Annotated in this window: 58 protein-coding genes and 1 pseudogene (1 of these 59 running past the window's edge); 22 read left to right on the forward strand and 37 right to left on the reverse strand. The window is 40.4% G+C overall.

Going from position 1 to position 54036, the window contains the following annotated elements; translation table 11 throughout:
* Nucleotides 1–113 carry the 3' portion of a polysaccharide deacetylase family protein gene (locus J8L71_RS15590; protein WP_211001333.1) on the forward strand. It extends 925 nt beyond the left edge of the window, so only the last 113 of its 1038 coding nucleotides appear in the window; its start codon lies off the left edge, out of view; its stop codon occupies nt 111–113.
* Here the strand turns inward: J8L71_RS15590 and J8L71_RS15595 are convergent.
* The 13 genes from J8L71_RS15595 to J8L71_RS15655 all read right to left on the reverse strand — a co-directional run bounded on the left by J8L71_RS15595 (nt 103) and on the right by J8L71_RS15655 (nt 12254).
* Nucleotides 103–1131: a chemotaxis response regulator protein-glutamate methylesterase gene (locus tag J8L71_RS15595; RefSeq protein WP_211001334.1), complete on the reverse strand. Its 1029-nt coding sequence runs from the start codon at nt 1129–1131 to the stop codon at nt 103–105. The two genes, J8L71_RS15590 and J8L71_RS15595, sit on opposite strands and share 11 nt — an antisense overlap.
* A gap of 8 nt (nt 1132–1139) precedes the next feature.
* Nucleotides 1140–1757, reverse strand: coding sequence for a chemoreceptor glutamine deamidase CheD (gene cheD, locus J8L71_RS15600; protein WP_211001335.1), 618 nt, complete (start codon nt 1755–1757; stop codon nt 1140–1142).
* The gene (locus J8L71_RS15605) at nt 1741–2571 is read right to left on the reverse strand and encodes a protein-glutamate O-methyltransferase CheR (RefSeq protein ID WP_211001336.1); all 831 of its coding nucleotides are present in this window, start codon (nt 2569–2571) and stop codon (nt 1741–1743) included. Before J8L71_RS15605 ends, cheD begins: the two co-directional genes overlap by 17 nt.
* 114 nt (nt 2572–2685) lie before the next feature.
* Nucleotides 2686–5019 carry a methyl-accepting chemotaxis protein gene (locus J8L71_RS15610; RefSeq protein WP_211001337.1) on the reverse strand — a complete coding sequence of 778 codons (2334 nt, stop codon included), beginning with the start codon at nt 5017–5019 and terminating at the stop codon, nt 2686–2688.
* 52 nt (nt 5020–5071) lie between these two features.
* Nucleotides 5072–5557 carry a chemotaxis protein CheW gene (locus tag J8L71_RS15615; protein WP_211001338.1) on the reverse strand — a complete coding sequence of 162 codons (486 nt, stop codon included), beginning with the start codon at nt 5555–5557 and terminating at the stop codon, nt 5072–5074.
* On the reverse strand, nt 5557–7647 hold the full coding sequence (locus tag J8L71_RS15620; RefSeq protein WP_211001339.1) for a chemotaxis protein CheA: 2091 nt from the start codon (nt 7645–7647) through the stop codon (nt 5557–5559). Before J8L71_RS15620 ends, J8L71_RS15615 begins: the two co-directional genes overlap by 1 nt.
* 14 nt (nt 7648–7661) lie before the next feature.
* The gene (locus tag J8L71_RS15625) at nt 7662–8024 is read right to left on the reverse strand and encodes a response regulator (protein WP_211001340.1); all 363 of its coding nucleotides are present in this window, start codon (nt 8022–8024) and stop codon (nt 7662–7664) included.
* 8 nt (nt 8025–8032) lie between these two features.
* Nucleotides 8033–8305 (reverse strand): STAS domain-containing protein, encoded by a 273-nt coding sequence (locus J8L71_RS15630; protein WP_211001341.1) that lies wholly within the window; start codon nt 8303–8305, stop codon nt 8033–8035.
* Between the two features lie 154 nt (nt 8306–8459).
* The gene (locus tag J8L71_RS15635) at nt 8460–9077 is read right to left on the reverse strand and encodes an SCO family protein (protein ID WP_211001342.1); all 618 of its coding nucleotides are present in this window, start codon (nt 9075–9077) and stop codon (nt 8460–8462) included.
* The gene (cyoE, locus tag J8L71_RS15640) at nt 9074–10003 is read right to left on the reverse strand and encodes a heme o synthase (protein ID WP_211001343.1); all 930 of its coding nucleotides are present in this window, start codon (nt 10001–10003) and stop codon (nt 9074–9076) included. The genes J8L71_RS15635 and cyoE overlap by 4 nt, the downstream gene beginning before the upstream one ends.
* Nucleotides 10004–10015: 12 nt before the next feature.
* A complete protein-coding gene (locus J8L71_RS15645; RefSeq protein ID WP_211001344.1) occupies nt 10016–11005 on the reverse strand; it encodes a COX15/CtaA family protein in 990 nt (329 codons plus the stop codon).
* A 30-nt stretch (nt 11006–11035) separates the two neighbouring features.
* On the reverse strand, nt 11036–11530 hold the full coding sequence (locus J8L71_RS15650; RefSeq protein ID WP_211001345.1) for a transmembrane cytochrome oxidase associated protein: 495 nt from the start codon (nt 11528–11530) through the stop codon (nt 11036–11038).
* On the reverse strand, nt 11520–12254 hold the full coding sequence (locus J8L71_RS15655) for an SURF1 family protein (RefSeq protein ID WP_211001346.1): 735 nt from the start codon (nt 12252–12254) through the stop codon (nt 11520–11522). The genes J8L71_RS15650 and J8L71_RS15655 overlap by 11 nt, the downstream gene beginning before the upstream one ends.
* Before the next feature lie 13 nt (nt 12255–12267).
* On the opposite strand from J8L71_RS15655, the gene J8L71_RS15660 reads away from it, so the two are divergent.
* Entirely contained in the window at nt 12268–12576 is a 309-nt protein-coding gene (locus J8L71_RS15660) for a DUF2909 family protein (RefSeq protein ID WP_211001347.1), read from the forward strand.
* On the opposite strand, the gene J8L71_RS15665 is transcribed toward J8L71_RS15660, so the two are convergent.
* The 5 genes from J8L71_RS15665 to lexA form a co-directional block, all read right to left on the reverse strand.
* The gene (locus J8L71_RS15665) at nt 12479–13357 is read right to left on the reverse strand and encodes a cytochrome c oxidase subunit 3 (protein WP_211001348.1); all 879 of its coding nucleotides are present in this window, start codon (nt 13355–13357) and stop codon (nt 12479–12481) included. The genes J8L71_RS15660 and J8L71_RS15665 overlap by 98 nt on opposite strands.
* A 35-nt stretch (nt 13358–13392) precedes the next feature.
* Nucleotides 13393–13923 (reverse strand): cytochrome c oxidase assembly protein, encoded by a 531-nt coding sequence (locus J8L71_RS15670; RefSeq protein ID WP_211001349.1) that lies wholly within the window; start codon nt 13921–13923, stop codon nt 13393–13395.
* Complete coding sequence (ctaD, locus tag J8L71_RS15675; RefSeq protein ID WP_058547951.1) at nt 13923–15515, reverse strand: cytochrome c oxidase subunit I; 1593 nt, start codon at nt 15513–15515, stop codon at nt 13923–13925. The genes J8L71_RS15670 and ctaD overlap by 1 nt, the downstream gene beginning before the upstream one ends.
* Nucleotides 15515–16657, reverse strand: coding sequence for a cytochrome c oxidase subunit II (gene coxB / locus J8L71_RS15680; RefSeq protein WP_211001350.1), 1143 nt, complete (start codon nt 16655–16657; stop codon nt 15515–15517). The genes ctaD and coxB overlap by 1 nt, the downstream gene beginning before the upstream one ends.
* 479 nt (nt 16658–17136) lie before the next feature.
* Nucleotides 17137–17754 (reverse strand): transcriptional repressor LexA, encoded by a 618-nt coding sequence (lexA, locus tag J8L71_RS15685; RefSeq protein WP_058547954.1) that lies wholly within the window; start codon nt 17752–17754, stop codon nt 17137–17139.
* Nucleotides 17755–17931: 177 nt separating this feature from the next.
* On the opposite strand from lexA, the gene J8L71_RS15690 reads away from it, so the two are divergent.
* Nucleotides 17932–18372, forward strand: a complete 441-nt coding sequence (locus J8L71_RS15690) for a PaaI family thioesterase (protein ID WP_211001351.1) — start codon at nt 17932–17934, stop codon at nt 18370–18372.
* 10 nt (nt 18373–18382) lie between these two features.
* Here the strand turns inward: J8L71_RS15690 and J8L71_RS15695 are convergent, their stop codons facing one another.
* Nucleotides 18383–18763, reverse strand: coding sequence for a hypothetical protein (locus J8L71_RS15695; protein ID WP_058547956.1), 381 nt, complete (start codon nt 18761–18763; stop codon nt 18383–18385).
* A 231-nt stretch (nt 18764–18994) separates the two neighbouring features.
* On the opposite strand from J8L71_RS15695, the gene J8L71_RS15700 reads away from it, so the two are divergent.
* The 5 genes from J8L71_RS15700 to J8L71_RS15720 all read left to right on the forward strand — a co-directional run bounded on the left by J8L71_RS15700 (nt 18995) and on the right by J8L71_RS15720 (nt 22889).
* Nucleotides 18995–19246 carry a Rho termination factor N-terminal domain-containing protein gene (locus tag J8L71_RS15700; RefSeq protein ID WP_211001352.1) on the forward strand — a complete coding sequence of 84 codons (252 nt, stop codon included), beginning with the start codon at nt 18995–18997 and terminating at the stop codon, nt 19244–19246.
* Between the two features lie 130 nt (nt 19247–19376).
* Entirely contained in the window at nt 19377–20078 is a 702-nt protein-coding gene (locus J8L71_RS15705; protein WP_211001353.1) for a hypothetical protein, read from the forward strand.
* A gap of 56 nt (nt 20079–20134) precedes the next feature.
* Nucleotides 20135–20794, forward strand: a complete 660-nt coding sequence (locus J8L71_RS15710) for an endonuclease (protein WP_211001354.1) — start codon at nt 20135–20137, stop codon at nt 20792–20794.
* Nucleotides 20795–20901: 107 nt separating this feature from the next.
* Nucleotides 20902–22521, forward strand: coding sequence for a S41 family peptidase (locus J8L71_RS15715; RefSeq protein ID WP_211001355.1), 1620 nt, complete (start codon nt 20902–20904; stop codon nt 22519–22521).
* Nucleotides 22521–22889: a hypothetical protein gene (locus J8L71_RS15720; RefSeq protein ID WP_211001356.1), complete on the forward strand. Its 369-nt coding sequence runs from the start codon at nt 22521–22523 to the stop codon at nt 22887–22889. Before J8L71_RS15715 ends, J8L71_RS15720 begins: the two co-directional genes overlap by 1 nt.
* A 60-nt stretch (nt 22890–22949) precedes the next feature.
* On the opposite strand, the gene hmpA is transcribed toward J8L71_RS15720, so the two are convergent.
* The 3 genes and pseudogenes from hmpA to J8L71_RS15735 all read right to left on the reverse strand — a co-directional run bounded on the left by hmpA (nt 22950) and on the right by J8L71_RS15735 (nt 24828).
* Nucleotides 22950–24131 carry an NO-inducible flavohemoprotein gene (gene hmpA, locus J8L71_RS15725; RefSeq protein ID WP_211001357.1) on the reverse strand — a complete coding sequence of 394 codons (1182 nt, stop codon included), beginning with the start codon at nt 24129–24131 and terminating at the stop codon, nt 22950–22952.
* A gap of 20 nt (nt 24132–24151) precedes the next feature.
* Nucleotides 24152–24484: pseudogene (locus tag J8L71_RS15730) on the reverse strand (NnrS family protein); the annotation flags it as partial.
* 74 nt (nt 24485–24558) lie between these two features.
* Nucleotides 24559–24828 carry a hypothetical protein gene (locus J8L71_RS15735; RefSeq protein ID WP_211001358.1) on the reverse strand — a complete coding sequence of 90 codons (270 nt, stop codon included), beginning with the start codon at nt 24826–24828 and terminating at the stop codon, nt 24559–24561.
* A 160-nt stretch (nt 24829–24988) separates the two neighbouring features.
* On the opposite strand from J8L71_RS15735, the gene norR reads away from it, so the two are divergent.
* On the forward strand, nt 24989–26545 hold the full coding sequence (norR, locus tag J8L71_RS15740) for a nitric oxide reductase transcriptional regulator NorR (RefSeq protein WP_211001359.1): 1557 nt from the start codon (nt 24989–24991) through the stop codon (nt 26543–26545).
* Here norR and J8L71_RS15745 read toward each other — a convergent pair.
* Nucleotides 26538–27437 (reverse strand): LysR family transcriptional regulator, encoded by a 900-nt coding sequence (locus J8L71_RS15745; RefSeq protein WP_211001360.1) that lies wholly within the window; start codon nt 27435–27437, stop codon nt 26538–26540. The two genes, norR and J8L71_RS15745, sit on opposite strands and share 8 nt — an antisense overlap.
* Before the next feature lie 117 nt (nt 27438–27554).
* On the opposite strand from J8L71_RS15745, the gene J8L71_RS15750 reads away from it, so the two are divergent.
* Entirely contained in the window at nt 27555–28121 is a 567-nt protein-coding gene (locus J8L71_RS15750; protein WP_211001361.1) for an NAD(P)H-dependent oxidoreductase, read from the forward strand.
* A 2-nt stretch (nt 28122–28123) separates the two neighbouring features.
* On the opposite strand, the gene J8L71_RS15755 is transcribed toward J8L71_RS15750, so the two are convergent.
* The gene (locus tag J8L71_RS15755; RefSeq protein WP_058547967.1) at nt 28124–28564 is read right to left on the reverse strand and encodes a TerB family tellurite resistance protein; all 441 of its coding nucleotides are present in this window, start codon (nt 28562–28564) and stop codon (nt 28124–28126) included.
* 99 nt (nt 28565–28663) lie between these two features.
* Between J8L71_RS15755 and J8L71_RS15760 the strand changes: the two genes are divergently transcribed.
* Nucleotides 28664–29038: a hypothetical protein gene (locus tag J8L71_RS15760; RefSeq protein ID WP_211001362.1), complete on the forward strand. Its 375-nt coding sequence runs from the start codon at nt 28664–28666 to the stop codon at nt 29036–29038.
* Nucleotides 29039–29086: 48 nt separating this feature from the next.
* Here J8L71_RS15760 and J8L71_RS15765 read toward each other — a convergent pair whose 3' ends face one another.
* Together J8L71_RS15765 and J8L71_RS15770 are read right to left on the reverse strand one after the other, a co-directional pair.
* Complete coding sequence (locus J8L71_RS15765) at nt 29087–29680, reverse strand: hypothetical protein (RefSeq protein ID WP_211001363.1); 594 nt, start codon at nt 29678–29680, stop codon at nt 29087–29089.
* A gap of 43 nt (nt 29681–29723) precedes the next feature.
* Nucleotides 29724–30710 carry a hypothetical protein gene (locus J8L71_RS15770; protein WP_211001364.1) on the reverse strand — a complete coding sequence of 329 codons (987 nt, stop codon included), beginning with the start codon at nt 30708–30710 and terminating at the stop codon, nt 29724–29726.
* 350 nt (nt 30711–31060) lie between these two features.
* On the opposite strand from J8L71_RS15770, the gene J8L71_RS15775 reads away from it, so the two are divergent.
* A complete protein-coding gene (locus J8L71_RS15775; RefSeq protein ID WP_089348923.1) occupies nt 31061–32572 on the forward strand; it encodes a DUF3360 family protein in 1512 nt (503 codons plus the stop codon).
* A gap of 82 nt (nt 32573–32654) precedes the next feature.
* Here the strand turns inward: J8L71_RS15775 and leuD are convergent, their stop codons facing one another.
* The 5 genes from leuD to fabR all read right to left on the reverse strand — a co-directional run bounded on the left by leuD (nt 32655) and on the right by fabR (nt 38363).
* Nucleotides 32655–33254: a 3-isopropylmalate dehydratase small subunit gene (gene leuD, locus J8L71_RS15780; protein WP_211001365.1), complete on the reverse strand. Its 600-nt coding sequence runs from the start codon at nt 33252–33254 to the stop codon at nt 32655–32657.
* On the reverse strand, nt 33254–34654 hold the full coding sequence (leuC, locus tag J8L71_RS15785; protein WP_211001366.1) for a 3-isopropylmalate dehydratase large subunit: 1401 nt from the start codon (nt 34652–34654) through the stop codon (nt 33254–33256). The genes leuD and leuC overlap by 1 nt, the downstream gene beginning before the upstream one ends.
* A gap of 55 nt (nt 34655–34709) precedes the next feature.
* On the reverse strand, nt 34710–35786 hold the full coding sequence (gene leuB / locus J8L71_RS15790) for a 3-isopropylmalate dehydrogenase (RefSeq protein WP_211001367.1): 1077 nt from the start codon (nt 35784–35786) through the stop codon (nt 34710–34712).
* Nucleotides 35783–37336: a 2-isopropylmalate synthase gene (gene leuA, locus J8L71_RS15795; RefSeq protein WP_004589389.1), complete on the reverse strand. Its 1554-nt coding sequence runs from the start codon at nt 37334–37336 to the stop codon at nt 35783–35785. The genes leuB and leuA overlap by 4 nt, the downstream gene beginning before the upstream one ends.
* A 403-nt stretch (nt 37337–37739) precedes the next feature.
* Nucleotides 37740–38363 carry an HTH-type transcriptional repressor FabR gene (fabR, locus tag J8L71_RS15800; RefSeq protein WP_211001368.1) on the reverse strand — a complete coding sequence of 208 codons (624 nt, stop codon included), beginning with the start codon at nt 38361–38363 and terminating at the stop codon, nt 37740–37742.
* Between the two features lie 127 nt (nt 38364–38490).
* Here fabR and J8L71_RS15805 point away from each other — a divergent pair, with 127 nt between their 5' ends.
* Nucleotides 38491–39624 carry a fatty acid desaturase gene (locus J8L71_RS15805; protein ID WP_211001369.1) on the forward strand — a complete coding sequence of 378 codons (1134 nt, stop codon included), beginning with the start codon at nt 38491–38493 and terminating at the stop codon, nt 39622–39624.
* A 13-nt stretch (nt 39625–39637) separates the two neighbouring features.
* Nucleotides 39638–41068, forward strand: a complete 1431-nt coding sequence (gene sthA / locus J8L71_RS15810) for a Si-specific NAD(P)(+) transhydrogenase (RefSeq protein WP_211001370.1) — start codon at nt 39638–39640, stop codon at nt 41066–41068.
* A 107-nt stretch (nt 41069–41175) separates the two neighbouring features.
* Here sthA and hemE read toward each other — a convergent pair whose 3' ends face one another.
* Complete coding sequence (hemE, locus tag J8L71_RS15815) at nt 41176–42240, reverse strand: uroporphyrinogen decarboxylase (RefSeq protein ID WP_138682963.1); 1065 nt, start codon at nt 42238–42240, stop codon at nt 41176–41178.
* Between the two features lie 528 nt (nt 42241–42768).
* Here hemE and rsd point away from each other — a divergent pair.
* Entirely contained in the window at nt 42769–43233 is a 465-nt protein-coding gene (gene rsd / locus J8L71_RS15820; protein ID WP_211001371.1) for a sigma D regulator, read from the forward strand.
* Between the two features lie 65 nt (nt 43234–43298).
* Here rsd and fkpA read toward each other — a convergent pair whose 3' ends face one another.
* Nucleotides 43299–44045, reverse strand: coding sequence for an FKBP-type peptidyl-prolyl cis-trans isomerase (gene fkpA / locus J8L71_RS15825; protein WP_211001372.1), 747 nt, complete (start codon nt 44043–44045; stop codon nt 43299–43301).
* Between the two features lie 214 nt (nt 44046–44259).
* Here fkpA and J8L71_RS15830 point away from each other — a divergent pair, with 214 nt between their 5' ends.
* On the forward strand, nt 44260–45258 hold the full coding sequence (locus tag J8L71_RS15830) for a hypothetical protein (RefSeq protein ID WP_211001373.1): 999 nt from the start codon (nt 44260–44262) through the stop codon (nt 45256–45258).
* On the forward strand, nt 45245–45457 hold the full coding sequence (locus J8L71_RS15835) for a SlyX family protein (protein WP_058547981.1): 213 nt from the start codon (nt 45245–45247) through the stop codon (nt 45455–45457). The genes J8L71_RS15830 and J8L71_RS15835 overlap by 14 nt, the downstream gene beginning before the upstream one ends.
* A gap of 24 nt (nt 45458–45481) precedes the next feature.
* On the opposite strand, the gene J8L71_RS15840 is transcribed toward J8L71_RS15835, so the two are convergent.
* Nucleotides 45482–45685, reverse strand: coding sequence for a YheV family putative zinc ribbon protein (locus J8L71_RS15840; RefSeq protein ID WP_058547982.1), 204 nt, complete (start codon nt 45683–45685; stop codon nt 45482–45484).
* Between the two features lie 132 nt (nt 45686–45817).
* Here J8L71_RS15840 and J8L71_RS15845 point away from each other — a divergent pair, with 132 nt between their 5' ends.
* The 4 genes from J8L71_RS15845 to J8L71_RS15860 all read left to right on the forward strand — a co-directional run bounded on the left by J8L71_RS15845 (nt 45818) and on the right by J8L71_RS15860 (nt 49810).
* Nucleotides 45818–47740 carry an ATP-binding cassette domain-containing protein gene (locus J8L71_RS15845; protein WP_211001374.1) on the forward strand — a complete coding sequence of 641 codons (1923 nt, stop codon included), beginning with the start codon at nt 45818–45820 and terminating at the stop codon, nt 47738–47740.
* Nucleotides 47724–48146, forward strand: coding sequence for a TIGR02444 family protein (locus J8L71_RS15850; protein ID WP_211001375.1), 423 nt, complete (start codon nt 47724–47726; stop codon nt 48144–48146). The genes J8L71_RS15845 and J8L71_RS15850 overlap by 17 nt, the downstream gene beginning before the upstream one ends.
* 429 nt (nt 48147–48575) lie before the next feature.
* Entirely contained in the window at nt 48576–49565 is a 990-nt protein-coding gene (locus J8L71_RS15855) for a hydrolase (RefSeq protein WP_211001376.1), read from the forward strand.
* A complete protein-coding gene (locus J8L71_RS15860; RefSeq protein ID WP_211001377.1) occupies nt 49565–49810 on the forward strand; it encodes a YheU family protein in 246 nt (81 codons plus the stop codon). The genes J8L71_RS15855 and J8L71_RS15860 overlap by 1 nt, the downstream gene beginning before the upstream one ends.
* Before the next feature lie 6 nt (nt 49811–49816).
* Here J8L71_RS15860 and J8L71_RS15865 read toward each other — a convergent pair whose 3' ends face one another.
* The 3 genes from J8L71_RS15865 to J8L71_RS15875 form a co-directional block, all read right to left on the reverse strand.
* Nucleotides 49817–50548, reverse strand: coding sequence for a LytTR family DNA-binding domain-containing protein (locus J8L71_RS15865; RefSeq protein WP_211001378.1), 732 nt, complete (start codon nt 50546–50548; stop codon nt 49817–49819).
* Nucleotides 50538–51278, reverse strand: coding sequence for a histidine kinase (locus J8L71_RS15870; RefSeq protein ID WP_211001379.1), 741 nt, complete (start codon nt 51276–51278; stop codon nt 50538–50540). The genes J8L71_RS15865 and J8L71_RS15870 overlap by 11 nt, the downstream gene beginning before the upstream one ends.
* A 374-nt stretch (nt 51279–51652) precedes the next feature.
* Nucleotides 51653–52294 (reverse strand): hypothetical protein, encoded by a 642-nt coding sequence (locus tag J8L71_RS15875; protein ID WP_211001380.1) that lies wholly within the window; start codon nt 52292–52294, stop codon nt 51653–51655.
* A 193-nt stretch (nt 52295–52487) separates the two neighbouring features.
* Here J8L71_RS15875 and J8L71_RS15880 point away from each other — a divergent pair, with 193 nt between their 5' ends.
* Nucleotides 52488–53675 (forward strand): dipeptidase, encoded by a 1188-nt coding sequence (locus J8L71_RS15880; protein WP_211001381.1) that lies wholly within the window; start codon nt 52488–52490, stop codon nt 53673–53675.
* Nucleotides 53676–54036: the final 361 nt, after the last annotated feature.

Raw genomic sequence — 54036 nt, forward strand, 5'->3', positions numbered from 1 at the left:
AAGCACTTAATAAAGGCCGTTCACGCTTTAATTGCACTGCGCCTTCTATTTCAAACCCTGGTAGTTACTTCTGGTTTTCACAACCTTGGGTTATCGAAAACGCTAAGCCTTAATAGCTTGGCTTAAAAGGCGCTGGGTAACTTTATCTAGCGCCACAACTTCATTTTCAGCCCCAATATCAATTGCTGCCTTAGGCATTCCCCACACAACGGATGAATACTCATCTTGCGCTATTGTATATGCCCCGCTTTGTTTTAAACCAAGTAAGCCTTTTGCACCATCGCTCCCCATACCTGTAAGTATTGCAGCGACGACATTTTTTGCACCTGTTTGTATTAATGAGTTAAATAAAACATCTACCGCAGGTTTATGCCTATTTACGGGCTCGTTATCGTCAAGCTGGCAATATAAACCCACTCCACGCTTAACAATACTTAAGTGTAATCCACCCGGTGCGATATAAGCACAGCCTGCTGCTAACTTATCGCCTTGTTCTGCTTCTTTCACATTTATGGTACATGTACGGTCCATCCTCTGGGCGAACGAAGCGCTAAAACCTGGAGGAATATGCTGTGTAATTACAATGGGTGGGCAGTTTTTTGGCATTTTAATTAACACCTCTTTAATAGCCTCTGTACCACCGGTAGATGCACCTATTGCAATAACTTTGTTCAGCAAAAATTGCGTGTTAGCTGCAATAGGTTCGTTAGATACAGGCTTTTTAAAACCTCTTACCCTTGCACCTGCAGCAACCCTTACTTTTTGCTGTACTAAAGCACTGTAATGACTCATGTGCTCTTTAACATTAACGGTGGGTTTAGCAATAAAATCTACTGCACCGAGCTCTAATGCCTCTAACGTAATAGGTGAACCTTTTTTTGTTAAAGTAGAAATCATCACTACGGGCATTGGTCTGAGCCGCATTAAATTTTTTAAAAAACTAATACCATCCATTTTTGGCATTTCAACATCGAGAGTCAGCACATCAGGGTTAAGCTTTTTTATCATTTCCCGCGCTTCGTACGGATCCTCAGCGCAACCTACAACTTTAATGTCGTCTGCTTGGCCTAATATTTCGTTAAGTAATTGTCTAATTAATGGAGAGTCATCAATTATTAATACTTTTATCATATGCACCCCTAAAACAGTTCAATATCTGTTTTTTTATCTTGCTGTTGAAGATTTTGTAAGTATTTCACTTCGCGCTTTTCAATCGTATTGTTATGAAGATTTTTAAGTTTTTTTACGTGTACTTTACCAGTATGAGGGTGGAAAAATATTTTCCTCGGCCACGGTCCCCCCATATCATGAGCAACTAAATTGAGCGCCTCTTCTTTTATATAGGCATTCGCAAAACTTATATTCCCGAGCCCAATATCTGTCATTGCACTTATTATTCGCCCACCGCCAAAAAGTTTTATTTTTAAATTTTTGCGTGCTCCGCCATTTTTAAGCACTTCGTTAATTAAATATTCCATAGCCCAATTACCGTATCGCCCGCTTAAACTATGCGCGCCTTCAACATGCTCACCTTTTTTTACCGGCAACATAAAGTGATTAACGCCACCAATCCCTAACTTTTCATCGTATACACATGCCGCAATACAAGAGCCTAAAACAGTTGATATTAGCTCATCATTTTTTGATACATAAAATTCACCCGGTAAAATTTTAGCGACCACGCTTTCTCGCCCAGAGTCCCAATAACGCTTTATATGATCAAACCCAGGAAGAACACCTTTAAACTGAGCGTGCATCAGCAGCCTTTTGGTACATAGTTTTACCTAAATTTTTAAACTCAGTATGCTCTTTACCCATGGTTTCTGAGTGACCTAAAAATAAATGCCCATGTGGAGCGAGTATTTTTGCATAACGTTTAAATAATAAATCTTTAGTGTCTTTATCAAAGTAAATAACAACATTACGGCATAAAATTAAATCAAAGGGCCCTTTCATTGGCCACTCTTGTAATAAATTTAAGCGTTTAAAAGAAATTAATTGCTGCAGCTTTGGTTTAACCTTATAGCTTTCGCCATCTTTACTTTTTAAAAACCAACGCTTTAACAACGCATCATCTAACCCATTCACATTTGCTGCGCTATACACACCAGCATGCGCTTTTTTAAGTACATTAGAGTCTAGGTCAGTCGCTAAAATTTTAACGTCCCAGTTGCTAGGAAATAGCTCATTTAACGCCATTGCAAGGCTATAGGGCTCTTCTCCTGTTGAGCATCCCGCCGACCAAATTCGTACTCGCCGACTTTCTTTGTTTTGCACAAGCAAAGCAGGAACTAATTGTTTTTTTAGATAATCAAAATGGTGGGATTCACGAAAAAATGAAGTTAGATTAGTTGTTAGCGCATTAATAAATGCATCAAACTCCTCATCTTTATGGCTATTTAAATAAGCTAAGTAAGTACTAAAATCAGTTAGTTTTCTCTCTCGTATGCGACGTGCAATACGTGAGTACACCATTTCACGCTTATGCTCACCAAGTACAATACCGCATGCGTTGTACACTAAAGTGGCAATTTCTTTAAAGTCGCGATCGGTAAATAAAAACTCTTTCATTAGTTACTCTCAAATGCAGAATAAGCGGCACTTAGCGCAATTTATTGCGCTAAGCTAAGTGTATTTAACAAAAGCTTTAGATAACAAATTTCTTATCTAAAGCTCTGCTATTAACTAAAACTCTTCCCACTCATCAGCTGAATCTACAAAGTTTTCTCCTTTTGGCTTACTTCGGCTAAAGCTACTTTGTGGTTGCTGCGTTAAAGCGGGTGTACTCATACTTGATGACACTAAAGGTATGTCTTGCTGCCCTAACGAAAAGAAGTGAAGGAGTCTGCGCATTTCGTTTGCTTGCTCAGCCATAGACTCACCAGCTGCAGATGCCTCTTCTACGAGTGCAGCATTTTGCTGAGTCATTTCATCCATTTGAGAAATAGCTTTGTTCACTTGCTCAATACCTGCGCTTTGCTCCTCTGATGCTTCGGTAATATCAGAAATCATTTGCGTAACGCGCTGTACCGACACAACAATTTCTTTAAGAGTTGCCCCTGACTCATTTACTAACTGAGAGCCATCTGCAACTTTCCCTACACTGTCCCTTATCAACTCTTTAATTTCTTTAGCGGCTCCTGCTGAGCGCTGCGCTAAGTTACGTACTTCACCCGCCACAACGGCAAAGCCACGACCTTGCTCGCCCGCCCTTGCAGCCTCAACGGCAGCATTAAGTGCTAATAAATTAGTTTGGAAGGCAATTTCGTCAATCACACCAATAATGTCTGCAATTTTTTTACTCGATTCGTTTATTGCCGACATGCTAGTCACCGCACGGTTTACTACTTCTCCGCCTTGTATTGCCTTTTCGCAGGTTTCTTCTGCTAAATCGTTCGCAACTTTTGCATTATCAGCATTTTGGCGAACTGTGCTGGTCATCTCTTCCATACTCGATGCTGTTTCTTCAAGTGACGAAGCTTGCTCTTCAGTACGTTGACTTAAATCAGCATTCCCTTGTGATATTTCTTCTGCGCCACTTGCTACAAGCGTTGCTGAAGAGTTTATGCGATTGATTACTTCTGTTAGTTTATCTGCGGTTGTATTTGCATCGCGTTTTAGCTTATCAAATGAGCCTTTGTAATCACTTTCTATGCGTTTTGATAAATCACCACTTGCCATTGCATCGAGCATATTTGCTGTATCAGCAACTGCATCATCAACAATTTTAACTAGGCTATTTAACCCTTTAGCTAAGCGTAAGAAAAACCCGCTTTTATCTGTCTCAATAACACGCGCATCTAATTCGCCATTACCCGCGGCTAAAATTAGTTCTGCAATTTCTTTTTCAATAGCGACTTCATCGGTTCTATCTTCCCACTCAACCACTGTGCCTATGCGTTCGTTTTCAGGTGTTAAAATAGGGTTTGCTACCAAGCCAAACGTGCGTCCACCCACAAGTATTTCGGCTTTATAGGTCGTAGTTAACTTAGCAAGCAGGTTTTGCTGATGCGCTGGATTTTTATGAAAAACATCAATATTTTGTTTAAGTAGGTTTGTACTGTCAAAATTAGGCAAGTCTTTACGTAAATCATTTTCTGCTGCACTCATCATGTTTTTAACAGCTTGATTCATATAAACAATAACGTTTGATGCATCGGCTATCATGGTATTGGTTGCAACAGTATCAAGCGCTTGGCGTACACGTAGGTTTTCTTGCGCTTCGCTTCGCTCTTTTTCTGCTTTTGCTAAGCTTTCTGTTATATCTTCCCATTCAACAATAGTTCCTAAGCGCTCTCCTTCATGGCTTACCCAAGGTGATGCAATAAGGGTAAATATGAGCCCAGCCAATCTTAACTCGGCCTTATGCGGTTGCTCTAAATTTTTTAATAAGTCACGCTGATGCGATGGGTGCTTATGAAAATCATCAACACATGTACCAATTAAACTATCTACAGCAAAATTAGGAAGTACTGTTTGTAAGTCTTTTTCTCTGGCTTTTAACATGGAACGAACCTGATCGTTCACAAACACTATATTAAGGTCTTTATCTGCAATCATTACGTTTGCTTGGCATACTTTTAATGCACTGGCTAAATCGGCCGCTTTTCGAGAGGCTTTTTCTAGCTCTTTTTGCTTGGTTATGTCTGTCGCAAACTTTATAACTTTTAATACTTGGCCGCTCTCATTCACAATAGGATTATAAGTAGCTTGTATCCAAACCTCTTTATTACCTTTAGCATTACGCTTAAATTCATCAGAAATAAACTCTCCGTTGCGGAGGCGCTGCCAAAAGTTTTTATAGTCGTTACTTTGCGCTTCATCGGAGTCGACAAATAAAGAATGGTGCTGGCCTTGAACTTCTTCTAGCCTGTAGCCCATTGCACCTAAAAAATTAGAATTTGCAGTAATTATTTGCCCGTTAGGTTCAAACTCAATTACCGCTAATGATTTATTTAATGCATCTACAATTAAATCATTACTGGATTTTGACTGCTTTGGATTACTAAACCATCCCATGCCCATCACCACCTTTAAGTTATTTTGTATTACTATATTTAGATTTAACTAACTAAATATTCATTGTTTTTTGCAAATCGATTAATGCGACCATTTTCTCACCCACGTTAACCAAACCAGCTACGTACTCACAGCTATTCGACTCAGATAAACTAGGCACTGCTTTAGCGTCTTGCTCTGCAATACTGTAAACATCAGACACCGCATCAACCGCAATTCCCATAATTTTACTGCCTTGTTCAAACTCAACCTTTACTACAATAACAACCGTTAATGAGCCATATTCGACGCTTGGAAGGCCAAAACGTAAGCGTAAATCTATAATGGGTACTATTGTTCCGCGCAAATTAATAACGCCTTTTACAAAGTCAGGAGAGTTTGGTAGCTCGGTTATTTCTTCCCAGCTACGAATTTCTTGTACTGTTAAAATATCAACGCCATACTCTTCATCAGCCATAATAAAGGTCAAAAACTGCTTAACTCCCTGCTCTTGTTGCAGGCTTAGTGCATTATTTATCTCGCTTTGCTCAGCGTTCATTAAGCCTCCACCGCTATATGCTGATCTATAATAAGATCTTGGCTACCTGGCTTTTTAAGACCAGAAAGCTTTATTAAACCGCTTATATCTACAATTAGTGACACGCGCCCATCACCTAAAATAGTGGCGCCAGATACACCATCAACCTTGTGGTAATTTGCCTCTAAGCTTTTAATAACAACTTGCTGCTGAGAGAGTAAATCGTCTACAAGTAAGCCCACTTTTTGATTATCTGTTTCAACAACAACAAGGAGAGTTTTATCTAAAGATTCAATGGCATTTTGATGATTAAAAATATCGTATAATCTTAAAATTGGAATGTATTCGTCGCGCAGCCTTAGTACATCTAGGTTTTTACCTACTCGGCTTACTTTTGTAATATCAATTTGCAGTGATTCAACAATAGAAATGAGTGGAATAATGTAAGTATGCTTAGCTACTTTAACGAGCTGCCCATCTAAAATAGCGAGTGTAAGGGGTAAACGTATCGTAAATGTAGAGCCAACGCCTGGCGCTGAGGTAACCTCAACAGAGCCATTTAAAGACTGTATATTTCGTTTAACAACATCCATCCCTACACCACGACCCGATAAGTCGCTTACCTCGTCCATAGTTGAAAAACCAGGCATAAAAATTAGTTCGTTTACTTCCTCATCACTTAAAATGCTATCGGCCGTAATCAGCTCATTAGCAATTGCTTTTTCTCTAATTTTTTTAGTATTGAGTCCTTGACCATCATCCATAATTTCAATAACGATGTTTCCGCCTTGATGAAACGCATTTAAAGTAACAGTACCTACAGGATCTTTTCCCGCTGCAACTCTTTGCTCAACCGTTTCAAGGCCATGATCGAGTGAATTTCTAACCAAGTGAACCATAGGATCTGATATTTTTTCCATGACCGTTTTATCAAGTTCCGTTTGTTCACCTAAAAGCTTAAGCTCGACCTGCTTATTAAGCTTTTGTGCAATATCGCGAACCAAGCGAGGAAAACGACTAAAAACAAAGTTAATCGGCAGCATACGAATTCGCATAACGTTTTCTTGTAAGTCACGAGTATTATGTGCAAGTTGTGCAAGCCCTTCTTGAAGTGAGGTAATTGTAGCGGGTGTTATTTCTTGCTCACTTAGCTGATTAAGCATGGCTTGGGTAATAACCAATTCACCAACCATATTTATTAGCGAATCAACCTTATCAATTCCGACTCTTATTGAGGTGGACTCAGGCGTGGTCGTAGGCTTTTTATCATTACTTTGAGCTTTAGGCTTTACTGGAGCGGGAGTAGGTTGAGTCGTGCTCGACTCTTCATTTTTGGAAGTACATTCCTCACTCACAGCGCTTTGATTAACAGTATTGCTTTGTAGGTCGTCGGTAAATAGGCCGCCGCACAGCTCAATGCTTATATCTGCGTCATCTTCTACCCACTCAAATACCTCATTTATTGCTTTTTCATCTTTAGCTGTATTTAAAAAAAAGCGCCAATGCAAAAAACATTCATCACTGCTCAGCTCTGTTATATCGGGTACTTCGTCATAAAATACATGTGTTTCTAATTCGCCTAACTCAGCCAGCTCGCTGATCATAAATAATGGCTCATTACCGGTTTTAAAAAGATGCTGGTGTGGCTTAAAATCTATTTGGTAAGTATTACTGCCGGTATCTTTAGCATCGGCTAGTTGCACAGATGCTTCTGCATCATTATTTATTTCAAGCACTTGCTCAAACTGTAAACGTAATGCATTGGCTTCATTTAAATCGGGCTCTTGCTCACTTTGAAGTGCAGCAAGTAACCCTCGTAAACAATCAACTGCTTTAAGAAGTAAATTAACATGCTCGGTACTTAGCTCACGTTCCCCTTGGCGTATTTGATCAAGCAGTGTTTCAAGCACGTGGGTGAAGTCGGCAACGGAGGTAAAACCAAATGTACCACTGCCGCCTTTTATTGAATGGGCGGCTCTAAAAATTGTGTTTATAGTTTCTAAGTCTTCCTCACCAGGTACCAAATTTAAAAGCTCAGCCTCCATGGTATCTAGGCCTTCAAAACTCTCTTCAAAGAAAACTTCAAAAAATTGACTTAAATCTATGCTCACACTGCGCTCCTTTACTAGCGAATAACCTTTTTAATCACCGCTAACAACTGTTCAGGATTAAAAGGCTTTACAATCCAACCCGTAGCACCTGCGGCTTTACCTTCTATTTTTTTATCAAGGCCCGATTCGGTCGTAAGCATAAGTAATGGTGTAAATTTATAATTAGGTAAAGTACGAAGCTCTCTTATTAATGTAATACCGTCCATAATAGGCATATTTACATCGGATATTACCGCATCAAAATCTTGCTGCTTTGCAATTGCTAAAGCTTCGCTGCCATCTTTAGCTTCGGTTACATCAAACCCCGCTGTTTTTAGAGTAAAACTCACCATTTGACGCATTGATGCAGAATCATCAACTGCTAAAATTCTTTTCATATATACCTCTAACCTTTACTTTCGAGTATTAAATAATGACTTAAACCGAGTTGATTAACGGTGTGTGTTAACGCTTCGCTGCTACCAACCCAAATTATTTTATGATGGATGGTTTGCAGGTGTTTTTGTAAGGAACATAAAAGTTGAATTGAAGCCGTGTCAGCCGCTCTAACATCACTAACATCAATGCAAATATCATCATTGCTATTGAGTTCTTGGAGTAAATCTTGATGTAGAGTCTCAACCTGCGTGATGGCAAGTTCACTGGGTAGCTTTAGCATTTTTTGGGGACTTTCCCTGTCAATTCAATTCATAATAAAAGCTTAGACCTAGTTATTGAAATTGCCATCAAAGGGTAAAAAAAAATTATAAAAGCATTAAAAATACAAAAAAAGGAGCATAAAGCTCCTTTAAAATTCATTAAAAGTTAAAAAACTAGTTTTTATAGTAGTCAGCTATTTTTATAAACTCTTCGGTTAACTGTGAGGCATTAATTAACGGTACGCTGTCTTGTTTAAATTCAGGTTTGAAAATAGCTCTTACAGCACCATTTTGATCAACCAGTGCCACAGATGCGCTATGATCAACTGCATATTCTGATTCGTTAGAATCACTTATAGCGTAAATTAAACCAAGCTCCCTTACTACTGGGAATAGGTCTTTATGTGGGCCTGAAACAGCCAAAAAATCAGGATTAAAATAATCTATATAAGCTTTTCGTTTTTGTACTGTATCTCGCTTAGGGTCGACCGACATAAACCAAATTTGTAGCGGGTAGTCGCTGTGTAAGTTTTTATAAGCGCTATTTAGCTTAGCCAGGGTCAATGGGCAAATATCGGGGCAACTTGTATAACCTAAAAATACTAAATTCCATTGCCCTAAAAACTGCGCTTTAGTGACCGTTTCCCCATTTTGATTATTGAGCTTAAAGTCAGACAGTGGTTTTGCGGTTTCGTAAACTAATGCATCTACATCAGGGGGGCTATTTTTATCTGAACAGGCTGATAAAAACAGCATAAAAACAATACTAAAACAAAGCTTTAATCGCATCATAAAGGGAGCCATTTATCTATAAATAATACAACAAAGAGTACCATTAAATGAATGATTGAAAAACGAAATAAGTCCATTGCAGTTTTATCGTTTCCGGCAATTTTTAACTTAACGGCTTTGTATATAAAGACTGCATTTAATACACAGGCTCCAATTAAATATATTAACCCCGACATACCAATTAAGTATGGCAATACACATACAACGGCCAGTAAAACAGAATAGGCAACCACACATGTTTTGCAAAAATCTATTCCGTGAGTAACAGGTAACATGGGTATTTTAGCTCGTTCGTAATCACTTTTACGCGCTATAGCAAGCGCCCAGAAGTGCGGTGGTGTCCAGGTAAAAATAATCATTACTAGTAACCATGGAGCGGCTGCCATTTGGCCTGTTTCAGATACCCAGCCAAGTAACGGAGGCATAGCGCCCGCTAGGCCACCAATCACTATATTTTGCGGAGTGGCGCGTTTTAAAAATGAGGTATACACAAAGGCATAACCAACCAAGGCAAATAAGGTTAGTATTGCGGTCAGTGTATTTGCCCATACCATCAACATAACAAAACCTGCTACGCCAATAGCAGCTGCAAAACCAAGTGCGTGGGTTTTACTCAAACGCCCTTTAGCTACAGGACGGTGACGCGTACGCGCCATTTTTGAATCAATTTCGCTATCAACAACGTGATTGATCACCGCAGCCGCCGCAGATAGTAAACCAATACCTAATAAACTCGTAAATTGTACAGCTATGCCTCTACCTACATCTGGAGCCAGTGCTAAGCCAACCCAAGCTGTTAATACGAGCATAGCCACAACCTTAAATTTGCTAATGGCTAAGTAATCTTGAAGCAAATTATAAGTACGATTAATTAAAGGTTGCGAGCGCTCGCCCTGTAGTGCTTTTTTATCAATTGTAAGTGCCATAACAATTCCCCTTTATGTGCGTGACTTCAGGTAGTAACACAACCTAACCATTGTTAATAATAGTATGGCAGCCATTAAATTGTGCGCCAGTGCGACCCCTAACGGAAAGTGCCAATGCACCACAGCAAGCCCTAAACTTATCTGACAAAGTAAGGCAACAAGTACGCTAGCCACACAATTTTTTATTTTGTGCGAGTAAGCGTGGCTGTATATTCGCCACATTATGAGAGCCAAAACAACACACGTTACAAGCGCCCAAATACGATGCAATAAATGTATAGACATACGCGCTTGTTGCGACAACACACCAAACTCGTAATTACTGTGCTCAAGGGGTAACTGAAATACACTACTGAGCGAAAATGGTTGAGCGTAGCTACACAAAGGTAAACCATTACAATGCGGTGCCGCATAATTTGCAGCAAGCCAACCACCCAGCGCAATTTGAATTACCAGTACTACCAATGCCACTATGCTTAAACTAAAGTAACGCTTTGCGCTGCTATCGCCACCCATTATAGGGTTGGCTGTTAAGCGTAAATACAAAAGTGTAATTAGCGATAAAATACTAAAGCCACCTAATAAATGGCCCATCACAATAAGCGGCTGTAAGTTCATGGTTACAGTCCACATACCAAGTGCGGCCTGAAATACTACAAGTAAAAGTAAAGCCAGAGGCAACTTAACGGGTGTAGTTGGATATTGGCGCTTTAAAAAGGCCAATATAAACAAACCTAAAATAAGTAAACCTAAGGCACCTGCAAAATAACGATGGATCATTTCTTTCCACGCTTTTGCGGTTTCAAACATCATGTCGGGGTAGCTTTGCGTAGCGAGTGCTATATCGGCTTCATGTTTTGGGACGGTTAAAAAACCATAACAGCCGGGCCAGTCTGGGCAACCAAGGCCTGCATCACTTAGTCGGGTGTAGGCACCCAATGCCACTACAACTAAAGCAAGTAGGCCTGTTATTAATACATAGTTTTTATAATTTTTATACATTAAATACTCCAACTTAAGTAAGCTTAGCAATTAGCTCGAACGAGAATAATTAAGTAATTTTTTTAGATCTTTTAATAAACCTTTTTGTACTAAACGGTTTTCTTGTGGCTGCGTTTTAAAAGGATATTCAAGAACCACAAGCCCCATATGATCGATTAAATACAAGCTGGCTGGCTTTAAATTTTGTTGGCCGCTTATCATTTTCCAAGGCAGTTTTTTATCATTAACGGTCCCCATCACCGCCATATCGACCTTGCCTTGGTTTTTACCCAATGCCACATATAAATTATCTAGCGCACTTAATTGTTCATTACATGCACTGGTGCACTCTGCGGAGTAATTAAGCGCAATCGTCCACTGTTTGGGGTTGTTTTTTTGCCAATTAGTAAGCTTTACTTCTTGTTTTAAAAACTCACCATGATTTGTTATTGCCGTTGGTAACCAGTCAAATTTAAGCGCCCCATACGCTAAAGCTAATGGTATGGCGCAGCAGATTACAAATAATAAAAGTGGTTTATTTTTCATTGTGTGTCCTTTTTTTACTAGCAAAAACAGCCACGAATACACAGGCAATGGCGATTAAAAACCACTGTACTGCGTAGGCATGATGTTTTTGCGGGCTCATAACAACAGCTTTATAATGAGGAGTAGCTAATTCATCCCCTTCACCTTGCCTATAAGCCATGTAGTTAACGAGTTTTTGCTGACTGGTTTGGCTTAGCTTATTAAGGTCAATATTTTGAATTCTAATATTGGAGGGAACAGCTTCGCGTTCGAGCGTAAAGCCACTGAGGTTGTTCTCTTTTATTTGTGCAATTAATGTAAAGCGCTTAGTAGGAAGCTTTATTTTTGGTAATTCACTTCGAGATAGCGGGGCCTTAACCCAGCCAAGGTTTACCAAAATAGTGTGGGAGTCATCTGCTGGTTTGAACAATACTAATAAGTCGTATCCGACTTGTCCATTGTAAACTTGATTATCCAACAGCCAATATTGATCTTGAATAAATACCCCCGTTAATTCAACCAACACCCCTGCTTTATTCCAGTTAGAGGGTAAATTAGTAAGTTGCTGCCAACTCATAACACCTTGGGTTTGCAATTTTTCAATAGCCGTTAACTGTTGCTGTTTTTGCTCAGCTCTTTGTAGCTGCCAAAATCCTAAGCGCACACAAACAAGTACCACAACCGCTACCATACAAAGTGTGATTATTGAGCTAAGCTCTTGTTTGTGCCATAAAATTAACTGCATAAGGTTCAACCCAGTGATTATTAAAATTATTATCGTACTGTTGTTATTATTTATACTTTTTAACTTGTTTAGAGCTTTATTTATTATGGTATCGGGTAAAACAGATGGACGGCCTATGTCTCACTTTTTAGGCCGCCGAGTGATGTTTTCTGTTGTTGTATTAATTATGGTAATTGCCGCACTTAAATTTGACTTTATTAAAGCTAATAATTCACCAATAAATGCTACAGCACATATACAAATACAAATAAACACAGCCATACCACATCTACAAAATGCCAGTACCAAGCAGCAGCTTGAAATGCAAAATGCTTATCTTTAGTAAAGTGCCCTTTTAATATTCGTAAAAATATAACCAGTAACAGTACAGTGCCAAGGGTTACATGCATGCCATGAAAACCAGTCAATAAAAAGAACGTATTACCGTAAACACCGGCATCAAGCGTTAAATTTAAATCGTTATAGGCGTGTATATACTCCTCAACTTGCAGAGCCAAAAAGCAAACACCGAATAAAATAGTTGCCCCTAAAAATACTTTAAGTGGCGTACGTTTATTGTTTTCCATTGCTACGTGGGCAAAATGTAAAGTAACCGATGAAGCGAGTAATATAAGCGTATTAATAAGCGGTAGGCCTTGCCAACCCATAGCTTGAGTTGTATCCCCTGCTGGCGTTGTCACTAGCGGCCAAACCGCTTCAAAAGTGGGCCACAAAACCTCGTTAGTCATCGCATTATTGCCTGCACCTCCAAGCCAAGGTACTGATAATATTCGTGCATAAAATAACGCGCCAAAAAAGGCCATAAAAAACATTACTTCAGAAAAAATAAACCAGCTCATACCTTGTCTGAACGAACGATCCATTTGCGCTGAATATAAGCCTTGATCGGACTCAGTAATTACATTTTTGAACCAGCTATAAAGCATGTATAAAAGCGCGGCAATACCAACATATAGCAAGTAAACGCCGCTCCCACCTTCTTCTTTTGAGGCACTCATAACCGTTAATGCAGCACCTACCGCAATAAAAAATAAAGCAATAGCGCCCACTATTGGCCAAGGGCTTTGCTCTGGTACGTAGTAATTTTCATATTCTTGATTCATGTTATTTGCTCCTAGTTTTACACTAGACATGCAGGCTAGTTATTACTCGCTACTAGCTGCTCACTAATATCAAATACGGTGTACGATAAAGTTAGCTCCTCTATATCGCTTGGTAATGCGGTATCGACATAAAAAAGTAGTTTAAACTCAAGTTCTTCCCCTGCTTTTAGCGGTTGCTGATCAAAGCAAAAACAGGCAATTTTATGTAAATATTTAGCCGCTTTACCGGGAGAGACCGAGGGTACAGCTTGCATTACTTTATCGAGGTTACTGTTATTTTTAGCGCTAAACATTACCTCACGCATAGCGCCGGGTTTGACAGCAACACTGTATTCTTTTGACTTAACAACAAATGGTGCGCCACTTTGCGCATGGGTTGTAAAACTCACCCCTATTTCTCGGTTTTGAGTAACCTGTGTACTTAGCTTTGCTTTCTCAAGCGATGGCTTACCATTTAGCCCTGTTACATCGCAAAATACGTCGTATAAGGGCACTAAGGCAAAAGCAAAAGCAAACATACCTATGCAAATAAGTACTAAGCGTTTAAGTAGAGGCGCGTGAACCATTATTTAATTTCCGGTGGTGTAGAAAAGGTATGATACGGCGCTGGCGATTCAACTTCCCACTCTAAACCTTCGGCACCATCCCAAACTTTTGCAGGCACTTTATCGCCACCGCGGGCGCACTTAATTACCACGGCAACAAATAAAAGCTGCGATAAACCAAATGCAAACCCACCAATACTTATAATGGCGTTAAAATCGGCAAACTGCAGCGCATAATCGGGAATACGCCTAGGCATACCGGCAAGTCCTACAAAGTGCATAGGAAAAAATAGTACGTTTACACTGACAAGCGATAGCCAAAAATGCCATTTGGCCAAAGTAATATTAAACATATTACCGGTCCATTTAGGCAGCCAGTAATAAGCACCCGCCATTATCGAAAAGATGGCCCCGGTTACTAATACATAGTGAAAATGCGCCACCACAAAGTACGTATCGTGATACTGAAAATCAGCAGGTGTAATGGCTAACATCAGCCCAGAAAAGCCCCCTAAGGTAAACAGCACAATAAAGGCAATACTAAATAGCATGGGGACTTCAAAGCTAATTGAGCCTTTCCACATAGTGGCTACCCAGTTAAATACTTTTACTCCCGTTGGCACCGATATAAGCATTGTTGCGTACATAAAAAATAACTCGCCTGCCACCGGCATGCCTGTGGTAAACATGTGGTGAGCCCATACAATAAAACTAAGTAGCGCAATGGATGAGGTGGCGTACACCATGGACGCATAACCAAATAGTTTTTTACGCGAAAAGGTAGGCACTATGGTCGATATAATGCCAAAGGCTGGCAAAATCATAATGTATACTTCAGGGTGACCAAAAAACCAAAATATGTGCTGAAACATCACCGGATCGCCACCGCCTGCAGCATCAAAAAAGCTAGTAGCAAAGTATTTATCAGTGAGTACCATAGTCACAGCTCCCGCAAGTACAGGCATAACAGCAATTAATAAAAATGCAGTTATTAGCCATGTCCACACGAATAACGGAAGCTTCATCCATGTCATACCCGGAGCACGCAAATTAACTATGGTCACAATTACATTGATTGCCCCCATAATTGAGCTGATACCCATAATATGAACGGCAAATACAAACAACGCAGTATTATCATTACTGTAAGTGGTTGAAAGTGGAGCGTAAAAAGTCCAGCCGAATGCAGGGCCACCGCCAGGCATAAATAAAGAAGCCAGCAGGATTAAAAATGCGAAGGGTAATATCCAAAAGCTCCAGTTATTCATTCTTGGTAATGCCATATCTGGCGCACCAATCATTAATGGCACCATCCAGTTAGCAAGGCCGGTAAAGGCTGGCATAACCGCACCAAATACCATAATCAAGCCATGTACAGTGGTCATTTGATTAAAAAAATGAGGCTCAACTAGCTGTAACCCAGGTTGAAATAATTCGGCCCTAATGACCATGGCCATAGCGCCGCCAATTAAAAACATCGTCAGCGAAAAAATTAAATATAAACTGCCAATGTCTTTATGATTGGTTGTGTAAAGCCAGCGCTTAAAGCCTTTTGCAGGATGATGACCGTGGTGAGCTTCATTGGCGTTAGATTGTTCTACTATGCTACTCATTAGTTCGCCTCCCCTTCAGCATCAAGTGCTGCCTGAATTTCACTAGGTTGAATTACATCACCCGTATCGTTACCCCACGCATTGCGTTTGTAGGTAATTACTGCCGCAAGTTGCTTTATTGATAACTGTTTATCAAAAGCTTGCATTGCAGTACCAGAGCGGCCATGAATCACAACATCTATATGATCTTTTATATCACCAAGCACAATGGGGCTGCCTTTAAGTGCAGGAAATACGCCCGGTAACCCCATACCCGTTGGCTGATGACACCCAGCGCAACTTGCCATATACACTTGCTCGCCTAAAGTCATTAACTCTTCTTTAGGCAACGTTTGATCAAGCAGAGCAGCATCGGCTAATGCCGCTTTTTGCTTTGCTTGTTTTGCATCAGCAAGCCAAGCGTTAAAATCTTCCTGCGATTTAGCTTCAACCACCACTGGCATAAAACCATGATCTTTGCCGCACAGCTCAGCGCACTGTCCTCGGTAAATACCTTCTTCGTTAATGTTGGTCCATGTTTCGTTTATAAAGCCGGGGTTGGCATCTTTTTTAACAGCAAAATCAGGTACCCACCAAGAGTGAATAACGTCATCTGAGGTCATTAAAAAACGTACTTTTTGATTAATTGGCAGCACTAATGGCTTATCAACTTCAAGCAAATAATTTGGATTTTTATCTGCAAGGTTGGCTATTTCATCTTGAGGGGTAGATAAAATAGAATAAAACGCGACATCCTCACCCATGTATTCGTAATGCCACTTCCACTGCGAACCCGTAATTTTGATGGTTAAATCAGCTTTGCTGGCATCTTCCATTGCAATAAGTGTTTTAGTGGCAGGGATTGCCATGGCAATTAAAATAACAAACGGAATGGCTGTCCAAAGTATTTCTACTTTAGTGCTTTCATGAAATTGGGCAGGTACTGCCCCTTTAGATTTACGATGATGAATAAGTGCCCAAAACATAATGGCGAACACTATCACCCCAATCACACAACATATTAAAAATATGGTCATGTGTAGATGATATACATTATTGCTTATATCGGTTACGCCTTTGCGCATATTGTATTGGCTATTTGCCATTACATGCTGCGAAAAAACAATCAATACAAGCCACACGGTAGAGGTCAGTTTACCCATGTGACGGCTCCTTTGATGCTATTGCGAGTGCAAAGCGAAGAGGCATACGGCTTAAACGCCTATTCGTTATTTTTATTATTTAACCAATCTTATTTGTGTAATTAATTGGTATAGCTGCACCAACAAAGGGTATGTATTGTGTGTGTGCTCAAAACTAAAAGTTGTGAGTTATTGTTGGTTCAGCACATTAATGATTAGCCAAAAAACATACAACAAGCAAGCTTTAGTACAAAAAACAACCTACTCGTATTTTAAAACTTGCCTTAATTAGACCAACATAAATACAATTTAATAATCAAAAAACGAGTAAAAATAGGGGGTGTATCACATGAAAGAAAAGTTAAGTGCGAGTGCAAAAAAGTTTACAGCTTAAATAACTATATAGCTGTTTTAGTATTGCTAAAAGGTGGGTTTTTAAAACAAAAATGCACACTAAAAAGTGCGCATTTATAAATTTACTATCTAATATAGGCTAGAAATTACATCCAATCGGCGTTTCTAATTACGCCTACTGCTAAGCCTTCAATATTAAAAGACTCATTTTCAAGGTCTACTTCTATTGGCGTAAACTCTTCGTTTTCGGCATGTAATAATACTTTGCGGCCTGCTTTTTCTAAGCGTTTTACGGTTACATCTTCATCTACTCGTGCAACCACAACCTGTCCGTTTTCAGCTGTTTGAGTGCGATGTACAGCCAGTAAATCGCCATCCATAATACCAATATCTTTCATACTCATGCCATTTACACGAAGTAAAAAATCGGCGGCAGGTTTAAACATTAAAGGGTCTATTTTGCAATGGCTCTCAACATGTTCTTGCGCCAAAATAGGTGAGCCTGCAGCAACACGCCCAATAAGAGGTAAGCCTAATTGCTCTGGCTCTTCTTCTTCAATTAATTGAATGCCACGGCTTGCGCCTGGCTTCATCTTAATTACACCCTTTTTAGCAAGCGCTTTTAAGTGCTCTTCTGCTGCATTAGCACTTTTAAAACCTAATGTTTGCGCTATTTCGGCACGTGTAGGAGGCATACCAGTGTCTTTAATAAAAACTTTAATGAGTTCTAGTATTTGAGCTTGGCGTTTCGTTAATGGTCGCATACAACTGGTTTTCCATACAGTACATTTAACTGTGAGTATATACAGTTAAATAAAAATCGCAAATTTAAATTGTGCTTTAAAATAGCTAAACTAAAAGCATATGTGTACATTTTAGGTATTTATAAAATTCACATTTATAAAGTGCAATAAACTTGGTCTTAATTCAAAGGAGTAATTATGAGTATTTGGCACCAACCCATCACTTTAGAGCTTTGCAAACAGTTAGAGGAAGGCATTAACGGCCAAGGCACATTAATGAAAACCATGGGTATTGAAGTCACAGAAATTGGTGACGATTACCTAGTTGCTACCATGCCAGCAATTCCTGAGCATCATAATCCTATGGGTATGGTTCACGGTGGTGCAAATGTAGTACTTGCTGAAACAGTAGCAAGCTATGCTGCTAACTTTGTAGTCGATTTTACAAAGTTTTATTGTGTAGGGCAGGAAATTAGCGCAAGTCATTTAAAAGCATCTCGCAATGGTACTTTAACAGCAACCGCTAGGGCTTTTCATATAGGTAAACGTAGTTCTGTGTGGGAAATAAAAATAACAAATAGCCGCAATGAGCTGTGCTGCGTATCAAAAATGACCGCAGCAGTTGTAGAGCGCAGATAATTACTTATTGTTATTTTTCGATAGGATAAATAGTAATTTCCATACCTGCACCAATCGCAGATATACGTAGCAGTGTGTCTGCATGTAAAGCTTGGTTAAAGCATTTAGGCGACGTGCCCGATTCAAAGCCAATATCAAACGTTCTTCGCGAGCAGCTTAGCCATTGCTTAAGCGCGTTACGTGAACACGACTCAATAAGCTCGCACAAGTGGTTAATAGCTTTATCTGGTGTTGATATTTCACCTGAGGCTTCAATACGCGCAAGTTGACGATATTCGTCTTTATCATAATGCAAAACCGTCGCGTTTTTCTTTAAGTCTGCCACTAAGGCGCTAATATCATGTTTAGACTCAAGCTCTAGATCTACATTTAAAAATTGAATTTCCGACATTGTCTGCTTTTTACCCTCTTATAGTTTCATCGCAAACTTTAACGCAGTTTTACTTTTATACCAAATTAACAAAGCAGTAATCCTTGCTTTATCTTCATAAATACACTTTTTAACGCTTTTGGCACCTAACTTGCTCGTTTTAACTAAGCTGGCTTAATCGCTTAGTTTTACAATTAAACAATGAAATTAATACATACACTGTGTAAATAACGATTTTTAAGGAGCATTAAAATGGTAGATCATGGTCCACAAATTAAAAACGACGATCAGTACGATGCACTTCGCGATGAAGGCATGAGTAAACAAAAAGCAGCACGTATTGCCAATAGTAATACCCATAAAACAGCGGTGAAAGGCGGCAAAGCCTCTCAGTATGAGCAACGCACAACAAAGCAGTTATACGATAAAGCAAAAGAAGTGGGTATTAGCGGGCGCTCTAAAATGAGCAAACAAGAGTTAATAAATGCACTGCGTGAAAGCTAAAATTAACTAAAATCTACTGATGTAAATAAAGTCTCATATTTATAAACTTATGCAAAACTGCGACAAAATGCCGCAGCAAAAGCGTGGGAAGCTATAATAAACTAACGCTAAAAATAATAAGAAGATAAATATGAGCAAAAAAATATTTAAGCGTGCACGCAAATTACATAAGTGGCTAGGCTATTTACTTGCCTTACAAATTTTGGCTTGGCTTTTAGGCGGCTTAGTTATGAGCGCTATTCCACTTGACTATGTGCACGGCAAGCACCTTGCTAAGCGCACACTTACAAACCCATTTACACAAGCCGACTACCCCGCATCACTCGATAATATTACTGCCCAAGTGGCTAATCCCACTCAAATACTATTTGAAAACTTTTTAACTACCCCACTTATTACTGTTATCAATAATACCGAACAGCAAAGCTTTAATGGTTTAACGGGTCGCCCTTTTGAAAAACCCACTAAAATACAAATTACCGCTAATGCGCAGGCTCATTTACTCATCGACGCTAAGCCAATTAGTACAACGCTTTTAAAACAAGGCACTCGAGAGGTCGGATACAAAACAAATGTGTGGCAAGTACAATTTAACGACACCTTTAATACTACGCTGTATTTAAATGCAATTAACGGCAAAGTAATTACAGTTCGCAGCACTCTATGGCGTATATTCGACTTTTTTTGGATGCTGCACATAATGGATTACGATGAGCGAGAAGATTTTAATAACCCGTTACTAATCAGCTTTGCAGCCACCAGCGTGCTATTTTGTTTATGCGGCATGTTGCTACTTTTGCAAAATTTAAGGCTTAAAAGGATTTTTAAATAGGTTTATATTTTAATTTCAAGGCTTTAAACTAGCGCCTCCTGTAGTTCACGTATGTGATGGATATGCTTAAATTTATTTTAGCCTTTGTGGCTTGTTGTATTTGTTTTTCGGCATCGAGTGAAGAATTCACCCGTTTTTCAACAGCTAAAAGGCACTTAATTAAAACCCTGCCTAATAACGCCAAAAGCCTCTACTGCGGCTGCGACATTAAAAAACAAGGTAAAAAACTAGTGCCAGATCCAACGGGTTGTGGTTATGTGCCTCGTAATACATTTACCCGCTCAGGCAAAGTAAACCAGCGCGCTTTACGTATTGAATGGGAGCACATAGTGCCCGCATGGGAATTTGGCCACCAGCTACAATGCTGGCAAAATGGTGGGCGTAAAAACTGCCGTAAGGTCAGTGCTAAATTTAGGAAAATGGAAGCCGACATACACAACTTAGCCCCCGCTATTGGCGAAATTAACGCAGATCGCTCTAACTATCGCTTTGGTATGCTTAGTGAAAACGCCACACAATATGGCCGCTGCGAAGTAAAAGTTAACTTTAAACAACGCGTAGTAGAGCCACCATTTTATGCCCGTAAACGCATTGCCGACACCTACGCTTATATGCAAAAAACATACGGTTTAAAAATATCTGATAAACAACAAAAGCTATTTGATGCCTGGCAAAGGCAAGCATTTGCTAATAAAAGTAGTGCAAGCAAGCTCTAAAAAGCCTGGTTTGTATACTCATTTACATAGATCAGGGCCAAATACGTTGAATATTTAGGCGGGTGTTGTAGTATTTTAAACAACTTATTTACAAAAAGTAATTTTGTATGTTTAAAAATAATAAAGCATCACTGGCTATTATTGCTGCACTTTTAGGCCTTACACTTGCTGGTTGTGGCGGCGGTAGCAGCATGAATGAAACGCCAGACCCAGTAGTCACGCCTCCAGCAAGCTCAGCCCCAACCTGGACAGCTGGTGTATTTGCGCCATCGGATGATTTAAAAAACTTTTGCGAAACACCCCGCACAGGTAACGACCCGTTTAATAATAATGAGCCTTACCCAGACCAAGCAGGCTCAGCACTTTACGAGAAACTTTGGCTTCGCTCGTGGAGTGACGAAACCTACCTTTGGTATGACGAAATTGCCGATAACGACCCTGAAAACTTTGCTACAGTGGCCGAATACTTCGCACAACTAAAAACCGAAGACCTGACTGACTCTGGTGCTAAAAAAGATAACTTTCATTTTTCAGAGCCTTCAGAGGACTACTTTCAAGAAGCGCAATCAGGCGTTACCTCCGGCTACGGCATAAATTGGGCATTTATAGGCGACTCAGCCGATAGAGTTTTACGTGTTGCCTATCTAGAAGGTGACTCACCAGCAAGCCTAATTGGCTTTCAACGAGGCGATACCGTACTTGAAGTTGATGGCGTAAGTATTAATACCAATACACAAGCTGGCGTAGATACCCTAAACGAAGGTTTATTTAGCCCAACTAATGGTGACTCGCACACCATCGTTGTGCGTAGTAACGATGGCGCCGAAAAAACTTTTAACGTAACCGCTGGCAACATAGAGCAAACGCCTGTTCAAAACGTTAAAACCTTAACTACAGCAAATGGCACAAGCGTAGGTTACATGCAGTTTAATAGCCATATAGGTATTGCCCAAGAAGGCCTAATTGCTGCCGTTAACAAATTTAAAACCGATAACGTAGACGAGTTAGTAATAGACTTTAGATACAATGGGGGCGGTTTATTAGCGCTTTCTTCGCAGCTTGCCTACATGGTAGCTGGCAGTGCAAATGTGCAAAATCGTATTTATTACCAAACCCAGCAAAACGATAAACAACCCGTTGAATCGCCTTTTCCGTTTATAGATGAAGAGATTGATTACTCAACCTTTTTTAGCACTGGTGAAAGCCTACCCGATTTAAACCTATCTAAGGTGTATGTGCTTAGTACATCAGGCACTTGTTCGGCATCAGAAGCCTTTATTAATGGCTTAAAAGGTATAGACGCAGAGGTTGTACTCATTGGCGATACCACCTGTGGCAAGCCATACGGCTTTACTCCAACTCATAACTGCGCAACAACCTATTACACGATTCAATTTAGTGGTGTAAACAGTAAAGGATTTGGCGAATATGCAGCAGGCTTTGCGCCTACGCCTTCGCCGCAATTTGATGCTGATGTGAAAGGTTGTGTAGTGAGTGACGACTTCGACAATCAATTAGGCGACCCAAACGAAGGGATACTCTCTACTGCACTTTACCACATTGATAATAACGGCACGTGCCCTGTTAGTAATGCCTCTGCGAGTAATAAAACGCAAGTACAAAGCGCTTCTGGCGATAGCAAGCAACTATTACCTTTAAACGCACCTGATAACTTTAACCGTGGCAATATGGATTTAACATGGCCTACGTTAAATAAGGATAAGTAATGACAAAGCTAGTGGCAGTATTAATATTATTATTTATTGGAGGCTGTAACAGTATGAATAATGCCACTGCAAAGCCTGCGCTACTTATTGAGGTAACCCCTGGCGTTATAGCTACGCTGCAACAAGCCATTATTAAAGCTAAAGGTGGCAAGCTAGTTACGCTGGCCGACACTGTTTTTACTAAACGCAGCGAGCTGTTACTAAACCATGGTACAAGTAAAGATTCAAATGGCATGCCCATAATGGGCGCGCATAATATAAAGTCTGAAAAATTTGTTTTACAAATAATCGGCGAGCAGTGCGTGCTTTATTATCCTAAAAAAGATCTTACTATTGAGCTTAAAAACGTAAGTTGTAAAGTGCAATAAAATACTATTAAAAAGGCACACAGTATTAATACTGTGTGCCTTTATCATTTTTTACCTGGTTTATAAGTCTTGGTGCGGACCAAACACTTCGTAATGAATATGCTCGTTTTTAACGCCTAGTGCCAATAACTGGCTTTTTACAAACGCCATAAATCCAACGGGGCCACATAAGTAAAAATCGCCATTTGTAAGAGGTAACTGTGTTTTTATGGCCGTTAAATCCATTAGCCCAGTAAAATCTGCCCCATCACTGCTTTGATTAAACCACGTCATAGTTTGCAAACAGTTATAAACCGTACTTAATTCATTTAAATAGTGTGCAAACGCGTGCTGCTGAGTATTTTCGCACGCATGTAAATACAGAATGTCGTGATTAGGGTTATCGCTTAATAACGTTTCGAGCATAGCAAGCATTGGCGTTTGCCCAACACCTGCTGAAATAAGTACCGTCGGTTGATTACTATCCCGTAAAAAGAAATCTCCTGCAGGCGGGTATAGTTCAACTATGTCACCTTGTGTTAGTGAGTGTAAATAATTAGACACCACACCAGGCTTTGGCTGTAGCTCTTTTTTAACACTAATACGGTAGTTTTTACCATTACTTTTTTGCGAAATAGAATACTGGCGTATTTCTTCATATTCAGCGCCCTCGGGCTTAACTTTAACCCCTAAATATTGGCCAGGTTTATGGGTAATAACCGCTTCGCCATCGATCGGCGTAAGTGTAAAGCTTGTAACTAATTCTGATTCAGTTTGCTTGTTGGTTATTTCAAATTGGCGAGTACCGGCCCAACCACCCAGTGTTTTTTTACTATGTTCATATAAAGCCGCTTCTTCGGTAATACAAATATCAGCAAGCAGTGCGTAAGCTTCACGCCATGCGTATTCTACGTCTGGCGTAAACTGCTCTGGTATTAGCTCTTTTAAGGTGCCAATTAAATGAGCACCAACAATGGGATAGTGCTCTGGTAAAATATTTAAACTGGTGTGTTTATGGTTAATGCGCGCTAATGCCTCTTTTAACACCGCTAAATTATCAATATTTTGGGCGTATGCCGCTAAGGCGTTAAACAAAGCAAATTGCTGGCGGCCGGTGTCTTGATTCGCCATATTAAAAATATTTTTAAGCTCTGGGTTATGGCTAAACAAACGCTTATAAAAATGATCGGTAACAACCGTGCCAGCCTTGGCTAATAACGGAACGGTGCTTTTAACAATCTCAATGGTTTTATCAGATAACATAATGTATTCCTTTAGGTAAACTAACCACGACGTCCATCAACACGGCGCCGCGTCAGTATAGGTGTGCAGTAAATTAAAAATAACAAAAAAGCCACTAACCACAGCAAAGCACTTATCTGCCAAGCAAAGTGTGGCCCAATAATTAAGGGGAGTATTGAGCGAGTAATAGCTGCCACCAGCACAAGCGCAAAAGCAACAGATATATAATTAGGGGTGCTAAGCGTACGCCCTGTATGACCAAGCGATACACGGGTCATCATGGCTAAAATCATCATCCCTATTGTGCCAATAGTGATAAGGTGGATCGCATCTTTGAAGGGTATAACGCTTGTGTAAAAGCTAAATGCAAGCATCCATAACGGCCATTTAGTTACTTGATGGATAGCTATGTGCGCTGGCATAGACTCTGTTAAATTTAGTGGGCGCATTAACGTACTTCCTGCCCTAAACCATATTGAGCAACACAGCGCAGCACATAGCTAACTTTTAAAATAGCTGCCACTAAAATAGTGCTAATATGCGCTGATATTTGTACCTGCATAGAAAAGTACTCTGCATACGAGTAGCTAATTAAAATGCTTACAACTATACAAATAACGCTAAGCCCTAATACGGTATTAGCAGTAAACAAAAGCGATTCAAAAAATGAACCTAACTTAACATTGTTGCTTACATTATTTATTTTAAGTGTGTTCATAACTACCTCAGTAACCATTAACGTTACTTAGCTATTACACATACTGTGCCAATAAAATAAAACATTACTATTCAGTAGGTTAAATATAGTCACTTTACAAAATGAGTCTTTATGACCTACCCTATTTTAAATCATAAACACACGTATAGGTCATTTTGACATGAAGCAGCAATTCAACCTCACCCAAGTAGCTTTAGAGCTTGCCCAAAGCACCCTGCACGAGCACAGCTTTGATCAATTACTGGCAACGGTTGAGCGTGTAATACCTAGCGATGCCAGTGCATTACTTGTGGTGCAGGGCGAGCAACTTAAGCCCTTAGCCATTAAAGGCCTGATGCCCGACAGCCTTGGCAGGCGTTTTAAAATAGCAGAGCACCCTCGCCTTAAGGCTATTTGCAGTGCAAGCCACGCATTACAATTTGCACACGACTGCCCACTGCCCGACCCATACGACGGCTTACTGCTGGCTAAAACGGGCGATATTCCTGTGCATGCCTGTTTAGGCTTACCCCTTTATGATAAAAATGCACTACTTGGCGTACTCACGTTTGATAGCCTTAACGCAAATGCCTTTAGCAGTATCAGCACAGATATGCTAAGCACCTTACAAACGCTGTGTAGTGCACATTTTAAAACGGCTCTAGAGCTTGCCCACTACAAACACCATGCGCAGCATTCGAGTGCACTTGTGCAAGAGTTAACGCGTGATGCGCTTACTCGCGATGGCGGTGAAATAATTGGCCAAAGCCCAGTAATGCAAACGCTTAAAAATGAAATAAAACTGGTTGCTGCCTCTAACTTTAGTGTATTGGTTTTAGGAGAGACAGGCGTAGGAAAAGAGCTAGTAGCGCGCAATATTCACTTAAATTCTGCCCGCAAAGATCAGCCCCTTATTCACTTAAATTGTGCCTCACTTCCCGAGAACCTTGCTGAGAGTGAATTTTTTGGCCATGCCAAAGGCGCTTTTACTGGCGCACAAAATGCCCGCCAAGGTAAGTTTCAGCTAGCTGATGGCGGCACATTATTTTTAGACGAAATTGGCGAGCTGCCATTGGCAATGCAAAGTAAATTATTACGTGTGTTACAAAGTGGTGAAATTCAAACCGTTGGTGAAGACACACCAAAATACGTAGATGTTCGTGTGGTGGCTGCCACTAATCGTGATTTAAAACGTGAGGTAGCGCAAGGTCGCTTTAGAGCCGATTTATATCACCGGCTAAGTGTTTACCCTATTACCGTGCCGCCACTTAATAAACGTGAGCACGACATAACCCTACTTGCTGGTTATTTTATTGAGCAAACAGCCCGTAAATTAGGTATTAAACAATTAAAGCTAAGCACTGAAGCGCAAGCATTGCTTAACCAATACAGTTGGCCTGGTAATGTACGAGAGCTTGAACATGTTATTAGCCGCAGCGCATTAAAGGCTAAGCAAAGCCAATGGCAAAACCCTATAGTTACGATTACAAGCGAGCACTGCGATTTAATCCCACAGCTAAGTAATACAGTGCAAGTTAACACGCAAAACACCATTCACACTGCCTGTAATCAGCCATTAAAGCAGGCCGTTGAATCTTTACAATTTACAGTTATAACCGAGCAACTAAAGCAGCATAATTATAACTGGGCAGCAACGGCAAGAGTGCTGGAACTCGACAGAGCAAACCTTGTACGCCTTGCTAAGCGTTTAGGTATTGAGGTTAAAAAAACTATTTAAGGGTTTGGGGTTTATTAAAGTGCGCTTTTAATAGTCCTGCAAAAGCTTGTACTTTCGCGGTGCGATGCACTAATTGATGTGTTACTAGCCACACATCTGTTTGCCAACTGAGCTCACTTTGTAAAATAGGCACTAAATCAGCATATTGAGCGGCTACCCCATGTTGTAAACCGCCAACGCCTAAGCCTTTAATTATGGCTCTTGCTGCTTCGGAGGTTTCTGATACCCGTAACTTTATTTGCTGCGCCGGAATATACTTATCGGCCCACTCAAAATAAGGGACTTGTGCATTAAAGCCTGCCACACCCGATACAAAATTATGATGCTGTAAATCACTTAATGTTTTAGGCATACCATACTTGTTTATGTAGCGTTTGTTGGCGTACAAGCCAGATTTAAGCTTAGTTAAATGTTGAGCAATATAATCCCCTTCGTCTGGCCTTGGCCCTGCACGTACTGCAATATGTGCTTGCCCATGATCCAGCCTCAACCGCTTTTGTTCTAAAATTACTTCAAGCTGCACCTGAGGGTGCAAAGCCTGAAACTCCTCACAGACATCGCCTAGTACATCCATAAACCCACTGACTGTGGTAAGTAATAAACTTCCGCGTAACGCACTGTCGGCAGCAGCAATATCGTTATGTAATTGCTCAAGTGATGAATCTATAATTTCAGCTGTTGCGAATAGTTTAGCGCCTATTTCAGTTACTTTATAACCCCGTGCATGGCGATGAAATAAACGCGTATCTAAGTTTTTTTCAAGGCTATTAATACGTCTCAGTACTGTACTGTGGTGCACATTTAAAACCTCTGCGGCAGCCGTTAGCGTACCCAGCCTTGCCACTTCAAACGCTACTTTTACATCTTGCCAATCATCAAATTTAATTGCCACACTACCCGCCTTCTACTTATGTGCATATACGCACATAAGTGTTGCGTTTATTCGGGTTTTCTACAAGCAAAAATTTGCTACATTAGTGTCACACCCAGCAAATAAAAGGTCTCAATTATGTCAGCACCAAAAATTATCGCGCTCGCGGGTAGCCTGCGTAAAGATAGCTTTAACCAAAAACTTATTAACGAAGCGGCACGTTTTGCTCTGCAAACAGGCGCGGAGGTAGAAGTAATTAAACTCGCCGATTTAAATTTGCCATTATTTAGCGAAGATATTGAAGCACAAGGCACACCAGCCGATGCACAACTTTTAAAAGATAAGTTACGCGCTGCTGATGGAATTTTACTGGCAAGCCCAGAGTACAACGGCTCAATTACAGCCGCACTTAAAAATGCAATTGATTGGGCGTCACGTACTGAGCAAGGCGCTGCGCCTGCATTTCGCAATAAAGTAGTGGCGTTATTTGCTACATCACCTGGTGGGCTGGGTGGCTTGCGCGGCTTAAATCATGTACGCGACATTTTAAGCGGCATTGGCTCATTAGTGCTTGCCGATCAACTTGCTGTACCTTCAGCGTTTACTGTATTTGACGAAAATGGCCAAATAAGTGACCCAGCCACTGCAGAAAAGGTATCAGCACTTACTCAACAGCTTGTGTCGGTTAGCAGTAAGCTAAGTTAACATTACTTTGTCGCCGCTATTTTTGCGGCGATAAAATCAACATGAGTCACATACAGTAGCCCTGCTATTTTACGTATTACGTAGTCTTCTTGCGGGTCTATTTCATTGTCTGCATACGCTAAACGCCATAACAATTCTATTATTTCAATACGCTGAGCAGCACTACAATGCTCATTAATTTGTTTCGAAAATTGAAAGTAATCTATAGACCCATCTAAACTATTAGCCGCATTAGTGGTTAACTCTTCTACCTCTGAATCTGTTAAATTAAAGTATTTTTTTAAGGTTACAGTCAGGGTGTGTTGTTCATTATGGTCAAGCTTTGTATCGGCACGCATTACTTCAATAAGTAATGCAGCCACTGCGGTTTTTAAATCGTGCGGCTCTATACTCGGCTCTTGATCATCGAATACAGCAAAAAGCTGTTTTATTTGTTTGAACATCACATTATCCCTTTTTGGGTGTTAGACTAAATATAAAGAAATCGAACTTGTATGAGTAATTAATGGGTATTAAGTTCGCAAATTAAAGGATAGATTTTTATGAAGGGCTTATACACACCACATTTACTTGCTGGCGCTGCATTGCTAGCCTTTTCTGGTATAGGGACCGCCTTTGCCGAAGTAGGTAAAAAAGAAAAGTCATATGACTTTGATAATAAAGTACATTACTACCAAACCAAAATTGGTGAAGATAACTATAAAATAGAAATTCAATCAGACGATTACAAACACTTTGCTAATCAAAGTGTGTTTTTACTGCGCCACGCAGACAGATTATGCCGTGGCAGAACCTTTATGTTAAAAGTGCTTGAAGGCGTGCAAGAGTACGAACGTTTTCCTACCAAACCACGCGCTTATCAACCACCATTAAACGTTTTACTACAATGCGATACCCCAAAGAAAAAGGCAAAATAACACATTGTGCTATTACCTAAATAAGGTAAGCCAAAAAACCAACCTGTTTTATTGCCCATAACCCCAAGGCGCTGCTGGTGGAGTAATTGGTTGAGTTAAATCAAAGTCCACCTTAAACTCTCGCCCCTGGCGAATTAACCGATACGTAAATACCTCAGGGTAAATATACATTTGCCATGTATTACCCGCAGATTGCGCAATACCTTGTGCTACAAATAACTCTTTAGAGTATTGATCAGCAGGAAACGACTGCATTTGTGCAAAACCCGCATCAAGCGTATGGCCGCCATACATAGTGGAAGCATCGTCGGTACCATCTTCATGGCGGTGATCGTGCTTTAAACTCAAACCACTGCCCGTTTTAGTAATAATCCACGTACGTGATGCATCATCTCCCACATGAAATGGCACTTGCAGCTCACTATCGGTACATTTACGTACATGCATAATTAGTTTTTTATTATCAAATGAGCTTGGGCCTTTTGCGTTATCTACGCTTACTTTACCCTCAAACGCTTTACCACAATGCGCTGCAATACTATTAAAAAACGCATCCTGTGTTAGTATAGATACCAAAGGCGCAGGGCGCGCAATAGCTGCTGATGAGGCAAGTAATAACGTAGTTGCCGTTAATAATTTCATAAAGTACTCTTATAACAGTTTTTTAATACCATAGCGGTTTAAGCTAAAAATGGGAAATAGCTGCGACAAGTGGCTTTTCTGATCTATTTTTCATTAATGTTAAAAGTGAATGGTGGAAGTCTTGAAAAATTACCTCACCCCATATTCGTGAATAAACACCAAAATTTGTATTATCTTGCACGGTTGTTTTTAAAGTTAAAATTGTATTGCCGCTTTTATCTTCACTTAACTCATATCCACCGTATAGAGGTGAAAAGTATTCGCCGCCTAATTTTACGTGTTTATCGAGTGCATCATCGGGAATGGCATCTGGGTCTATGTCAAATCTATAAAGCATCTGTTTATTTGGCTGCCAATCCGTAATCACTTCTTTGAATATAACCCCTTTTTGCCATTTGCTGGTTCTAACAGCCCCAATACCCGTAGCATCCATATTTGCCTCTAAGGGTTTAGGCACACCTATTAATTGGGTAAGCGAAAATGGCAATTCTTGTGGCTCTATGGTGCTTACATTTGCAAGCTGCTGCCACACACGATTTATAGGCGCTTCAATAATTATAGAGTTAGTGACTTCGTACGTTTTTGATAAGTGTAAATAATTCACCTCAATAGGTGAAAGTAACATAGGAAGCAAAGCAATTGAGAGTAAAGAACGGTTAGCGTTTTTTGTTTTGTGACTTTTAATAAAGCCTGCCAGTAAACCACCCATACTTGCAAAGAGCATAAAAGCAGGCAAAGCCATGGCCACACAAATACTTCCTTCAAGTAACGTAATAACACTTACAAGTAAAAAAACAAAAATTGGCTGCCAAGCAATTGTCATCATTTGCCTTTTTGTTAATGTTTTTGAGCTTTTAAATTCAAAGTGAATACGAATATAGCCAATTGCAACGGGCACTAAAAACATAAAGGAAATAGAAACAAGGCTGCTTAAATTGTATGCATCAAGTAGCTCTACAAACAGCCGCATAAATATGCCATAAAGCGTACCGAGTAAAATACCAATTGATTTAGGGGATTGAATTTGCATTGTATTTCTTATTATTTGAGTAACCATTGAACCTAGCAGATGCGCTATGTCAGTTCAATTAAAATACACAGTCCACTACTTAGACTAAAGGATAACAGCCTTGTTTTTATAATGTTTCATCTAATTAGAACAAGCGAAAAAACACATAAACACCTGATTTATAATCAAATAAAATTAAATTCAATTTATAACTAAAACTACCAACTTGCAGGTTTAGCGTTAAATAAAGCCATACACGACCTTTTGCCTATACATTCCTGAGTAAAAGCTGATCTACCCTGCTCCTTCACTATTCATTTGCTTTAACAAAAGCCGTATTAATAAATAAGCAACGAGTAACAGGAGGGACTATGTCAGTAACCCCAAAGGGTAACGAGCCAGAAAAAACAAGCGCATCGCACGTAGATGATGCCAACAGCTATCAAAATAAGCATAAACCAAGTTCAGAGTTTAATACTCGCGACGAATACCTAGAACACGAACTGCAAATTATGCAGCCTAAGCGTTGGCGACCTAATTTACCATTTAGAGACTACCGCTTTGAATTTGAAGACACGATTCCAGCCATGGCGGGCACCATTGGTAAAGTCGTTATGGTAGGTGCTATTGCCGCTACTTTTGCTGCGCCACTAGGTTTAAGCGATGCGTTTGTGTTAGAAAACGTACGCTATGAATTACTCATTGTTTCTATTTTTATTATTTTGTTTTCGGGCTTTATTTTACCCACGGCTAACTTAGCCGGTACTCACGGCCCACTTATTCCTCTTATTCCTATTGTGGTTGCCGCTGGCGGCCACCCTATGGCATTTGGCTTGCTCATTGGTGCCTTTGGCTTTATTTTGGCGATAACCAAAGGAGGGAGTTTGCTGGCACGCTTAACCAGTAAAGGGGTGTGCGGAGGCTTGCTCATATACTTAGGTTTTATTGGCACTATTTCGCAGGTTAAAAAGCTGTTTGCATGGGCTGAGGCCATTGATATGGCGCACATTGCATTTATTGTTATTTTGGCGACCATTTTATTGTATGCGTTACTTGAGCATTTTAAAAAGCGCTGGTTAGCTGTACCGCTTAGCTGCCTCATTGGCGGTGTGGTTGCATTTGCACTCGGTGCCCCATTTGAGTTTCATACAGCACCGGGCTTACCAAATATGAACCCAGCTTATTGGTGGGGCGAAAATACAGGCTGGATGCTTGGCCTACCGACGCTTGAAAGTTTTGTGGTTGTACTGCCGTTTGCAGTATTGGCTGTAGCTATGTGGTCACCAGATTTTTTAGGGCATCAAGTTTTTCAAAAAATTAGTTACCCGCAACGTACTGAAAAAGTACAAATGAACATAGACGACACCATGCTAAGTGCGTCGGTTAGACAAACCTTTGGTTCACTTGCCGGTGGTGCTAACTTTACCTCATCGTGGGGAACCTACATTGTACCTGCCGCTATTGCTAAACGCCCTATTCCGGCGGGCGCCATTTTAACAGCCGTATTTTGTATTATTGCGGGTTTATGGGGTTACCCAATGGATTTAGCTATTTGGCAACCCGTGCTGTGTGTTGCGCTTATTGTTGGTGTGTTTATTCCGCTGCTTGAGGCGGGTATGGAAATGACACGCGAAGGTAAAACAACGCAATCGGCTGCTATTGTGGTGTTTGCGTCAAGCTTGGTTAATCCTGCTTTTGGTTGGTCACTGACTATGCTGCTTGATAACTTAGGCTTAATTGGCTGTAAAGAGCGCAGTGCTAATTTAACTAAAATGAGCCGCTGGGTTATTCCGCTAATTATGTTTGTGGTTTTAACCACAGTGATGGCCATTGTTGGCATGCTGCCTGGCATACCAGCGCTAATGGCTGATTTTAGACATTAATAACTAAAAACGTAACCATAAAAAAGCGCGGCTAATATACTCAGCCGCGCTTTGTTTTCATATGTAATTTAATGATTTAGCCTTACTGCCAAGGGCGCTCAGCAGCAAGTTGTTTTTCAAACGCATCTATTTGTGGGTTTAGCGTTTCGGTCACACCAATAAAATCTAAGCCACTTAATAAACGCTCTTTTACGTCTTTACGAATATCAAAACTAATTGGCGCAAATTTATCGCTTGTTAGTGTTTGGTTTTCAAGATCGATTTGAATGTTTATATCGTCGTGCTGCTCACTAAGTACAAACAACTGCTCAAGCGTGTCGGCTGGTAGCGTAATGGCTAGCATTTGATTGTTGCCACAGTTATTAAAGAAAATATCAGCAAAGCTTTCTGCCAAAATAACTTCAAAGCCATATTGCTTAAGCGCCCAAGGTGCATGCTCACGCGATGAGCCACAACCAAAGTTATCGCGTGTTAATAATATTTGTGCACCTTGGTAGCATGGGCGATTTAAAATAAAGTCAGGGTTTGGTTCACCGTTTTCTAGGTAACGCCAATCGTAAAACAGTGCCGCATCAAAGCCATCACGGCTAGTTGATGTTAAAAACTGCTTAGGAATAATTTGGTCTGTATCTACATTGTTTTTATCAAGTGGGGCCATTAAGCCACTAAAAAATACGCTCATTAGGCTTCTCCTCTAATATCAACAAAGTGACCATGTATTGCAGCTGCCGCCGCCATTGCAGGGCTCACTAAGTGAGTACGTCCGCCTCGGCCTTGGCGGCCTTCAAAGTTACGGTTAGACGTAGATGCACAGCGTTTTCCCGCTTCTAAGCGGTCATCGTTCATTGCTAAACACATTGAACAGCCCGGCTCGCGCCATTCAAAACCTGCCGCTTTAAAAATATCGGCTAAGCCTTCGTCCTCTGCTTGTTTTTTAACTAAGCCAGAGCCCGGTACAATTAACGCTTCTATGCCAGCTACAACTTGCTTGCCTTCAACAATTTTTGCCGCAGCACGTAAATCTTCAATACGGCTATTAGTACACGAACCAATAAAAACTGTATCTACTTTTGCGCTTGATAATTTATCGCCTGCTTTTAAGTCCATGTATCTAAGTGCACTGCGTATAGCGTCGGCTTTAATTAAATCAGGCTCTTGGTCTGGATCTGGAATGCATTCATCAACGCCAATTACTTGCTCTGGGCTGGTGCCCCACGTAATTTGTGGCTGAATGTCGTTAGCTTCAAGCTCAACACTTAAATCAAACTCAGCGCCGTCATCAGTTTTTAAGGTTTCCCAGTACTTAACTGCGGCGTCAAAGTCAGCGCCTTTAGGTGCAAATGGGCGACCTTTTAAATAATCATAGGTAATTTTATCTGGCGCTATTAAACCTGCTTTAGCACCCATTTCAATGCTCATGTTACATAGCGTCATACGGGCTTCCATTGAAAGTGCTTCAATGCCTTCACCGCAAAATTCAGCAACATAACCTGTACCACCAGCAGTACCTAATTTACCAATAACCGCCATTATTAAATCTTTAGAGGTTACCGTTGGGCAAAGCACACCGTTAATTTGAATTTTTAACGACTTTGCCTTTTTTTGCTGTAGCGTTTGCGTTGCTAAAACGTGCTCAACCTCAGACGTACCAATACCGTGTGCTAATGCGCCAAAGGCACCATGCGTAGAGGTATGGCTATCACCACATACAATGGTAGTGCCAGGCAAGGTAATACCTTGCTCTGGGCCCATTACGTGCACAATACCTTGGTTAATTGAGTTTAAATCGTAAAGTACAATGCCAAATTCTTTACAGTTTGCATCTAGCGCCATTAACTGGTTTTTAGATACTTCGCTTGCGGCATCAAGTGATCGGCTTTTAGTCGATACGTTATGATCCATCGTTGCAAAGGTTTTTTCTGGGCAACGCACCGTACGGTTTTTTTCACGTAGGCCTGCAAAAGCCTGCGGTGATGTCACCTCATGCACTAAATGACGATCTATATAAAGTAAATCAGTTTGCTCGTTTATGCTGGCAACGGTATGTGCTTGCCAAATTTTGTCGTATAACGTTTGGGCCACTTGCTAATTCCCTACTCTGTTACGTCGCAGCATAACGGTGCTGCGGCTTTAATAATTAAATACGTGAAACGATGGCTGCTGCCACATCGCTTGTGCTGTATCCGCCCTCTGGGTAGATATCTGGCGTACCAACGCCTGCTTCAACGGCTTCGGCTACGGCTTTTTCAATAGTGCGTGCTGCTTCGTCTTGCCCTAATGAGTAACGTAGCATAAGTGCGGCACTTAAAATTTGCGCAATAGGGTTTGCAACGCCTTTACCAGCAATATCAGGGGCTGAACCACCAGCAGGCTCGTACAAACCAAAGCCCGATTGATTTAAGCTTGCTGATGGTAATAAGCCCATTGAGCCAGTGATCATCGCACACTCATCTGACAAAATATCACCAAATAAGTTATCGCAAAGTAGTACGTCAAACTGGCTAGGCTGTTTAACTAGCTGCATAGCTGCGTTATCTACGTATATGTAATCTAGGCTTACTTCTGGGTAGTCTTTGCTTACTTCGGTAACGACTTCACGCCATAATACGCTTGATGCAAGTACGTTGGCTTTATCTACCGAGGTAACGTGGTTACTACGTAATTTTGCCGCCTCAAAGGCAAAGCGCGCAATACGTTCAATTTCTTTACGTGAGTAGGTTTGTGTATCAAATGCGGCCTCTTCAGCGCCTTGACCACTTCGACCTTTTTCACCAAAGTAAATGCCGCCAGTAAGTTCGCGCACACATAAAATATCAAAGCCTTTTTCGCTAATATCTGCACGTAATGGCGATGCAGCGCTAAGTGCGGGTAAAAGTTGTGCTGGGCGTAAGTTACAAAACAAACCAAAGTGCTTACGAAGTGGTAAAAGCGATGCACGCTCAGGTTGCTCATTTGGTGGTAGGTTTTCCCATTTTGGGCCACCTACTGAGCCAAATAAAATGGCATCGGCGTTTTCACACGCGCTTAGCGTTTTTGGTGGCAAGGCTTCACCAAATTCATCAATGGCTGCACCACCAATGGCATGATGCTGACGGTTTAGGGTAAAACCAAACTTATTGCTTACAGCATCAAGCACTTGCTCTGCTGCTGCCATTACTTCTGGGCCAATACCGTCGCCAGCTAATACTGCAACGCTGTAGTTTGTTTTACTCATCCTGCTTTCCTTTGTTGTTTTAAATCAGACACTTTTTGTGCACGATAAATTAAGTTGTAAACACGAATCATGGCGCGTACCGATGCCTCTACCACATCCGCAGCAATACCCGCACCGTGATAAGGGCGGCCATCGTATTTAGCAATAATGTTTACTTGACCAAGCGAGCTTGCGCCTTGGCCAGTGGCTTCTAAGTTGTATTCAATCATTTCAACGCTCATACCTGTTAAGCGCTCAATTGCCGCAAATGAGGCCTCAACAGGACCATTACCTGTGGCTGCTTCTTGTTTTGCTTCGCCATCAATTAACATCCCAATGGTAGAGCTTGCTACCGACTGTGAGTTAGACGCTGAGTTAACAAACTCTAATTGGTATTTTTCGTCTTTGTCGTTAATTTGATTAAAGTAAATCATGGCTTCAAGGTCGTAATCGTATACGGTGCCTTTTTGATCAGCTAACGCTAAAAAGCTCTCGTATAAGCTGTCCATGTCGTAATCAGCTTTTTGGTAACCTAACTCTTCTAAGCGGTGCTCAATAACATGACGACCCGAACGCGAAGTCATATTTAATTGGTTATTTGGCACACCGACGCTTTCTGGCGACATAATCTCATAAGTATTTTGCGCTTTTAATACGCCATCTTGGTGAATGCCCGAGCTATGTGCAAAGGCGTTTTCGCCCACAATGGCTTTATTTGGCTGTACCGGCATATTACATATTTTTGCCACTTGGCGAGATGCGCGATAAATTTCTTCGCTTTTAATATCGGTGTGTACGTTTAAGTGGTCTTTGCGCATTTTCATAATCATCGCCACTTCTTCAAGCGAACAGTTACCCGCACGCTCACCAATACCATTTATTGTACATTCTATTTGGCGAGCACCCGCTTGTACCGCAGCTACCGAGTTAGCCACAGCTAAACCTAAATCGTTGTGGCAATGCACACTTAAGCGAGCTTTATCAATATTTGGCACGTTATTCATTAAGTGGCGGATCATCGCAGCATATTCGTCTGGCGTTACAAAGCCAACGGTATCGGGTAAGTTAATAGTAGAGGCACCCGCATTAATTGCCTGCTCAACAATTTTACATAAATCCCAATGCGGCGTGCGCCCAGCATCTTCACACGAAAACTCAACATCATCTGTGTAGTTACGCGCTAATTTAATTGATTTAACCGCCATGGCCGTTGCATCATCTAGGCTCATGCGTAATTTGTGTTCAAGGTGCAAAGGGCTTGTGGCAATAAAAGTATGAATACGGCTTTGCTGTGCTGTGCGAAGTGCCTCGCCACAGGCTTCAATGTCTTTGGCAACAGAGCGTGCTAAGCCACAAATAATCGGGCCTTTTACCTCGGTTGCAATACGTTGCACCGAGCGAAAATCAGCAGGGCTTGAAACCGGAAAACCCACTTCCATCACATCCACATTCAAGCGGCTAATAGTATGCGCTAACTGAATTTTATCGTCTTCTGTAAGGCTTGCTTTAAGTGCCTGCTCGCCATCACGTAAGGTGGTATCAAAAATCCATACTTTATCTTTGTCTTGCATAACTGCCCCTCATTCCTGTGTTACCCAAATTTCAATTTATCCCAGCCGCGAGATAAAAAAAACCCCGCAATTGCGGGGTTTTAATGTTTAACTCAATGCAAACACACTAATCCCCGCTCACTGACCATAGCAGTAAGAGGTTAAGTTTTAGTGTAATTAAACGAATATTTTGCATCTTGTTTCTTGTGTGTGTGTTCAGTGAGGCTTATTTTTATCATTACAGCGCAGTGGGTGCAAGCATAAATATTCCACACAACATATTTAAAACCGAATCAACAGGGATATTCAATCCAATAAGACTCCATTACGAGAATTAAAAAATCAAAAACAGGTGCGCTTAGGCTTAATTTAATAAGCGCTTAAGAATACTCTGCTTATATTAACTTTTTGCTATTTTTTTAAGCTACGCTTCTTTATTTGTTTCTCTACTGTAATGCCCTGCTCCACGGGTAATATAACGTAATTGCCAAATCACACGTTCAGTTAACTCATCTCGTTGCTGACCTTCTAGATCGAGTGCCTCTGCACCAGCGTTAAATACAAGCGTTACCATGGCTTCAGATTGAATGTAGGCATGAATTGCATCGCATTTAGTCTCGCTTTCTAAATAGTGAGCAAGTTCTAAAATAAAGTGTTTTACTTCGCGCGCTACTGCGGCTCTAAAAGCTTTTGAGGTACCTGAGCGCTCGCGCAGTAGTAATCTAAATTGGTTACTTGAGTTGTCAATAAACTCCATAAAGGTCACTACGGAGGTATTTATAACACTTCCACCATCGTTAGCTATGCGTCTACGAGCTTGGCGCATAAGTTGACGAAGGGTTAAACCGGCTTCATCTACCATGGTTAAACCTAGTTCGTTCATGTCTTTAAAGTGGCGATAAAATGAGGTGGGAGCAATTCCGGCTTCACGCGCTACTTCGCGTAAACTTAAATTAGAAAAACTATGATCAGCACTTAGCTGGTTAAATGCCGCCTCAATTAAGGCTTGTCGTGTTTTTTGTTTCTGTTGTGCTCTAACACCCGACATCCACAGCTCCCTGAAGTTATTTATATGAAGTTTTAGTGATAATTAGCTTAATTGTCTAGTCTAATACTTGACGCCAAGAGATTGAAACACTATTTTAGCTTACAGTTGTACGCTGAGAGTAAATACGATGAATAAACCACCGATTATTTGGACGAATGTCCTGTTTTTTAGCCTAACCTTTTTGGCGGCTGCCACACTTGTACCTTGGTACGGCATTAGCTACGGATTTACCAGCGCACATTGGATTGCATTTGTAGGCTGCATGTTTTATGCAGGCCTATCTATCACTGCCGGATACCACAGATTATGGGCTCATAAAGCGTATAATGCACATCCTGCAGTTGAATTTATTTTTGCACTTGGCGGTGCTTTTGCATTACAAAACAGTGCCCTGCATTGGAGTAGCGATCATCGTATACACCACGGCCAAGTTGACGACCCAGTAAAAGACCCATACGCCGCAACTAACGGTTTTTGGTATAGCCATATTGGCTGGATGCTTCGTGATTACCAAGGTGACAGCTACGGTGATTACAGTAACTGTCGCGATTTACAACGCAATAAAATAGTTATGTGGCAACACAAGCATTACTTAAAACTTGTTATAGCAATGAATGTAGGCCTTCCGCTTGTGCTTGGTTTATTGGTGGGTGATGTGTGGGGAATGCTAATTTTAGCCGGTTTACTGCGTTTGGTGCTAAGCCAGCATTTTACTTTTTTTATTAACTCAGTTGCGCATATTTGGGGCTCACGCCCATACACTGAAAAAAATACTGCACGTGATAACGGCTTTTTAGCGTTATTTACTTATGGTGAGGGATATCACAACTTCCACCATATTTTTGCAAGCGACTACCGTAACGGTATTAAGTGGTTTCATTACGATCCTACAAAATGGATGATTCGCACATTAGCGGCACTGGGTTTAGCCAGCAAATTAAAACGCACTCCGGTCGAACGTATAGAAAAAGCAAAGGCCGAAACGCTCATGAGTAAAACCCAAACTCGCCTTGCAAAATTGCCTTTAGCCCAAGATAAGCTTACATTATTACAACAAGAGTACGATTTATTGCTGAAAAAACTGCAAAATTATTGTTCACTACAAAAACAAGTGTTAGAAGTTAAAAAAAATAACATGGCAAAGCAGTGTGAACAATCAGCATTAATGGCACAATACCATGAGTTGGAAGCCGCCTGGGAAAATCAAAAACAGGCATGGCTAGCACTTAATGCGAGGTTATTAAAAGCCTCTTTTAATTAATTTAGGAGTGGCTGTGGCCAAACAACCAGAACAAAAAAAAGTACCCGTGACATACCAATATGACGCAATAATTATTGGCACGGGTCCTGGCGGTGAAGGTACCGCCATGAACCTTTCAAAAAACGACAAAAAAGTAGCGGTTATTGAGCGCCAAGAAACTGTAGGCGGCGGCTGTGTACATTGGGGTACTATTCCTTCAAAAGCGCTACGTCACTCGGTTAGTCGTTACATTGAATACAAAGCAAACCCATTATTCAATGTAGGCGAGCGCCCTAGCCGTTTAACTTTTCCTGATATTTTACGTCACGCTAGTTCGGTTATTTCTAAACAGTCTAATTTACGCAGTAGTTTTTACGACCGTAACCGCATTCATATGTTTCAAGGCGATGCGAGCTTTGTAGACAAGCACACGGTAGAAGTTAAACGTAATGATGGCTCAACTGAACGCCTAACAGCAAAAACGATTGTAATAGCTACAGGCTCACGCCCTTATCGTCCACCAGAGGTAGACTTTAGCCACTCTCGTATTTACGAAAGTGACACTATACTCGGCCTTGAGCACGACCCACACCGTGTACTTATATATGGTGCGGGGGTTATTGGCTGTGAGTACGCTTCTATATTTAAAGGTTTAGGCGCTAAAGTTGATTTAGTTAACACCCGCGACCGTTTACTTGCCTTTATGGATGCTGAAATATCAGATGCGCTTAGCTACCACTTTTGGAATAGCGGCATTGTTATTCGCCATAATGAAGAGTTTGATCGAATAGAGACACGTGATGACTGCGTTATTATGCATTTAAAATCGGGCAAACGTGTAAAGGCTGACTGTATTTTATTTGCTAATGGCCGAACTGGTAACACTGATACACTGAACCTTGAAGCCATTGGCTTAAAAGCTGATAGCCGTGGCCAGCTTAAAGTTAACGAAACATACCAAACAGAAGTAGACAACGTGTACGCTGTGGGTGATGTAATTGGCTACCCTAGCCTTGCCAGTGCTGCATTTGATCAAGGCCGTATAGCTGCTGATGCGATTGCCTGTGGTAATTGTGAAGATAAGCTAATTATAGATATTCCTGCTGGTATTTATACTATTCCAGAAATGAGCTCTGTGGGTAAAACCGAGCAAGAACTTACCGCAGCTAAAGTACCTTATGAAGTTGGCCGTGCTCAGTTTAAACATTTAGCGCGCGCGCAAATTGCAGGCACTGAAGTAGGTAGCTTAAAAATATTATTCCACACCGAAACCAAAGAAGTACTTGGCGTACATTGCTTTGGTGAACGTGCCTCTGAAATTGTTCACATTGGCCAAGCCATTATGGAACAAAAAAATGGCGGCAATAATATCGATTATTTCGTAAATACCACGTTTAACTACCCAACGATGGCTGAAGCCTACCGTGTTGCAGCGTTAAATGGTTTAAATCGCTTATTTAAATAATCGCTTCAATAAGTAGTTTTAAAAGCCTTTATAAATAGGTAACAAAAAACCCGCAACTTAGCGGGTTTTTTACTTTTAAACAGTTTTAAAGCTTGTTTAAGTGGCTATTACTTATGGTACTTAGCACTAAGCTCATGTACTGCATTAATGAATACGCCAGCATTTTCAGGATCTACGTCAGGCGTAATACCGTGGCCTAAGTTAAATACGTGTCCATTGCCTGTGCCAAAATCTTCTAAAATAGTACCTACTTCTTGGCGTATACGATCTGGCGTACCATGAAGCATTGATGGGTCCATATTACCTTGTAGCGCCACTTTATCGCCTACACGGCGTTTAGCGTCGCTAATGTTAATAGTCCAATCTAGACCCACTGCATCACAGCCTGTAGCCGCTATAGCTTCAATCCATTGGCCACCGTTTTTAGTAAATAGCGTTACCGGTACTTTACGACCATCGTATTCGCGAATTAAACCATCTACGATTTTGTGCATGTACTGCAATGAGAACTCGTTGTAATCACGCGGGCTTAAAACGCCGCCCCATGAGTCAAATACCATCAACGATTGCGCGCCGGCTTTTACTTGCGCGTTTAAGTAATCAATCACCGAATCAGCGAGTTTATCGAGTAATAAATGAAGTGTTTGCGGCTCTGCAAACGCCATTTTTTTAATTTTACCGAATACTTTACTGCTACCGCCTTCAACCATGTAAGTAGCAAGTGTCCACGGTGAACCCGAAAAACCAATTAATGGTACTTCGCCTTTAAGTTCACGACGTATGGTACTTACTGCATTCATTACATAACCAAGCTCGTCAGTTGGATCGAGTTTTGGAATTTTTTTAACATCAGCGAGTGACGAAATTGGGTTTTCAAACTTAGGACCTTCGCCAGTTTCAAAGTACAAACCTAAGCCCATTGCATCAGGAATGGTTAAAATATCGCTAAATAAAATAGCGGCATCTAATGGGTAACGACGAAGTGGTTGTAGTGTTACCTCACAGGCAAGTTCAGCATTACGGCACAGGCTCATAAAATCGCCCGCTTGTGCACGTGTAGCACGGTACTCTGGTAAATAGCGTCCTGCTTGGCGCATCATCCATACCGGTGTTACATCAACTGGTTGTTTTGCAAGTGCACGTAAATAACGGTCGTTTTTTAATTCGCTCATAGCGTAAATGATCCTAAGGCTTGTAGAAATTGTGCAAGATTGTATCACCATATTCATCCCCCCTCTATTGCTTAGGGACGAAAAGATTGGATAGCTGTTTGAGATCAAGGTTTGTTGCTAATAAACACCTTTTTGATTAGTAAACAAGCAAAAACAACTAACAATAAAAACTTTTTGTTAATACGTTTGCAACATCACGAAAACCTTGATATTGTTTGTCCCGCGTTAACAAGAACAATAATAAAAATCTTAAAACAATAAAAATAATAGTTTTAATATAACAATAATAAAAATTACCCCATAAAAATAAGAAAACTTGTACTAACAAGTCATTGAAAGAAATTAGACCACCGTAACTGGTGGTTTTTTCTTGCCTGCAATAAAATTTCCTGTCTAAATATCTTTTAAAAAGTACAACCCGTAAGAAGGCTACTTTACTTGTTGATATACGCGCTAATTAAATATATCTTGATGTACATAAACTTTATTATTTTAAATTAAAAGACCAACCCAGCTAGGAGAACAATTATGCTGACGCGTGTAGAAAAAGCTCAACAAAAATGGGGTGGTAGCCACACAGTAATTGATAAATGGCTTAACGAACGCCAAGAACTTATTGTGTTGTATTGTAAAATGGCTGGTTTTTCACCTTACGATAAAAAAGATCATGCACTGCCAGAGCCGCAAGTTATTGAGTCTTTTTGCCAACTCTTAATGGATTACCTATCAGCTGGGCATTTTGAGGTATATGACGATATTGCAAAAGCGTGTGAAAAAAAAGGCTTACAAAGCCAAGAGCTTGCAAACTCTATTTACCCGCGAATTTCAAATACAACTGATGTAGCGCTAGATTTTAACGATAAATACGCCGAAGTAGATAAAGAAGACTTATTAGCTGATTTCGATAAAGATTTATCAATTGTTGGAGAAGCACTTGAAGCCCGTTTTGCACTTGAAGATGAGCTAATTGATAACTTGTTTTCCAACCACTAAATTAATTGAACACATTAAAAAAGGGACCTAAGGTCCCTTTTTTTTGCATTTGTACAATAAGCTTATTATTGCGCAGGTGCTTCTTCATTTTGAATTTCAAGTAATTCAACTTCAAATACTAATGTTGAATTAGCAGGGATTTTACCTAAATCGCGATCACCATAAGCAAGTTCTGAAGGAATAGTAAACTTGTACTTAGACCCTACAGACATAAGCTGTAAACCTTCAGTCCAACCTGCAATTACGCGGTTAAGAGGGAAAGTTGTAGGCTCGTTACGAGCGTATGAGCTATCAAACTCAGTGCCGTCTAATAGAGTACCTTTGTAGTGAACTTTAACTACATCAGTTGCTACTGGCTTTTCACCGTCGCCTTCGCTAAGTACTTCGTACTGAAGACCAGACTCAGTTACTGTAACGCCTTCTTTTTTAGCATTTTCTTCTAGGTATTTTTTACCTGCTTCTTTGCTTTTTTCAGACTCTACTTTTGCTTTTGCTTCTTGCTTAGTACGCACTGATGTATCTAGCTCAGTAAGTACTTCACGAATTTTTTCTTCGTCAATTTTTGCATTGCCAGCAAGCGCATCTTCAAAACCACGAATTAAAAGTGCTTGGTCTAGTTCAATACCAATTTCTGATTTGTCTGCAAGATCTTTATTTAAAAAGTTACCTACAGATGCACCAATACCGTATGCTTGTTGCTGTTCTACAGTGTCTAATTTAACTTCAGCTTTTTCTTGTTTTGCTTCTTGATTACAAGCTGTAAGCGCTAAAACTGACGCTGCAATCAATGACAATCTAATCGTCTTTTTCATTTTAAATCTCCGACACACTTTGCAGTTGTCATTTTAATGTATTATTACTAGTTAAAGATCAACGGCCCACATGATAGGCTGCTTGTTTAATGACTAAATTTCACGTTGTTAGCTAAACTAAAACATATCCAGTGATTAGACAAACAACCTAGGCCTTAAACGTGACCTAGTCTAACCTCTCAATCACGAAGAGTTAAGGGAAAATACCTGTATTATGTCGATATTTCGTACTTTTTTAATCGTATTTAGCTGTTTTTTAGCTATCGCCTGTACCGAAAAAAAACAGCAGGCTGTAGCTAGTTACGAACACGCAGCGCAAGGCGCGTTTTCGTCAGCGTTATCTAACGATGGTAAATACAGCTTAATCTCTTCTATCAACCATGGGGTCGCACTGTGGGATAATCAACAGCAGGTATTAAAATATCAATGGTATCAGCAGCAATCGCAAGACAGTTTAGTTTATGCCGTTGCTATAGCGTTTGATAACAGCGTGGCTGTTACCGCAGAAAAAACCACCTTTGCCGTATGGGATATAACCACAGGCAAAAATAAAGGTTACTACGAAATACAAAAAGCCAGTATTCGTGATATCGCTATTAGTAACCAAGGTCGTAGTGTTTTATACGGTCGAAGCGACGGTGTTGTGGTTTTCATAAACCTTGAAACAGGACGTCGTATCGAATTTTTAGGCCATCAAGATAAAGTAAACACTGTTGATTTATCACCTAACGGGCGCTATGCATTAAGCGGCTCTAACGATTACGTTGCTTATTTTTGGGACACACGTACAGGGCAAGTAATTCATCGCTTTAACCACCCTACTCGTGTAACCCAAGTAACGCTTGACCCTCAAGGTCGCTATGCATTTACCGCAGATAGTATGAAGCAAGCACATGTATGGAAGCTGACTACAGGTGACCTTGTGAGTAAACTGGCGTATATTGCGCGTCAGAAAATTTTTACTGCGGTACGCTTTAATGAGCAAGGTACATTGCTTGCTACGGGCTCGCCTAATAAGCGTGTTGATTTATGGCAATTACCCAGCGGTGAAAAAATTCAAACTTGGCAAGTAACGCCGCGCGAAGGCAGTAAGCCTAAATCGGCAGTGGTGTTAGATGTAACGTTTATACAAAACGGCAAGTCGTTGTTAACCGAGAGCTCAAGCGGTATCGCTGAGCGCTTTATTATACGAGAAGATAATGAACACAATTGAACATCGCTTAATGGAACTTGAAGCCAAAGTGGCTTTTCAAGACGAAACGATTGATATATTAAATGACGAGCTAAAAGCGCACCAACAGCAGCTTGCAAAAATGAAGCGTCAAACTGAGCTACTAGCAGAAAAGCTAAAAGAGTCGCAGCAGCCATCGTTAATGTCGCAAATGCAAGAGCCTCCGCCGCCACATTACTAAACACGCGACAAAATAAAAACCGGGTTAATCGCCCGGTTTAAATACACCAATTACTTGTTCAAATTGGCGAGTTGACGCCTGAACAGCATTATCGGGTTGCGACATTTTATGCCCACACTCAACACACTCTACTTTTTCAACATCATGTTCTCTGTATAGCATCATGGTATCCATAGCTTTACACTCAGGGCACGACGCACCAGCAATAAATCGCTTCTTTTGTCTCACAACATTTTTCCTGTGGTTTGAACTGTGGCTATTTTATCGTATAACTTCACCTGTTGATACGCTTGATAAGCGCATTAAGTTCTATGGTATGATAGGCGCAACTTAACAAGGGCACAGTAAAGTAACGCATTCATGATCCAAATATCAGAAATAGAACTACTTCGTGGCGGTAAAGCCTTATTAAAAAATGCATCAGCCACTTTATTTCCAGAACATAAAGTTGGCCTTGTAGGAGCCAATGGCTGCGGAAAATCAACGTTATTTGGTTTATTAAAATCAGAACTACAGTTAGACGCCGGTAGCTGCAGCATCCCTAAAGATTGGTCTATCGCCTCTGTTAAGCAAGAAACCCCAGCCCTTGAAATAAGCGCCATTGATTATGTACTGCAAGGCCACCCTGAATATTACGCGCTGCGTATTGCCCTTCGTGAAGCAGAGCAAAGCAATGATGGCGATACACAAGCTAAAGTACACATTCAATTAGAAAATATTAAAGGCTATAGCATAGAGTCTAAGGCTGGCGAATTACTGCATGGTTTAGGCTTTGCTAACAATCAAATAGAAAACCCCGTAAGCGCATTCTCTGGTGGTTGGCGTATGCGTTTAAACCTTGCTCAAGCATTGATACGCGACGCCGATTTACTGCTACTTGATGAACCAACTAACCACCTTGATTTAGATGCAGTATATTGGCTTGAGCGCTTTTTACGTGCCTACACTGGCACCCTTGTACTTATATCGCATGACCGTGAGTTTTTAGATGCAGTAGTTGATCAAATCTGGCATGTAGATAAGCAACTTATTAATGTGTACAAAGGCAACTACTCGCAATTTGAGCGCCAAAAAGCAGAGCGCTTACTACAGCAGCAAGCTATGTTTGAAAAGCAACAAGATCAAATTGCACACCTTGAGCAGTTTATTACGCGCTTTAAAGCAAAAGCCAGTAAAGCCAAACAAGCACAAAGCCGCGTAAAAGCCCTAGAGCGCATGGAAAAGCTAGCACCTGCCCATGCCGATTCACCGTTTAACTTTGAATTTGCAGAGCCAACAGCCCTTCCAAACCCACTTATGAGCTTAGATAAAGCGAAAGCGGGCTATGGTGAAGTCACTATTTTAAATAATATAGAGCTTAATTTAGTCCCTGGTAGTCGTATTGCTTTACTTGGCCGAAATGGCGCAGGTAAATCAACGCTAATTAAACTACTCTCTGGTGATTTAGAGCCACAAGCAGGTAAGGTTGTGCAGCACCATGGTTTAAACATTGGCTACTTTGCGCAGCATCAACTTGAATCGCTTGATTTAAAAGCCAGCGCTATTACGCATTTACAGCGTTTAAACCCTAAAGCCACTGAGCAATCGCTGCGTGACTTTTTAGGTGGCTTTGCTTTCATTGGCGACAAAGCACTTGAGCCGGTAGCCCCCTTTTCGGGCGGCGAAAAAGCACGCTTAGTGCTTGCCATGTTGGTATATCAAAAACCTAACTTACTGTTACTTGATGAGCCAACTAACCACCTTGATTTAGAAATGCGCCATGCACTTGTTATGGCACTACAAGGTTTTGAAGGCGCCATGGTTACTGTATCGCACGACCGCCACATGCTTAAAAATACCGCCGATGAGTTTTACCTAGTCGATGACGGCAAAGTAACTCAGTTTGGTTACGACTTAGATGCGTATTATCAATGGTTACTCAATGCCAATAAAGAAGCTGTTAAAGCCCAGCAAAATGATGAGCCTAAAGCTAACTCAGGTGTTAACCGAAAAGAGCAAAAACGCCTAGAAGCCGAATTTAGAAAAGCCATTCAACCGCTTAAAAAACAAATTGAAAAGCTTGAAAAGCAACTAGACAAATACTCTGCAGAGCTTAGCGAAGTAGAGGTCGCACTTGGCGATAACGAACTCTACAACGACGACAATAAAGCTCAGCTAAAAGAGTTAATTGCTAAGCAAGCAATGCTCACACCTAAACTTAACGACATTGAAGAAGAGCTCCTCATGGCGCTTGAAGAAATGGAAGAAAAAGAACAGGCCTTTGCCGATGAACTTGCTCAATAGCAATGACTTTTGGCAATTTGCGTGCACCTTGTACGCAAAGCCTGGGCAACAACAAACCTTGCTGGCACTGCAAAATCAGCAAGGTAAAAATGTTAATGTGTGTCTATTTTTACTGTATTTAGACTCACTTAAACTTAGCATTAGCGCCGAGCAGCTGAGTGACTTAATAGCCTCAATTAACGAATTTGATACGCAAGCGCTTAAGCCTCTTCGCTCTGCCCGTAGCTATTTGAAAGAACATCAGCATACGATTAGTGACTACGCAATAATACGTAAAGCGCTATTAAGCGCCGAGTTAAAACTTGAAAAGCAGCAACAGCAAATGCTTGTTGATAAAGCTAACCAGTTCAAAATGTTAGAAGTGATAAAACCTAATAATATCGAGCTATACGTAAAGCTAGCCTAAATTAAAACAGCACTTCGGTAATAATCTAATAGTCTTTAAAACATGATCTAAATCAACTTAGAGTGGTTACTCTTCCCACTTAGAAAAATAGTTTGATCTCGATCACATTACTCCCTGCAAACTCCCTCTATGATTAACTCATCAACCAACGAGGAGAAAACTCATGAACGTATTCTTTAGAGACTTTTTTAGCGACCCTGTATTATTTATGTCTTTTGGGATCTTAGGTGTCGTGATTTCTCTTTGTTTATTTTACGCTTTTTACTTTATTAAAAAAATAAGTGAAGCGGAAGTTCCTGATTAGCATTAAAAATTAAGCACGACGCACTAAAGCGCCTTATTAGTTTACTAGTTAGGCGCTTTTTATTTTCTGAAGCGAAAAATTTGATACACTAGCTTTTCGTTTAATACAAAGTGCGTAGTACAAACATGATCTCTCAGTTCAAACCAGCATGGTGGATGACCAATCGTCACGTTCAGACCATAATGCCGCGTTTTTTCCGCCCATTTCACAATACGTCCTACGAACTTGAGCAACTTGATACACCTGATGGTGATTTTATTGAGCTTGCGTGGTCGCTTCCACATAACGAAACCGCACCACTTGCCGTTGTTTTACATGGTCTTGAGGGCAACATAAATAGCTTTTATGCCAAAGGCATGATGAAGGCCTTAAAAAAACAAGGCTATGCAGTTGTGCTTATGCACTTTAGAAACTGCTCAACTGAAGTAAACCGCCTCCCCCGCGCATATCACAGTGGTGATACAGCTGATTTAGCTTTTTTTATAGATTATTTGCGTCAACAATATCCAAACCGCCCAATTATGGCCGTTGGTTTTTCGCTAGGTGGTAATGTACTTGCTAAGTACCTAGGTGAAGAACGCGAAACATGCCCATTAAGTGCAGCAGCGGTAGTATCGGCACCTTATGACTTATCGTCATCAAGCGATGTTATACGTAAAAGTTTAGGTAAAATTTATCAAAAGTATTTGCTCGACAGAATGAAAAAGTCAATGCAACGTAAGTTGCCACAAATAAAGCAGCAAATACCGATTACTACCGACCAACTAATGGAAATTGACGATTTATTAGAGTTTGATAACCAGCTAACGGCACCATTACATGGCTTTGAAAACGCTCACGATTATTACCGTAAAGCCAGCGCTATGCCGTACTTGAAAGACATCGCTATTCCTACGCTTATTATTCACGCTAAAGACGACCCCATGCTCTCTATTAAAGCCGTACCGAGTAGGCAAGATGTCAGTGAGCATGTTACGCTGTGCGTCTCAGAGAAAGGCGGACACGTTGGATTTATTAGTGGTAACAACCCATTTAAACCTATATTTTGGCTAGAACAAGTCGTACCAAGCTATTTTAGTCAGCACGTATTTAACAAAGCGAGTAACCAGCTGTAATGATAATCCCTTTTGAACAACTTGATAAAGACACCTTATACAACCTAATTGAAAGCTATGTACTGCGCGAAGGTACCGATTATGGCGAACAAGAAATAAGTATTGAAAGTAAAGTGGCGCAGGTAAATCAACAATTAAAAAGCGGCGAAGCCATGGTGTTTTTTTCAGAGCTGCATGAGTCGGTTACTATTATTTCAAAAGGCGAATTTAAAGCCATGCAAAGTGAAGAGCAACATCAGCAGTAGTAGTAACTATAAATTAAAGCTTAATTGTTGCTTTAATTTACTTGCTTGACGACGAGATATTTCAACTTGTGCACCATTACTGAGCTTTGTTAATAGTCCATAATTTATAGTTTCTTCAAGCTCAATTATCGCATCTAGTCGTATTATGTCACTGCGGCTTGCTCGTAAAAAGTAATCTGGGTTTAAGCGAGCTTCAATTTTAGTTAAAGAGCTATGAATATAGGCCTTCCCGAAAGCAGTATAAATCGCTGCATGATTACCAATACTTTCAAACCTTAAAATATCTGCCAATTGGATAATTTTCATGTTCTCAGAAAATTTAACCATCAATTTAAAGTTATCTTCTAAGTAACTAACAGGGCGCTGTGTCAGTTGCCCTTCCAGCTTTGCTAAGGTGCCTTCTAAACGGTCTTTTACAATAGGCTTTAGTAAATAATCAACGGCATTAAGGCTAAAGGCATCGACAGCAAACTCGTTATAGGCTGTGCAAAATATTATATTAGTCTCACCTGCTAGCTGCTCTGCAAGTTCAATACCTGTGCCGCCCGGCATTTCAATATCAAGAAAAACAACATCAGGCTTATGCTTTTTTATTAATTCATAAGCATGGCTAATATTTTCTGCCTCATCGATTATATCTATGTGTTTATAGGGTTTTAATAACCGAGCTAACTCATTTCGAGCAAGTAGCTCATCATCGACTATTAATGCTGTTATGGTCGGCTTATTATGTTGCATAGGGTACCTCCAAAGTTGCATTAAACTGTCCGCTCTGTTTTTTAATGAGCAACTTACCTTGTTGCGCAAACATCAGCTCAAGTCTTGATTGAATGTTCTGTAATCCCAATTTGGTGCCGGGTTTAAGTTTCGTTTCATCAAAAGGGTTACTCACTGTAATCGTGACTGTTTCCCTTGTTCTCACTACATTTACTTTTATTTCTCCACCCTCTACTAAATGGGCAATACCGTGCTTTGTGGCGTTTTCGATTAAAGTTAATAAAGCCATACTCGGTAATACGACTTTTTTTAACGCGTCATCACACTGCATTGTGACTAAAAGCCGTTTACCAAACCGTACTTTTTCAATCGCCAAATAATGTTCGCATACCGTCCACTCTTGTTCAAAATTGACGTGGGTTTGTAAGTCTGTGGTTAGGTTATATCTAAATAGCTCAGAAAGCTGGGTAACAATATCAGCGGCTTTATCTTGATCTTGGTAAATCATGCCACGAATTGAGTTTAAGGTATTGAATAAAAAATGAGGATTGATTTGATTTTTAAGGTTTTCAAGTTGCTGCTCTTTCAGCTGACTCATAATAAGTTTTTTCTCTCTTCGCGATACTACCGCTAAGTAACAACCACTCCATATTAAACTCATTACTAACGCATTAAAAAAGCTTGAGAACACCCCGGTAAACTGTTGCTCATTTAAATCTACCGTTGCTTCTCCATACATTTGTATGCTCATACTCGAAGCACTCTCAGGTAAAATGAAAGGCGTAAAATAAACTACATTCAGAGTCTGTATTAATGCTAACACAATAGATAATGCACTTAGCAAAAAAATATTGAGTCGTGCTATTTTTAACTTACCACACAACCGGTTACCTAAGGTGTAAAGGATAAAATGGGTCAATAACACAAATACAGATGCATGCGAGATAGTCCTTAAAAGCAAATTAGCATGGTGCTCTGATGCCGTATTTAATATCGCAATTCCTAAGCTATAGTTTATAAGTACAATACAAGTAAAAACCAACAACTGGCAAAACCAATAACTTCGCATGAGTACTCTCCTTTGATAATTCACAGTATTGTACTCAAGACCTATTAAGTTACTACTCAAAATTTTGATACCACAGTAAAAAACATTGATTGATTATTGCCAACACTTAGGTAACCCGCGCTAAATAAGGCATACTTTGCTTTCGTTGTTTCCAGTGCGAACTTATAACCAGTCTCACTCTTTAACGCATCGCGATGCTCTAGCGCCGTATTCAGCACAAAATCCTTATAAAAATTATATTTACCACCCACACGAGTTATATCAAATGTTTGAGAACCAACATGATTATTAACATCGAGCTGCTGCTTCATTAATGCACTTTCAATATAAAAATGTGCTTTGTCTGAATATGCCCAATTAACCCCTAAGGTGATTTCGGTTTGAGTTAAATTAGATTTGCCACCCTCTTCATTTATTTGATGCTGCAAGCGCCCATAAAGATCAACCTTACCATTGAGCTGGTCTTCTGATAGTTCGCCTAATGAAGCTTGGTAATTAATACCAACACCCTTACCATCAAACACGTCTTTAATTTTGGCTGTTTGAAAGTCCACAGAAAAACCCTCATGGAATTGAAGCACTGAATCGGCTTTAACTATTTCATCTGCGTAACTAAATGATGAAAAACCCAATAATAATGTTGCTAAGGTTGGTTTAAAAGATAGTTTGTACTGCTTATTGTTGATAGTAAATTGCATAGTGATGTCCCTTAAATTGCAGTACGCCTTAGATGCATACTGAGTCTTTGTTGACTAGGACTATAACGATTACACTTGATACCGAAGGGTAATAAGTGATTAATGGCTAAATAAGGGGATAAGCGGATAGTAGGCAGGACGAATCGATTGTTGTTACAATCATTAGCATTATTATAATAAAACAGGTAAGAACATGAAATTACGTTTAGCACTTAGCGCCATCGCACTCACCGCGGCAGGGGCACACGCTACGCAAGTTACCCCTTCAGATAAAGCAATCAAACTCACGCAAGACACCATTTTAATCGATACCCATATTGATGTACCGTATCGAATTCATAAAAACTGGGTTGATGTAACCAAAGCGACCGATGGTGGCGATTTTGACTATCCTCGCGCTGTGAAAGGCGGTTTAAACGCCCCATTTATGTCGATTTATATTCCTGCGCATTTAGAGTTTGAAGGCAAAGGTAAAAGTTACCAGTTAGCCAATCAAATGATTGATAGTATGGAAGCCATTGCTCAGCGAGCACCTGATAAGTTTGCCATTGCCAGCTCAAGCACTGATATAGAAGAGCAGTTTAGACAAGGTAAACTATCTATTGCCATGGGTATGGAAAACGGTTCACCCATTGAAGGTGATATGAAAAACCTTCAGCACTTTTATGACCGTGGTATCCGCTACATCACGCTAGCTCACTCGCAAAGCAATCATATTTCTGACTCTTCTTACGATATACGCCGTAAATGGAAAGGTTTAAGCCCATTTGGTAAAAAGCTTATAACTGAAATGAACAATGTAGGTATGTTAGTCGATGTATCGCATATTTCAGATGATGCGTTTTATCAAGTAATGGAGCTCTCTAAAACGCCGGTAATTGCCTCGCATTCATCGCTACGTAAGTACACGCCTGGTTTTGAGCGAAATATGAATGACGATATGCTACTCGCACTTAAAGAAAATGGCGGTGTTATTCAAATTAACTTTGGCTCAAGCTTTGTTACCGCAAAAGCGGGTAGCTGGGGTAAACAATTAAAAAGCTCAAAAGAGTCAGCTAAAAAAGAAGGCACCAAGCTAAGTAAAGATTTTGATGCTGCGTATCGTGCTAAAAACCCATACCCATATGCAAGCCTTGAACAGGTGCTGGATCATATTGACCATGTTGTTGAACTAATTGGTATTGATTATGTTGGTATTGGTTCTGACTACGATGGCGTGGGTGATTCACTACCTATAGGCTTAAAAGATGTATCTAGCTACCCTAATCTTGTTCAAGGCTTAATGGACAGAGATTATAGCAATGCTGATATCAAAAAGATTTTAAGTGGCAATTTATTAAGAGTGTTAAAGCAAGCTGAAGAGTACGCGAAGAAACACTAGCCTATAAAAATTTCGAGAATTTGATTAATAGCACGGCTTAAAGTCGTGCTTTTCTATACCTTAATTATATTTAAATTACTTAAACTTAAAGGTAAACCTAGCCCTCTAAATTTAACTCCGAGCTACTTTATCGGGGTCAGATCACAGATCAGATAGCTGATAGCTTAAAACTAATCACTTTTCTTCAGACATTAAAAAAGGCCACCTAAGTGACCTTTTTCTAATAATTAACTTAAAAGTTAACTATTACTCATTGAACGTTACTACAAAGCACCTACGCCTAAGGTAAGAGCGCCACCTTCATGTATGCTAAATTTCAGGCATTGAAAAACCCGAGACTAAGCTCGGGTTTTTTTAGTAT

This window comes from Pseudoalteromonas sp. MMG007, from assembly GCF_018100985.1.
GTDB lineage: Bacteria > Pseudomonadota > Gammaproteobacteria > Enterobacterales > Alteromonadaceae > Pseudoalteromonas.

Coding starts and splice junctions, on each gene's coding strand:
- J8L71_RS15870 (WP_211001379.1), bottom strand. CDS start 51,278: ATGAGCATACAAATGTATGGAGAAGCAACGGTAGATTTAAATGAGCAA.
- leuA (WP_004589389.1), bottom strand. CDS start 37,336: ATGCAAGACAAAGATAAAGTATGGATTTTTGATACCACCTTACGTGAT.
- J8L71_RS15720 (WP_211001356.1), top strand. CDS start 22,521: ATGACAAAGCTAGTGGCAGTATTAATATTATTATTTATTGGAGGCTGT.
- J8L71_RS15670 (WP_211001349.1), bottom strand. CDS start 13,923: ATGGTTCACGCGCCTCTACTTAAACGCTTAGTACTTATTTGCATAGGT.
- J8L71_RS15665 (WP_211001348.1), bottom strand. CDS start 13,357: ATGAATCAAGAATATGAAAATTACTACGTACCAGAGCAAAGCCCTTGG.
- fabR (WP_211001368.1), bottom strand. CDS start 38,363: ATGTCGGGTGTTAGAGCACAACAGAAACAAAAAACACGACAAGCCTTA.
- cheD (WP_211001335.1), bottom strand. CDS start 1,757: ATGCACGCTCAGTTTAAAGGTGTTCTTCCTGGGTTTGATCATATAAAG.
- J8L71_RS15765 (WP_211001363.1), bottom strand. CDS start 29,680: ATGAAATTATTAACGGCAACTACGTTATTACTTGCCTCATCAGCAGCT.
- J8L71_RS15625 (WP_211001340.1), bottom strand. CDS start 8,024: ATGAAAAGAATTTTAGCAGTTGATGATTCTGCATCAATGCGTCAAATG.
- J8L71_RS15860 (WP_211001377.1), top strand. CDS start 49,565: ATGATAATCCCTTTTGAACAACTTGATAAAGACACCTTATACAACCTA.
- J8L71_RS15595 (WP_211001334.1), bottom strand. CDS start 1,131: ATGATAAAAGTATTAATAATTGATGACTCTCCATTAATTAGACAATTA.
- J8L71_RS15760 (WP_211001362.1), top strand. CDS start 28,664: ATGAAGGGCTTATACACACCACATTTACTTGCTGGCGCTGCATTGCTA.
- J8L71_RS15655 (WP_211001346.1), bottom strand. CDS start 12,254: ATGCAGTTAATTTTATGGCACAAACAAGAGCTTAGCTCAATAATCACA.
- ctaD (WP_058547951.1), bottom strand. CDS start 15,515: ATGAGTAGCATAGTAGAACAATCTAACGCCAATGAAGCTCACCACGGT.
- J8L71_RS15865 (WP_211001378.1), bottom strand. CDS start 50,548: ATGCAACATAATAAGCCGACCATAACAGCATTAATAGTCGATGATGAG.
- J8L71_RS15775 (WP_089348923.1), top strand. CDS start 31,061: ATGTCAGTAACCCCAAAGGGTAACGAGCCAGAAAAAACAAGCGCATCG.
- J8L71_RS15850 (WP_211001375.1), top strand. CDS start 47,724: ATGAACTTGCTCAATAGCAATGACTTTTGGCAATTTGCGTGCACCTTG.
- leuD (WP_211001365.1), bottom strand. CDS start 33,254: ATGAGCGTATTTTTTAGTGGCTTAATGGCCCCACTTGATAAAAACAAT.
- lexA (WP_058547954.1), bottom strand. CDS start 17,754: ATGCGACCATTAACGAAACGCCAAGCTCAAATACTAGAACTCATTAAA.
- hemE (WP_138682963.1), bottom strand. CDS start 42,240: ATGAGCGAATTAAAAAACGACCGTTATTTACGTGCACTTGCAAAACAA.
- J8L71_RS15805 (WP_211001369.1), top strand. CDS start 38,491: ATGAATAAACCACCGATTATTTGGACGAATGTCCTGTTTTTTAGCCTA.
- norR (WP_211001359.1), top strand. CDS start 24,989: ATGAAGCAGCAATTCAACCTCACCCAAGTAGCTTTAGAGCTTGCCCAA.
- J8L71_RS15835 (WP_058547981.1), top strand. CDS start 45,245: ATGAACACAATTGAACATCGCTTAATGGAACTTGAAGCCAAAGTGGCT.
- J8L71_RS15700 (WP_211001352.1), top strand. CDS start 18,995: ATGGTAGATCATGGTCCACAAATTAAAAACGACGATCAGTACGATGCA.
- J8L71_RS15705 (WP_211001353.1), top strand. CDS start 19,377: ATGAGCAAAAAAATATTTAAGCGTGCACGCAAATTACATAAGTGGCTA.
- J8L71_RS15630 (WP_211001341.1), bottom strand. CDS start 8,305: ATGCTAAAGCTACCCAGTGAACTTGCCATCACGCAGGTTGAGACTCTA.
- J8L71_RS15755 (WP_058547967.1), bottom strand. CDS start 28,564: ATGTTCAAACAAATAAAACAGCTTTTTGCTGTATTCGATGATCAAGAG.
- J8L71_RS15735 (WP_211001358.1), bottom strand. CDS start 24,828: ATGAACACACTTAAAATAAATAATGTAAGCAACAATGTTAAGTTAGGT.
- J8L71_RS15690 (WP_211001351.1), top strand. CDS start 17,932: ATGAGTATTTGGCACCAACCCATCACTTTAGAGCTTTGCAAACAGTTA.
- cyoE (WP_211001343.1), bottom strand. CDS start 10,003: ATGGCACTTACAATTGATAAAAAAGCACTACAGGGCGAGCGCTCGCAA.
- J8L71_RS15750 (WP_211001361.1), top strand. CDS start 27,555: ATGTCAGCACCAAAAATTATCGCGCTCGCGGGTAGCCTGCGTAAAGAT.
- J8L71_RS15715 (WP_211001355.1), top strand. CDS start 20,902: ATGTTTAAAAATAATAAAGCATCACTGGCTATTATTGCTGCACTTTTA.
- J8L71_RS15645 (WP_211001344.1), bottom strand. CDS start 11,005: ATGTATAAAAATTATAAAAACTATGTATTAATAACAGGCCTACTTGCT.
- J8L71_RS15710 (WP_211001354.1), top strand. CDS start 20,135: ATGGATATGCTTAAATTTATTTTAGCCTTTGTGGCTTGTTGTATTTGT.
- leuB (WP_211001367.1), bottom strand. CDS start 35,786: ATGAGTAAAACAAACTACAGCGTTGCAGTATTAGCTGGCGACGGTATT.
- J8L71_RS15615 (WP_211001338.1), bottom strand. CDS start 5,557: ATGAACGCTGAGCAAAGCGAGATAAATAATGCACTAAGCCTGCAACAA.
- J8L71_RS15845 (WP_211001374.1), top strand. CDS start 45,818: ATGATCCAAATATCAGAAATAGAACTACTTCGTGGCGGTAAAGCCTTA.
- J8L71_RS15695 (WP_058547956.1), bottom strand. CDS start 18,763: ATGTCGGAAATTCAATTTTTAAATGTAGATCTAGAGCTTGAGTCTAAA.
- J8L71_RS15830 (WP_211001373.1), top strand. CDS start 44,260: ATGTCGATATTTCGTACTTTTTTAATCGTATTTAGCTGTTTTTTAGCT.
- fkpA (WP_211001372.1), bottom strand. CDS start 44,045: ATGAAAAAGACGATTAGATTGTCATTGATTGCAGCGTCAGTTTTAGCG.
- J8L71_RS15650 (WP_211001345.1), bottom strand. CDS start 11,530: ATGAAAAATAAACCACTTTTATTATTTGTAATCTGCTGCGCCATACCA.
- J8L71_RS15770 (WP_211001364.1), bottom strand. CDS start 30,710: ATGCAAATTCAATCCCCTAAATCAATTGGTATTTTACTCGGTACGCTT.
- J8L71_RS15880 (WP_211001381.1), top strand. CDS start 52,488: ATGAAATTACGTTTAGCACTTAGCGCCATCGCACTCACCGCGGCAGGG.
- rsd (WP_211001371.1), top strand. CDS start 42,769: ATGCTGACGCGTGTAGAAAAAGCTCAACAAAAATGGGGTGGTAGCCAC.
- J8L71_RS15605 (WP_211001336.1), bottom strand. CDS start 2,571: ATGAAAGAGTTTTTATTTACCGATCGCGACTTTAAAGAAATTGCCACT.
- coxB (WP_211001350.1), bottom strand. CDS start 16,657: ATGGGTAAACTGACCTCTACCGTGTGGCTTGTATTGATTGTTTTTTCG.
- hmpA (WP_211001357.1), bottom strand. CDS start 24,131: ATGTTATCTGATAAAACCATTGAGATTGTTAAAAGCACCGTTCCGTTA.
- J8L71_RS15855 (WP_211001376.1), top strand. CDS start 48,576: ATGATCTCTCAGTTCAAACCAGCATGGTGGATGACCAATCGTCACGTT.
- J8L71_RS15635 (WP_211001342.1), bottom strand. CDS start 9,077: ATGATGCGATTAAAGCTTTGTTTTAGTATTGTTTTTATGCTGTTTTTA.
- J8L71_RS15610 (WP_211001337.1), bottom strand. CDS start 5,019: ATGGGATGGTTTAGTAATCCAAAGCAGTCAAAATCCAGTAATGATTTA.
- J8L71_RS15875 (WP_211001380.1), bottom strand. CDS start 52,294: ATGCAATTTACTATCAACAATAAGCAGTACAAACTATCTTTTAAACCA.